This is a genomic window from Acetobacter indonesiensis, from assembly GCF_000963945.1.
Lineage (GTDB): Bacteria > Pseudomonadota > Alphaproteobacteria > Acetobacterales > Acetobacteraceae > Acetobacter > Acetobacter indonesiensis.
In genome coordinates this window covers 57,672-115,342 of record NZ_BAMW01000006.1, presented here as the reverse complement: position 1 = coordinate 115,342, position 57,671 = coordinate 57,672, and the positions used below count along the sequence as shown (strand labels likewise).

General features: G+C 54.8%; 50 protein-coding genes, 1 tRNA gene and 1 pseudogene (1 of these 52 only partly in view). 36 read left to right on the top strand and 16 right to left on the bottom strand.

All coding sequences use genetic code 11. From position 1 onward, the window contains the following. The 3 genes from mtnA to Abin_RS01825 all read left to right on the top strand — a co-directional run. Positions 1-980 carry the 3' portion of an S-methyl-5-thioribose-1-phosphate isomerase gene (gene mtnA, locus Abin_RS01835; protein ID WP_048844644.1) on the top strand. Its footprint begins 115 nt before the window's first position, so the window shows 980 of its 1,095 coding nt (coding positions 116-1,095); its start codon lies beyond the left edge, outside the window; the stop codon is at positions 978-980. 281 nt (positions 981-1,261) lie between these two features. Next, entirely contained in the window at positions 1,262-1,756 is a 495-nt protein-coding gene (gene ybaK, locus Abin_RS01830) for a Cys-tRNA(Pro) deacylase (RefSeq protein ID WP_048844643.1), read from the top strand. Between the two features lie 150 nt (positions 1,757-1,906). Then, complete coding sequence (locus tag Abin_RS01825; protein WP_048844642.1) at positions 1,907-2,800, top strand: DUF2272 domain-containing protein; 894 nt, start codon at positions 1,907-1,909, stop codon at positions 2,798-2,800. Positions 2,801-2,851: 51 nt separating this feature from the next. Here the strand turns inward: Abin_RS01825 and Abin_RS01820 are convergent, their stop codons facing one another. After that, on the bottom strand, positions 2,852-3,259 hold the full coding sequence (locus Abin_RS01820) for a rhodanese-like domain-containing protein (protein WP_048844641.1): 408 nt from the start codon (positions 3,257-3,259) through the stop codon (positions 2,852-2,854). Positions 3,260-3,392: 133 nt separating this feature from the next. On the opposite strand from Abin_RS01820, the gene Abin_RS01815 reads away from it, so the two are divergent. From Abin_RS01815 to Abin_RS01805, 3 genes are all read left to right on the top strand, one after another. Beyond that, a complete protein-coding gene (locus Abin_RS01815; RefSeq protein ID WP_048844640.1) occupies positions 3,393-4,433 on the top strand; it encodes a cysteine synthase A in 1,041 nt (346 codons plus the stop codon). Positions 4,434-4,443: 10 nt separating this feature from the next. Beyond that, a complete protein-coding gene (locus Abin_RS01810) occupies positions 4,444-5,040 on the top strand; it encodes a DUF3574 domain-containing protein (protein ID WP_052948144.1) in 597 nt (198 codons plus the stop codon). 231 nt (positions 5,041-5,271) lie between these two features. After that, a complete protein-coding gene (locus Abin_RS01805) occupies positions 5,272-7,362 on the top strand; it encodes a PQQ-dependent dehydrogenase, methanol/ethanol family (RefSeq protein ID WP_371862202.1) in 2,091 nt (696 codons plus the stop codon). A gap of 202 nt (positions 7,363-7,564) precedes the next feature. Here the strand turns inward: Abin_RS01805 and guaA are convergent, their stop codons facing one another. Then, positions 7,565-9,148 (bottom strand): glutamine-hydrolyzing GMP synthase, encoded by a 1,584-nt coding sequence (gene guaA / locus Abin_RS01800; protein WP_048844639.1) that lies wholly within the window; start codon positions 9,146-9,148, stop codon positions 7,565-7,567. Positions 9,149-9,377: 229 nt separating this feature from the next. On the opposite strand from guaA, the gene Abin_RS01795 reads away from it, so the two are divergent. From Abin_RS01795 to Abin_RS01780, 4 genes are all read left to right on the top strand, one after another. Then, a complete protein-coding gene (locus Abin_RS01795) occupies positions 9,378-9,833 on the top strand; it encodes a hypothetical protein (RefSeq protein WP_255319234.1) in 456 nt (151 codons plus the stop codon). A 72-nt stretch (positions 9,834-9,905) separates the two neighbouring features. Then, a tRNA-Arg gene (locus tag Abin_RS01790) sits at positions 9,906-9,982 on the top strand. Between the two features lie 223 nt (positions 9,983-10,205). Beyond that, the gene (locus tag Abin_RS01785) at positions 10,206-10,727 is read left to right on the top strand and encodes a hypothetical protein (protein WP_174766809.1); all 522 of its coding nucleotides are present in this window, start codon (positions 10,206-10,208) and stop codon (positions 10,725-10,727) included. 223 nt (positions 10,728-10,950) lie between these two features. Next, positions 10,951-11,352 carry an Ivy family c-type lysozyme inhibitor gene (locus Abin_RS01780; RefSeq protein ID WP_048844638.1) on the top strand — a complete coding sequence of 134 codons (402 nt, stop codon included), beginning with the start codon at positions 10,951-10,953 and terminating at the stop codon, positions 11,350-11,352. Between the two features lie 150 nt (positions 11,353-11,502). On the opposite strand, the gene Abin_RS01775 is transcribed toward Abin_RS01780, so the two are convergent. After that, on the bottom strand, positions 11,503-12,846 hold the full coding sequence (locus Abin_RS01775; RefSeq protein WP_408735080.1) for a lytic transglycosylase domain-containing protein: 1,344 nt from the start codon (positions 12,844-12,846) through the stop codon (positions 11,503-11,505). A gap of 363 nt (positions 12,847-13,209) precedes the next feature. Here Abin_RS01775 and Abin_RS01770 point away from each other — a divergent pair, with 363 nt between their 5' ends. Further along, positions 13,210-14,808, top strand: coding sequence for an L-lactate permease (locus Abin_RS01770; protein WP_048844637.1), 1,599 nt, complete (start codon positions 13,210-13,212; stop codon positions 14,806-14,808). Between the two features lie 142 nt (positions 14,809-14,950). Here the strand turns inward: Abin_RS01770 and Abin_RS01765 are convergent, their stop codons facing one another. From Abin_RS01765 to Abin_RS01755, 3 genes are all read right to left on the bottom strand, one after another. After that, entirely contained in the window at positions 14,951-15,250 is a 300-nt protein-coding gene (locus Abin_RS01765; RefSeq protein WP_048844636.1) for a putative quinol monooxygenase, read from the bottom strand. Positions 15,251-15,315: 65 nt separating this feature from the next. Then, on the bottom strand, positions 15,316-16,221 hold the full coding sequence (locus Abin_RS01760) for a TPM domain-containing protein (RefSeq protein WP_048844635.1): 906 nt from the start codon (positions 16,219-16,221) through the stop codon (positions 15,316-15,318). A gap of 27 nt (positions 16,222-16,248) precedes the next feature. Then, positions 16,249-16,842 (bottom strand): LemA family protein, encoded by a 594-nt coding sequence (locus tag Abin_RS01755; protein ID WP_048844634.1) that lies wholly within the window; start codon positions 16,840-16,842, stop codon positions 16,249-16,251. Positions 16,843-17,068: 226 nt separating this feature from the next. On the opposite strand from Abin_RS01755, the gene rfaD reads away from it, so the two are divergent. Genes rfaD through Abin_RS01730 form a run of 5 tightly spaced genes read left to right on the top strand, consistent with a single transcriptional unit; the run spans position 17,069 to position 21,733 of the window. Further along, positions 17,069-18,049: an ADP-glyceromanno-heptose 6-epimerase gene (gene rfaD, locus Abin_RS01750; protein WP_048844814.1), complete on the top strand. Its 981-nt coding sequence runs from the start codon at positions 17,069-17,071 to the stop codon at positions 18,047-18,049. Between the two features lie 30 nt (positions 18,050-18,079). Then, positions 18,080-18,925 (top strand): prolipoprotein diacylglyceryl transferase, encoded by an 846-nt coding sequence (gene lgt / locus Abin_RS01745; protein ID WP_048844633.1) that lies wholly within the window; start codon positions 18,080-18,082, stop codon positions 18,923-18,925. 11 nt (positions 18,926-18,936) lie between these two features. Then, entirely contained in the window at positions 18,937-19,965 is a 1,029-nt protein-coding gene (locus tag Abin_RS01740) for a class I SAM-dependent methyltransferase (protein WP_048844632.1), read from the top strand. Continuing rightward, a complete protein-coding gene (pgeF, locus tag Abin_RS01735) occupies positions 19,962-20,783 on the top strand; it encodes a peptidoglycan editing factor PgeF (protein ID WP_084593390.1) in 822 nt (273 codons plus the stop codon). The genes Abin_RS01740 and pgeF overlap by 4 nt, the downstream gene beginning before the upstream one ends. Then, positions 20,780-21,733, top strand: coding sequence for a hypothetical protein (locus Abin_RS01730; RefSeq protein ID WP_048844631.1), 954 nt, complete (start codon positions 20,780-20,782; stop codon positions 21,731-21,733). The genes pgeF and Abin_RS01730 overlap by 4 nt, the downstream gene beginning before the upstream one ends. Positions 21,734-21,993: 260 nt before the next feature. Here Abin_RS01730 and Abin_RS01725 read toward each other — a convergent pair whose 3' ends face one another. Together Abin_RS01725 and Abin_RS01720 are read right to left on the bottom strand one after the other, a co-directional pair. After that, the gene (locus Abin_RS01725) at positions 21,994-23,145 is read right to left on the bottom strand and encodes a pyridoxal phosphate-dependent aminotransferase (RefSeq protein WP_048844630.1); all 1,152 of its coding nucleotides are present in this window, start codon (positions 23,143-23,145) and stop codon (positions 21,994-21,996) included. A gap of 338 nt (positions 23,146-23,483) precedes the next feature. Next, the gene (locus Abin_RS01720) at positions 23,484-24,929 is read right to left on the bottom strand and encodes a transglycosylase SLT domain-containing protein (protein WP_048844629.1); all 1,446 of its coding nucleotides are present in this window, start codon (positions 24,927-24,929) and stop codon (positions 23,484-23,486) included. 192 nt (positions 24,930-25,121) lie between these two features. On the opposite strand from Abin_RS01720, the gene Abin_RS01715 reads away from it, so the two are divergent. From Abin_RS01715 to Abin_RS01705, 3 genes are read left to right on the top strand one after another with little or no spacing between them, the layout of a single operon-like run. Next, positions 25,122-26,021 carry an ABC transporter permease gene (locus tag Abin_RS01715; RefSeq protein WP_084593389.1) on the top strand — a complete coding sequence of 300 codons (900 nt, stop codon included), beginning with the start codon at positions 25,122-25,124 and terminating at the stop codon, positions 26,019-26,021. Then, positions 26,018-26,863, top strand: a complete 846-nt coding sequence (locus tag Abin_RS01710; RefSeq protein ID WP_048844628.1) for an ABC transporter ATP-binding protein — start codon at positions 26,018-26,020, stop codon at positions 26,861-26,863. The genes Abin_RS01715 and Abin_RS01710 overlap by 4 nt, the downstream gene beginning before the upstream one ends. 15 nt (positions 26,864-26,878) lie before the next feature. Next, positions 26,879-27,217, top strand: a complete 339-nt coding sequence (locus Abin_RS01705; RefSeq protein WP_048844811.1) for a YnfA family protein — start codon at positions 26,879-26,881, stop codon at positions 27,215-27,217. A gap of 97 nt (positions 27,218-27,314) precedes the next feature. Here Abin_RS01705 and Abin_RS01700 read toward each other — a convergent pair whose 3' ends face one another. The 6 genes from Abin_RS01700 to Abin_RS01675 form a co-directional block, all read right to left on the bottom strand. Beyond that, on the bottom strand, positions 27,315-28,670 hold the full coding sequence (locus Abin_RS01700; protein WP_048844627.1) for an inorganic phosphate transporter: 1,356 nt from the start codon (positions 28,668-28,670) through the stop codon (positions 27,315-27,317). A 350-nt stretch (positions 28,671-29,020) separates the two neighbouring features. Further along, positions 29,021-30,079 carry a transporter gene (locus tag Abin_RS01695; RefSeq protein ID WP_048844626.1) on the bottom strand — a complete coding sequence of 353 codons (1,059 nt, stop codon included), beginning with the start codon at positions 30,077-30,079 and terminating at the stop codon, positions 29,021-29,023. 157 nt (positions 30,080-30,236) lie between these two features. Then, positions 30,237-30,503, bottom strand: coding sequence for a hypothetical protein (locus Abin_RS01690; RefSeq protein WP_048844625.1), 267 nt, complete (start codon positions 30,501-30,503; stop codon positions 30,237-30,239). 175 nt (positions 30,504-30,678) lie between these two features. Then, a complete protein-coding gene (gene hisC, locus Abin_RS01685; protein WP_048844624.1) occupies positions 30,679-31,746 on the bottom strand; it encodes a histidinol-phosphate transaminase in 1,068 nt (355 codons plus the stop codon). A 136-nt stretch (positions 31,747-31,882) separates the two neighbouring features. Continuing rightward, a complete protein-coding gene (locus Abin_RS01680; RefSeq protein ID WP_048844623.1) occupies positions 31,883-32,455 on the bottom strand; it encodes an ankyrin repeat domain-containing protein in 573 nt (190 codons plus the stop codon). A gap of 273 nt (positions 32,456-32,728) precedes the next feature. Continuing rightward, positions 32,729-33,019, bottom strand: a complete 291-nt coding sequence (locus Abin_RS01675) for a hypothetical protein (protein ID WP_048844622.1) — start codon at positions 33,017-33,019, stop codon at positions 32,729-32,731. Between Abin_RS01675 and tkt the strand changes: the two genes are divergently transcribed. The 9 genes and pseudogenes from tkt (at position 33,018) to Abin_RS01630 (ending at position 43,359) form a co-directional block, all read left to right on the top strand. Further along, positions 33,018-35,120 (top strand): transketolase, encoded by a 2,103-nt coding sequence (gene tkt / locus Abin_RS01670; RefSeq protein WP_048844621.1) that lies wholly within the window; start codon positions 33,018-33,020, stop codon positions 35,118-35,120. The two genes, Abin_RS01675 and tkt, sit on opposite strands and share 2 nt — an antisense overlap. Positions 35,121-35,212: 92 nt before the next feature. Next, positions 35,213-38,068, top strand: a complete 2,856-nt coding sequence (locus Abin_RS01665; protein WP_048844620.1) for a bifunctional transaldolase/phosoglucose isomerase — start codon at positions 35,213-35,215, stop codon at positions 38,066-38,068. Positions 38,069-38,093: 25 nt separating this feature from the next. Beyond that, positions 38,094-39,095, top strand: a complete 1,002-nt coding sequence (gene gnd / locus Abin_RS01660; protein WP_048844619.1) for a phosphogluconate dehydrogenase (NAD(+)-dependent, decarboxylating) — start codon at positions 38,094-38,096, stop codon at positions 39,093-39,095. Between the two features lie 87 nt (positions 39,096-39,182). Then, the gene (locus Abin_RS01655; RefSeq protein WP_048844618.1) at positions 39,183-40,076 is read left to right on the top strand and encodes a Cof-type HAD-IIB family hydrolase; all 894 of its coding nucleotides are present in this window, start codon (positions 39,183-39,185) and stop codon (positions 40,074-40,076) included. A 3-nt stretch (positions 40,077-40,079) separates the two neighbouring features. Next, the gene (locus tag Abin_RS01650; protein WP_048844617.1) at positions 40,080-40,898 is read left to right on the top strand and encodes a Cof-type HAD-IIB family hydrolase; all 819 of its coding nucleotides are present in this window, start codon (positions 40,080-40,082) and stop codon (positions 40,896-40,898) included. Between the two features lie 4 nt (positions 40,899-40,902). Then, positions 40,903-41,643, top strand: a complete 741-nt coding sequence (pgl, locus tag Abin_RS01645; protein ID WP_048844616.1) for a 6-phosphogluconolactonase — start codon at positions 40,903-40,905, stop codon at positions 41,641-41,643. A gap of 35 nt (positions 41,644-41,678) precedes the next feature. Next, positions 41,679-42,380: pseudogene (gene rpiA, locus Abin_RS01640) on the top strand (ribose-5-phosphate isomerase RpiA); the annotation flags it as partial. 36 nt (positions 42,381-42,416) lie between these two features. After that, on the top strand, positions 42,417-42,968 hold the full coding sequence (locus Abin_RS01635) for a gluconokinase (RefSeq protein WP_084593414.1): 552 nt from the start codon (positions 42,417-42,419) through the stop codon (positions 42,966-42,968). A 163-nt stretch (positions 42,969-43,131) separates the two neighbouring features. Next, positions 43,132-43,359 carry a hypothetical protein gene (locus Abin_RS01630; RefSeq protein ID WP_048844809.1) on the top strand — a complete coding sequence of 76 codons (228 nt, stop codon included), beginning with the start codon at positions 43,132-43,134 and terminating at the stop codon, positions 43,357-43,359. A 57-nt stretch (positions 43,360-43,416) separates the two neighbouring features. Here the strand turns inward: Abin_RS01630 and Abin_RS01625 are convergent, their stop codons facing one another. Then, the gene (locus Abin_RS01625; RefSeq protein WP_174766808.1) at positions 43,417-43,614 is read right to left on the bottom strand and encodes a hypothetical protein; all 198 of its coding nucleotides are present in this window, start codon (positions 43,612-43,614) and stop codon (positions 43,417-43,419) included. A 92-nt stretch (positions 43,615-43,706) separates the two neighbouring features. Between Abin_RS01625 and Abin_RS01620 the strand changes: the two genes are divergently transcribed. The 8 genes from Abin_RS01620 to Abin_RS01585 all read left to right on the top strand — a co-directional run bounded on the left by Abin_RS01620 (position 43,707) and on the right by Abin_RS01585 (position 54,231). Beyond that, a complete protein-coding gene (locus tag Abin_RS01620) occupies positions 43,707-44,765 on the top strand; it encodes an ABC transporter substrate-binding protein (RefSeq protein WP_048844615.1) in 1,059 nt (352 codons plus the stop codon). Between the two features lie 237 nt (positions 44,766-45,002). Further along, positions 45,003-46,772 (top strand): chloride channel protein, encoded by a 1,770-nt coding sequence (locus tag Abin_RS01615; protein WP_048844807.1) that lies wholly within the window; start codon positions 45,003-45,005, stop codon positions 46,770-46,772. 153 nt (positions 46,773-46,925) lie between these two features. Then, on the top strand, positions 46,926-47,936 hold the full coding sequence (locus tag Abin_RS01610) for an NAD(P)H-quinone oxidoreductase (RefSeq protein WP_048844806.1): 1,011 nt from the start codon (positions 46,926-46,928) through the stop codon (positions 47,934-47,936). A 141-nt stretch (positions 47,937-48,077) separates the two neighbouring features. Beyond that, entirely contained in the window at positions 48,078-48,779 is a 702-nt protein-coding gene (locus Abin_RS01605) for a YggS family pyridoxal phosphate-dependent enzyme (protein WP_258027415.1), read from the top strand. Positions 48,780-48,874: 95 nt separating this feature from the next. Continuing rightward, on the top strand, positions 48,875-50,860 hold the full coding sequence (locus tag Abin_RS01600; protein WP_048844613.1) for a potassium transporter Kup: 1,986 nt from the start codon (positions 48,875-48,877) through the stop codon (positions 50,858-50,860). Then, positions 50,857-52,017: a radical SAM family heme chaperone HemW gene (hemW, locus tag Abin_RS01595; RefSeq protein ID WP_048844612.1), complete on the top strand. Its 1,161-nt coding sequence runs from the start codon at positions 50,857-50,859 to the stop codon at positions 52,015-52,017. Before Abin_RS01600 ends, hemW begins: the two co-directional genes overlap by 4 nt. A 485-nt stretch (positions 52,018-52,502) precedes the next feature. After that, positions 52,503-53,609, top strand: a complete 1,107-nt coding sequence (locus Abin_RS01590) for a nucleoside hydrolase (RefSeq protein ID WP_048844611.1) — start codon at positions 52,503-52,505, stop codon at positions 53,607-53,609. A 196-nt stretch (positions 53,610-53,805) separates the two neighbouring features. Then, on the top strand, positions 53,806-54,231 hold the full coding sequence (locus tag Abin_RS01585; protein ID WP_048844610.1) for a DUF1489 family protein: 426 nt from the start codon (positions 53,806-53,808) through the stop codon (positions 54,229-54,231). A 309-nt stretch (positions 54,232-54,540) separates the two neighbouring features. On the opposite strand, the gene Abin_RS01580 is transcribed toward Abin_RS01585, so the two are convergent. Next, positions 54,541-57,522 carry a TonB-dependent receptor domain-containing protein gene (locus Abin_RS01580; RefSeq protein WP_255319232.1) on the bottom strand — a complete coding sequence of 994 codons (2,982 nt, stop codon included), beginning with the start codon at positions 57,520-57,522 and terminating at the stop codon, positions 54,541-54,543. Positions 57,523-57,671 lie beyond the last annotated feature (149 nt).

Here is a 57,671-nt window from a genome sequence, read left to right as displayed (position 1 = left end):
CGTCTGCGCAGGACGTTGCACATGCAATTCGCACAATGCAGGTGCGTGGTGCGCCCCTTATTGGGGCGGTTGCTGCTTACGGTCTGGCACTTGCCCTTCGCCATGAGAGTTCTGATACTGCCATGGAAGAACAGGCTGTTATGCTGGCCGCAACGCGCCCCACAGCCATTAACCTGCGCTGGGCGATTGACCGGATGCTGGCTCACCTGCGCCCCCTTCCCGCTGACAAACGCGTTGCTGCTGCTTATGCTGAAGCAGGGCGCATCTGTGACGAGGATGCGGCTCAGAATGAAGCCATTGGCCGTCATGGACTTTCCCTGATCCGCGATATTGCGAAAACCAAGCCGGCAGGCAGCCAGATTAATCTGCTGACACATTGCAATGCGGGCTGGATTGCAACGGTTGATTGGGGAACAGCGTTAGCCCCTATCTACATGGCGCATGATGAAGGCCTGAATGTTCATGTGTGGGTTGATGAAACACGCCCAAGAAATCAGGGGGCTGCCCTAACGGCATGGGAACTGGGGAGCCACGGCGTGCCCCATACTGTCATTGCCGACAACGCAGGTGGACACCTGATGCAGCATGGTCAGGTTGATATGGTTATTGTGGGCACAGACCGCGTCACACGCACCGGCGATGTCGCCAATAAAATTGGCACTTATCTGAAAGCACTTGCCGCGCAAGATAACGCTGTACCGTTCTGGGTGGCGCTCCCTTCCACAACAATCGACTGGACTGTTGCAAACGGGGTAACGGAAATTCCCATTGAAGAACGGTCTGGATCAGAAATCACCCATATTTCCGGACGCGATGAAAGGGGTACTCTATCAAAAGTGCAGATTACACCTGACGGTAGCAAAGCCGCCAATCCGGCCTTTGATGTGACGCCTGCCCGACTGGTCACGGGTCTGATTACGGAACGTGGCTGCTGTGCAGCAACGGAAGATGGTTTGAAAAGCCTTTTCCCGGAACAGTAAAATACCGTTCTGCACTCTCTGATATAGTATTACAGAGTGCAGAACGCTTCTGAAAATAAGAACATTTTAAGAACATTTGTTTTTGAAACATACTTTTCATTTATAATAGAAGCACCAAAATAGCCTGCGCCATAAGAGCAGGTGTGCTCAAAAACCAGAGTTTCAGAACGCATACGCCTATGCACAGCTCTTTTCTTGACGGGAACCAGAAAGCAGACCGATAAGCAGACCGTGATTTTTCACGGTTACGCACCGTCAAACCGTTCTGAAAGGGCTGCGCCATGTCACAGACACATATTGATACCCCCTCGACCCGTTTTCTGACCGCACATGGCATTCCCTATACGGTACACGACTATGAATATGTGTCAGACTCAGGAAAAATCGGTATTCAGGCTGCTGCTGGCATCGGCATTGATCAGGAAAAAGTCTTCAAGACCCTGATGGTTGAAATTGATAAGAAGCAGATCGTGTGTGCCGTCATCCCCGTCCACCAGAAGATGAACCTGAAAAAGGTAGCCGCCCTGTTTGGTGGTAAAAATGCCCGCATGCTGAATGCTGAAAAAGCCGAAGCCCTGACAGGTTTTCAGGTTGGTGGCATCAGCCCTTTTGGGGCGCGCACCCAAGTGCCCGTCGTGTTTGAAAATGCGGCACTGAAACAGGACGTCATGTATATTAATGGTGGCGGTCGTGGCATTGTCATTGGCCTAGACCCACAACAGGCCATTGCCAGCGTGCAGGGCCAAACGGCGGATCTGACGGTCGAAGCGGCCTGAACAGGGCAAAAAGGAAACAGGCACGGAGGAAAATTTCGTGCCCTCTTTTCCCTGACAGCAGAGCAGCTTATGCATAGCTTTGAGGTTTCTGATGGCAGAAGCCTCTGACACTTCGGGCAACCCGGAGTAACGTGTCTGGATGGAGACGAGATGTCACGCAAGCTCTCTGTTGCCCTGTTTGCGCCGCTATGCCTTGCGGCCTGCGCGTCACAGCCTACCCCCGGCGCACCGCCTACCGCCACGGGTCAGACGGGTGCGACGGCATCTTACGGTTACAGCAGCCATGTGCCTGATTTTGCGACCCGCAATTACGAACCCTTCAACCGGCAGGATCTAGTCGCCATAGCCATGCGTGAATGGCGGTTATTCGGCAGCCCGGTGAATGATGATGACCCGGAAGACCGGCCAGAACCCCAGACCGCAGCAGTTAAACCTGAACGCGCGCCCGGTCTGTGGGAACGTGTTGGGGAATATTGGTGGATTGGGATGGAACCCAGCATGACCGAGGCGTCATGGACGGGCAAACATGATGCCAACGGTCAATTGACCGACTTCGTGCATGACGGCAATTACGCATGGTCAGCCGCCTTCATTTCTTACGTTATGCGGGTATCTGGGGCGAACAGTCGCTTCCCGTATTCACCCAACCATTCCACATACATCAATGCGGCAGCCTCGGGCCAATCCCCTATTCTGCGTGCGCAGAACCCGGCAAATTACACCCCCAAACTGGGCGACCTGATTTGCGTGGGCCGTGGCCGCGCCAAAACGACTGTTAATTTCTCCAGCCTGCCAACATCTTACGGTTTCCCGGCCCATTGCGGTTATGTTGTGGCTGTTAATCAGAACGGCCAGCCTTTTGGTCGGCAGTTGAGCATTATTGGCGGCAACATTGACGATGCCGTTGCCCTAACCCATGTGCCAACCGACCCGCAGGGCCGCATTTCCTCGCCCTCCGGCCAGAGCTATGACACACGTTACCCTTGGTGCGCCGTGCTTGAAGTTCTGTTTGACGCAGAATCTGAACCTGACGCCGGTATGTAAACCGGCGCTTTGACTGCCCCGTAGACTCTTGAAATTGCGGCCGGGCTGGTATCAGTTCTGCCGCCACGGCAGGCCTGATACTTTCCAACCAGCAACCGTACCCCGGTGCCCCTGCGGGTCTAGCGGGCCTTCAAATCCATCAGCCACATTATAAACGCGCGCATAACCGGCCTGCTTTGCGGCCTCGGCTGCCGAGCGGCTGCGTGCGCCTGACCGGCAGATGAAATAGACTGGCACGTCTTTTCTGACGCCAACCTGTTCCAGGTCTTCAGCAAAATGCGTGTTGGGGGTACCATCCAGTTCCTGCCAACTGACCAGAACCAACCGCCGGCCAAGCGATGCCAGATCAGATACGCCGATAAGCTGCCATTCTGGCATGGTGCGGACATCCACCAGCACGGCGCGGTCGTTTTTTTCAAGTTCTGCCCACACATGCTGGGGAGAGACATCTTCAATCATCGTGGTATCCTGCTGGTTAGTATGACAGAGTCTACACCTGTAAGACGCTGGCGCGTAACGTGAGAGGCACATCACAACGCGCCAGGTCCTGTGACGTGCAAGGCCTGCCTGAGTAAAGAGAAGGTGCAACTGGATGACTGAAAGCGCAACTCCCGCCCTGCTTCCCGGCTGGGCCTCGACCTCGGCTGATATGCCTGCGGCCGTCGGCGGCACACCGCTGGTGCGTCTGCGCAAGGCGTCGGAAGCCACTGGGTGCGAGATCTACGGCAAGGCCGAATTCATGAACCCCGGTGGTTCCGTCAAGGACCGTGCTGCTTTGGCGATTATTGAAGATGCTGAACGGCGTGGTGTGTTGAAACCCGGTGGCACTCTGGTTGAAGGCACAGCAGGCAATACAGGTATTGGCCTGACCTTGGTTGCGAATGCCCGTGGTTATCGGTGCATTATTGTCATGCCGGAAACCCAGAGCCGCGAGAAAATTGATTTTCTGCGCATGATTGGCGCGGACCTGCGTCTGGTGCCTGCAAAGCCGTATAAAGACCCCGGCAACTATGTACATGTGTCCCGCCGGTTGGCTGAAGAAGGGGGATATGTGTGGGCAAACCAGTTTGACAATCTGGCCAACCGCGAAGGCCACCGCACCACAACAGCCCCTGAAATCTGGCAGCAGCTTGATGGCAAAATCGATGCCTTCACCTGCGCCTGCGGCACCGGCGGAACACTGGCGGGTACTGCCATTGGTCTTCATGAGGCCGCAAAAAAAGCAGGCGTAAAGGCACCCCATATTGTTCTCGCCGACCCTGAGGGCTCCGGCCTGTATGGATGGGTGAAAAGCAATGACCTGTCCGTTGCCGGATCCTCCATCACCGAAGGGATCGGGCAGTCGCGCGTCACTGGCAATCTGGAAGGGGCCCCCATTGACGACGCCGAACGTATTCCTGACCCGGAAGCCCTTGAGATCATCTACAGTCTGTTGATTGACGAAGGGCTGTCTGTTGGGGGCTCTTCCGGCATCAATGTGGCATCTGCCATTCGAACAGCCCGCAAACTGGGACCGGGACACCGTATTGTGACCATCCTTTGCGATGGCGGGGCGCGTTACCAGTCAAAACTGTTCAACCCGGAGTTTCTGCGTGGCAAAGACCTGCCTGTTGCGCCGTGGCTTGATAAATAAGGGATCTGCCGTGCCTGTAAGACGTGTTGCCTCACCCCTATTCGGTGTTCTGGCTGGGTTTGGCGTAGTCATGGTGAGTGGCTGCGGAACCCATACAGACGTGACAAGCGCGTCTGATGGCATACACCATACGGCGCACCATAACATCTCGGCACTTCTTGGCGGAAAAACCTCACCAACACCCCACAGTGCGGGCGAGGACGATACGATCCTGACAGATACGTCAGGGTCGTCTCTCACGCTGGAAAGTGACAGTGGGTTTTGCCAAAAATTGGGTACAACTCCCATGCTGAACATTACCCTGATGTTTGGCATGAAGCGCCCTCATGGAGCCGATATTACCAGCACTGAATGGCAGAATTTTCTCCGCACAACCATAACGCCCCGCTTTCCGGCCGGGCTTTCCGTTCTGCCCAGCGACGGCCAGTGGCAGGATAGAATAACGGGGAAAGTGCAGCAGGAACCATCGCGCCTGGTGCTGGTCACTGTGCCAGAAAACACCCCACAACTGGCGGCCAATCTGGCCTTTGTTCGCACCACTTATAAAAGCCAGTTTTCGCAGCAGGCTGTTGGCCTGACAGTGACCCGCGCCTGCGCCTCTTTCTGATTAGTTTAGACTCTGTTGCTGTTTACTTCAGGAAATTGAGAACCGGGACGAACAGCTTTTCATTCCGTTTCGATATTTTATCAAATAATCTTCCCTAAATCCTCAGGCCAATAGTACCTGACGAAGAAACGGGAAGATCACGTGTCGATAGTCGCATCATCCAGCTTCCGGAAAGCTTTTTTCGCCACCCTGCGTGCCTGTTTTGTGGTGGGAGCGACCTGCCCGGCAATACTGCCTTTCACAGCATATGCGGCCCCAGCAGAACAAAGCCTTCTACACGCCGAGGATCATCCGGCTGACTGGCTGACACACGGTCGCACCTATTCCGAACAACGCTACAGTCCGCTTGCACAGATAACGCCGCAAACCATTAGCCGACTGCATCTGGCATGGCATTATGATCTGGCTTCCAACCGCGGACAGGAAGCCACACCGTTGGTTAAAGACGGTGTTCTTTACACCTCTACCGCATGGAGCCGCGTCAAAGCGCTTGATGCCGCCACCGGAAAGGTTCTCTGGGCATTTGACCCCAAAGTTGACGGCACTTACGGCGTTCGGGGCTGTTGCGATGTGGTTAATCGGGGGTTGGCTTACTGGAACGGTAAACTTTACCTCGGCACCTTTGATAATCGGCTGATTGCGCTGGACGCCAAAACCGGAAAACCCGTCTGGTCTGTCAACACCATTCCTGCAGATGCGGATCTGGGCAAGCAGAAGGCTTACACAATAACGGGTGCGCCCCGTGTTGCAAAAGGCCGGGTTCTGATTGGCAATGGCGGTGCAGAATTTGGCGCGCGTGGGTTTCTGAGCGCATACGACGCAGAAACAGGCAAGCTGGACTGGCGCTTTTTCACAGTCCCCAACCCGCAGAATAAACCCGATAATGCACCATCAGACGCAGTTCTGATGAAAACGGCCTATAAAACATGGGGGGCAAAAGGCGCATGGGTCCGTCAGGGCGGCGGCGGCACTGTGTGGGATTCCATTGTTTATGACCCAGTGACAGATCTTGTTTACTTTGGGACAGGCAATGGATCGCCGTGGAACTATGGTCTGCGGTCAGAGGGGAAAGGCGATAATCTATTTTTAAACAGCATTATCGCTGTTCGGCCTGAAACTGGCGATTATGTCTGGCACTTTCAAGAAACCCCTAAAGACCATTGGGATTACACCGCCACGCAGCAGATCATGACGCTTGATCTCCCCATTGAAGGGCAGATGCGGCATGTGATTGTGCATGCACCGAAAAACGGTTTTTTCTATGTGCTGGATGCCAAAACGGGTGCATTTCTGTCTGGCAAAAATTTTGTGTACGTTAACTGGGCGTCAGGGCTTGACCCTAAAACGGGGTATCCGCTGTTTAACCCAGATGCACTTTACTCCCAGACTGGCAAAATGTTTCATATTTTTCCGGGTGATATGGGGGCGCATGGCATCGCCGCAATGGCCTACAGTCCGCGCACCAAGCTTGTCTATCTGCCCGTGCAACAGGTTCCTGATTTTCTGAAGGCCGCCAAAACATTTGAACCACACCCCGATGGCTGGAATCTGGGGCTGGATGTTGAAGCGAACGATAAAATGCCCACCCTGAAGGAACAGCAGGATCAAGCCAAGGATCTGGCGGGCTGGCTGGTGGCATGGGACCCGGTGCAGCAGAAAGAAATCTGGCGTATTCCCCAGCCGGGGCCAGCCAATGGCGGTGTTGTCGCTACAGCGGGTGATCTGGTTTTTCAGGGACTGACAAACGGCTTTTTCCATGCTTACCGCGCGCAAGATGGCAAAGACCTGTTCAGTTTCGATGCGCAAACCGGCATTATTGCCTCCCCCATCAGTTACATGGCGCACGGACGGCAATATATTGCTGTTCTGGCTGGCTGGGGTGGCTCTTACGGTCTGAACGCTTCCGGGCTGGCGAGACAAAAAACGGGCTCCATCAACCGGTCGCGCGTGCTGGCTTTTGCGCTTGATGGAACAGACACGCTGCCCCCTGCTGTTGACCCGCCCACACCTGCCCTACCGCCACCCGCCACGTTTGATCAGAAACAGGCTTTGGCAGGAAGCCGCCAGTTTGCCATCTATTGTCAATTCTGCCACGGCGCGAATGTGGAAGGCACCGGCGTATTACCCGACCTACGCCATTCTGCCGCCATTCAGGATAAAGACGCTTTTTATTCTATTGTTGGCGAAGGGGCTTTAAGCCAGTTTGGGATGGACCGTTTCGACAAATCCATGACACCGGCTGAAATTGAAACGCTACGGCACTTTATTATTGAGCGTGCCCATCAAACACTTCCAGCCCAGACACCGGCTCACGCTCCGTAGACGAAAGACCAACAATATAAAAACGAAAACACCCCGGTTTATCGGCCTACTGATGGCCAAACCGGGGTGAAAAACAGTAATTACCATAGGCAACTAAGGCAGCATCCGGGAAAGGAGACAGACTTTCCCGAAAGGCTACATACTGACGGATAACGCGAGGCGAAACTCCGTCAGTAGCCGTTGCGAACGCTCCGACGCGGGATCATTCCCACTCAATCGTGCCGGGTGGCTTGGATGTGATGTCATAGGTTACGCGGTTAATCCCACGCACTTCGTTCACAATCCGGCTTGAAACACGGTTCAGGAAGCTCATGTCAAAAGGATAGACGTCTGCTGTCATGCCGTCTGTGCTGGTCACAGCACGTAAAGCACAGGCTTGATCATAGGTGCGGCCATCGCCCATCACACCTACGGTGCGGACGGGCAGAAGCACGGCAAAAGCCTGCCAGATGGCATCATACAGACCTGCTGCACGAATTTCCTCAAGGAAAACCGTATCAACCCGACGCAGCAGATCCAGCTTTTCACGGGTGATATTGCCCGGAATACGGATAGCCAAACCCGGCCCCGGAAATGGGTGACGCCCCACAATGTTTTCAGGGATATCAAGTTCACGGCCCAGATCGCGCACTTCGTCTTTAAACAGTTCGCGCAGAGGCTCGACCAGCTTCATGTTCATGCGGTCTGGCAAACCGCCCACATTGTGGTGCGATTTGATGGTAACGGACGGACCACCTGTAAAACTGACGCTCTCAATTACGTCCGGATACAGGGTGCCCTGCGCAAGGAACTGGGCACCGCCAAGCTTGGTTGCCTCTTCCTCAAACACTTCCACAAACAGGCGACCAATGGTCTTGCGTTTGATTTCAGGGTCGGTCACGCCTTCCAGTTCACGCAGGAACAGTTCAGACGCATCACGATGCACCAGTTGAATGTTGAAGCGGCCACGGAAGGTTTCCACAACCTCCTCCGCCTCACCAGCGCGCATCATGCCGTGGTCAACAAAAATGCAGGTCAGTTGATCGCCAATGGCTTCGTGAATCAGCACCGCTGCCACAGAAGAATCGACACCGCCAGACAGACCACAAATCACGCGACCCGTGCCGACCTGTTCACGGATGCGGGCAATTTCCATGTCACGGAAACCCGCCATGGTCCATGTGCCGGTGCAGCCCGCAACATTATGCGTGAAGTTTTTCAGCAATGCCGCACCGTGGGGAGTATGCACAACTTCCGGATGGAACTGCACGCCATACAGGCGGCGGCCTTCATCAGCAATCACGGCATATGGGGCACCTTCACTGACAGCCACAATGCGGAAGCCGGGTGGCAGTTCGGTAACGCGATCCCCGTGGCTCATCCAGACCTGTTCACGCCCGCCACGAGCCCACGCCCCACGGAATAAAGAGCAATCTTCAAGAATATCAACAAAAGCACGACCAAATTCGCGATGGTCAGAACTTTCCACGCGACCGCCCAGTTGCAGGCACATGGCCTGCTGGCCGTAGCAGATACCTAAAACCGGAATAGCCATTTCAAACACGACTTCCGGTATGCGCGGAGAATCCGGGCTGGTGACGCTTGCCGGACCACCCGACAGAATAATACCGCGCGGGGCAAAAGCGCGAATACGCTCGGCATCAGCAGTAAAAGGCCAGATTTCGCAATAGACACCGCTTTCACGCACACGGCGGGCAATAAGCTGTGTCACCTGGCTGCCAAAATCCAGGATCAGAATACGGTCTTGATGCAGGGTTTCATCCAGTGGAGTGGAGGCAGCGGGCATGAGCTACTGGTCTTTCTGGTCAGCGCCTGAGCGGCATTCAGGTAAAAAGCAACCACCACAGCAAGAGGCAGTCACGTGCTAAACTGCGGATATAAAGCGGCGCGCCCGTGGCGTCACCCTAATAATCTGCATTCTTCCCCCTATCCGGCTATAGCGTTGCCTTTCTGCCCTGCCTTGCGCCTACGGTGCTTCCGTCTCACATCTAGGGACAACAGGAGTGTGTTTATCAATGACTGATACGTTCAAACGTCGTTTTTCGCTGCTTCGTCCTTTTCACGGCGCGGCATCCTGCGCGGCGCTGGCCGTTGCTGGCCTGTTATGCGGGGCGGCCGGGTCTGCTGCGGATGACCCTTATGGAGATTGGATTGGCACCCTGGTGGCTGATCAGGGTCACAACTGCCCGGTTAACGGCGTGTCGCTGATGCAAATTGAACCCAAGCGGATTATTTTTGCGCCTGAAACCGGCTCTCTGGTGTTGCGGGGCAAGCCTAACAAGGAAACCCAGCATTACCACGCCCAACTGCTCATGCAGGATGCCAACCATAAGCCCCTGCCCATGGTTTTTGAGGCTCATCCGGTAGGAGACACCTTTGAAGGTGTGTACGGCACGCCGGAATGTCGGGCGCACATCACGCTAAAACGGCCGGAAAACCGCACCTGGAAAAACTTTCTGGGGAACGAGTGACAAAAAAATGAAAAAATCTGCAAAAGGGGGGTTGCCAGCCCCCCTCTGTCAGACTAGAAACCGCCTCACGGCGCACCCGTAGCTCAATTGGATAGAGCACCAGACTACGAATCTGGGGGTTAGGAGTTCGAGTCTCTTCGGGTGCACCACATTTCTCCTAAAATAAAAATCATCTTGAGAACACAAAGATTTTCTTTGTTTTTTCCATTTCTGCATTTCCTGCACATGCGGGATGGCTTTACCTAACAGCGTCTGTTTGCGTCCCCCCTCCTTCAGTGTCAAAAATTTTTTATGACGGCGAAATAGCCTTTTCGAAAAACCCTCAAAGACCATCACTACAAAAATGGTCTTTTGAATCTGGCACGCAGTGCCATGTCACAAACGACACTATGGCACAGTGGACGTGATAGCTCCTGTTCATGCTGCACGGTTCTGACCCACCCTAAACTGGTGTATGTTACCGGCATGAAAGAAAAAGCCTTACTTTTTGCTTCGGGCGTCCTGCTGTTGTCTGGGTGTAAAAGTGCCGCCCAACATGCGCGCCATGATCTGGTGGGTTTGACACGACCTGAATTGATTTCCTGCGCGGGCGTGCCCGATGCCCGTGAAGACCGTGACGGTCAGGAGGTTCTTGTCTGGAAGCAGGACCAGAACGTGGATGGTGGCGTTTCCGTCAGCACACCGTTTCTGATTGGCCTTTCAATCGCGGGGCGTGGAACCTGCCACTTCGTTGCCACCATACGCGATGGAAAAGTGAGGAGAATCTCTTATACCGGCCCATCGCAAACGCTTTATGGCCCTCTTGCAGCGTGCGAGCCCTTGGTCAGAGATTGTGAAGCATACATCCGCACAGAACGGACACAAACACAGCCCACCGTAGCACCATCAGGCTAAATACTTAAATTTATTCTCTTTTTTTCAAACTTTCAGTCCGAAAATATCACAAATAATAAGATATAGTTAATAACAAATTATTCTATTATATTTCTTATTTGTGCGTATTTTATTTACAGAACTCCATTCAAAAACACACGTCTGAGGCGGCTTATTTGTGCCATTTTTGTGGTCTGTATTTATCTGAACGCATATTATTTGCGGCTGATAATAAGGAGTTCCCATGAACCCAATTAAACTGAGCCTCATTGCCCTCTGTCTTGCTACCCCTGCCATGGCGCAGGATGGACCTTACACAGCAGACATGGCGCAGAAGCCCAAATTCGCCAAAGCTTACCAGAACATGACGCAGCTTCCGACATGGGTGAAAGCCACGGAGTCAGTTTCCGTTCCGACAAAGCCTGTCACGGTTTCAGGTAAAGCCTATACTGTCGGGCATCTTTGCAAACCGCATGATTGTGGCGATAACCAGTTAGATGTGATTTTCTCTAACGATGGCAAAGCATCCTGGGGCCTGCTGTCACGCAAGTTTGGGAAAACCCTATACCAGATGCCTCTGGGGGAACCGGATGACGCCATGCTGACCGCTCTGAGCGCGTCTTATCGCAGCAATAATCCAGAATAAGTTAATAAAAGCGGATTTTATCTAATACTATGGCAGGCTTTTCGAAGCCTGCCATAGTATTTTATCTTTGTTCACTCTTCTAAACTTTTGACTTTCTCTGCTCTGACAATATGGAAATTTCTAAATTAGAATTTTCAAAAGAGCTTTCCTTTACCCATTTTTTACAGGAATACAGGGAACAGACTGCGCATGGAGAATCTGGCAAACACCGCTTGCCTGTGTTCCATTTTCCGCCACAAGTTGTGCCCTGTAAAAAGACTTTCCTGAAACAGAGACCGATGTGATGGCTGGTGTTGCCTGCAAGGATCGGGACGCGAGAACCCGAGTGCTTTTTTCAGCAACCCGTTGTGCTTCCGCATAAGACGCAAAAGCACCCACCTGCACGCGCCCTCCGGCTCTCTGCCCTGCCTTACCCAAAAACACCGGTCTGGCAGAAGGCAGAGACAATGTATGGGCTGTCCGTATAGGCTCCCCACCCTGACGGCCTCCGAAAGGTACAACTACAGCCGCAGGTTGAATTGACGCGTTTTTAGCGTTATTTTGCCAATTTGAAGCACTTTTTGCCGCATAATGCCCATCTGGTGCGTATGCCGCAGTATTCTCAACGGGCGTTGTAATCACTGCGCGTACGGGCTGCACGGCAGCATCACTCACAGACGTATCCGCCTGTGCAAGCGCCATGGGCGCGGAAGATGACGTGTCTGGCACAGGGTCAGGATGGGGAATGTCCCTATCCATCAGGCACGGGCCACTGGGGTCATAGGCCGCGTTAGGGTCGCGCAAACACCCGTCCGCCGTACGGGTTAAGTCAGCACGGGCGTAATAGGCATCTGGTTCCGTACTTGTTGCCCCGGTCATGGCAACTGCCACAGGAGCCCATTTACCCCGCACGGCAACACCCCCACCCAGATTAGGTGTAATGGCTGCAACATAATTTACCGTTTCATCTGGTAATGGCCGCCCATTATTCAGGTAGGCATCAACCCGGTCCGGGCCAGCATTATAAGCTGCCAGAAAGCCAGGCGCACCATAGCGGTCATACATCAGCCGAATATAAGCAGTGCCTGCCTGAATATTGTCGTGCGGATCATACGGGTCTGAGCCTAAGCCATATTGGCTCTGCATATCGGCATAGGTTGCGGGCATAAGCTGCATCAGCCCCATAGCCCCGGCACCAGAGGTTGTCAGGTCTCCGTTCAGATATTGTTTGCCCCCTGACTCCTGATGCATGACAGCGCGAATCCATGTTTCGGGAATGGCAAACCGTCGGGCAGATTCCTTGATATATGGCCCCCACGGATCATCCGTTGAACCGGGAGCACGATAAGTGGGCGAAGATGGCCGCGCCGCAAACCCACGAGCGGCCCACGCCTGAGACACCGATTGGTACAAACGATAAGACGCAGCATAGCTGATGCTGGGCACGGACGGTCCCAGTCCAATCGCAATGGTCGCAACCGTGCTGACCATCAAAGCCCGACCAGATCGGCGCATGGTCTGTTTCCGTGTGTCTGCACCCCGCAGGGCCACCCGATCATCCATATCTGTGTGCCTCATGTTTGCGGTCTGTCTGCCCCTGCATTTCGGCAAATTTTCGGCACGGTGTTTGTAATGGTGGATAAAGGCCACTGTTTTACTCTGCCACCAGACAGAAAATTGCGGCTTTCTTTGCTCTCTCTTTTGTTGCCGCTAGTCGTATTCTGTTAGTTTTACCGCACTCGTCAGCCATTGATGAAGCGACAGAGCGTTTCAGAGCCAAAAATCACACAGGAAAGTGACATTTCCTTTAATGCATAGCAGCCATTATATAGCTGACCTTCCTTTTACAGGAAGCAACGTTGTTCTGAAGAGTTGCGTATGTTTACCCAGCCTCTTGTGCCTGTCGGGAACAATCTTGTTCTCTCTTTCGTGCTTGCTGCCTCTCCCATTATTGTCACGCTCATTCTTATGGGTGTACTGCGCCGTCCGGCCTGGCAGGCCACGCTGGGTGGGCTGATTATTGGGCTTGTCATGGCTATTGGTGTGTGGGGGTTACCTGCACAGCTTGCTTTTGCCAGTGTTAGCAACGGCATGGTCTTTTCCGTGCTGCCGGTGATGTGGATTGCCCTTAGCGCGCTGTTTCTGTTCAACATCGCCATGCAGACTGGCCGGTTTGATGCCTTCCGCATGTGGATTATCACGCATCTGCCCAATGACCGGCGCGTCATGCTGGTTGTGCTGGGGTTCTGCTTTAGTGCAGCACTTGAAGGTGTGGCTGGCTTTGGTACACCAGTAGCCATTACCAGCGCGCTGTTAATCATGCTCGGTTTCCCGGCGCTAGAAGCCCTGACCTATGTGCTGATTTTCAACTCTGCCCCGGTGGCGTTTGGTGGTCTGGGTATTCCTGTTACCGTTCTGGCCTCCATCACGGGGCTGCCTGCCAACACACTGGGCAGCACTATCAGCCTTCAGCTTGCTCCTTTTGCCTGTCTGATTCCCTTCTACGTCATGGTGCTTTATGCAGGCTGGCGTTCGGTAAAGCAGCTCTGGCCCGTTCTGCTAGTAGCTGGCGGCAGCTTTGCGCTGACCATGGTCACCGTCGCAACATTCATAACCTACAGCCTGAGCAACGTGCTTTCTTCCAGCATTTCTCTCATCGCAACCATTCTGTTCCTGAAAGTCTGGAAACCTGCGGCTGACCCGGCTTACGCCATTGATGACAAACATCTGGCACAAGCTCCCACCAAAGCAGGTGACTGGAATGGCCCGCACTGGCAGGGCTGGATTCCGTGGATCATTGTCATTGTTGTTGTCATTGCATGGGATTCCCTGCACATCGCCAAAATTGGTGCCACGCCGGTGCATTGGCCCGGACTGGACAAGCAGGTCTTCATCTCCCTGTATCAGAAGCCCTATGCAGCCGTATGGAACTTTGAACCACTGGGCACCGGCACGGCCATTCTGGTCTCTGCCTTGCTGACGGCGCTTGCCACCGGCATTTCCGGCCAGAAATTTATGGCTGCCGTTAAAATTACCGCCAAACAGGGCTGGCTGGCAGTCATTACTGTGGCGCTGACCATCGGTCTGGCATTCCTGATGAACTATTCCGGCATGACCTACACACTGGGGTATGTTGTCGCATCCACAGGCGTCATGTTCCCGCTGGTATCCGTCTTCTTGGGGTGGATTGCCGTGTTCCTCACCGGCAGTGACACATCGGGCAATGCGCTGTTCGGTAACCTTCAGGTTGCCGCCGCACACCAGCTTTCCCTTGACCCTGTGCTGTTTGCCTCAGCCAACTCTGCAGGGGGTGTCATGGGTAAAATGATTTCTCCCCAGAACATCACAACCGGTGTAGCCGTGACCTCCCTGAAGGGGCAGGAAGGCACCGTACTGGCCCGCACGTTCAAGCACAGTATTTTCCTGACATTGCTGATGGGCCTGCTGGTCGTCTTTCAGCAATATGTTCTGCACTGACCTTTAAGAGTGATGCGGGGTAACGTCACCCTGCATCACCCAAGGCTGATTATAAAAAACGGGGCGATACCATTTTCAGGTATCGCCCCGTTTTTCTTTTCCAGCCGGTCTTAACGCCAAGACGTCGCAGACGGATGCTTGTTCAGGCCACCAGAGGCTGGAGAATATGCACGGCCAAAGGCTCTGCCACGCTGTCTTTCAGCGTGTCGGCCAGCACCTTGAAATGCGGTGTGTCCATATGGTCTTGCAGAGCCTGACGGCTGGTCCATTTTTCTACAAAAATGAACGTCTGCGGATCATCCAGATCACGGTTGGGAACATACTGAATATTGGTGGATTCAGCGCGAGACTCTGGCACGCAGGCCGCCATGGCTTGAGCCACTTCCTGTTCATGCCCTTTTTTGGCCTTCACAATCGCGACGACCGTAATTTCCTCACTCATAAGCTTTCCTTCCTCATTCAACGTTCACACCTTCTGAATACGGGAAAGCGCGTGCTGTGGCCACCTTACCAGCTTCCGCGTGCGCCACCGCCGCCGGAATCCCCGCCACCGGAATTGAACGGATCAGACGGGCCTCGCCCTCCACCGCCGCCGCGTCGGCCACCGCCCTGTGCCAAGGCAGAAAGGATATTTAGGCCCACATTCAGCAGAATATCCCACCATGGGTTGGGGGCTCGTGCTTCAGGGGGCATGTAGCCGCCAGGGTAACGCATGGTCCGCTTTTTGGCCCTGCGCATCAGGATAATGGGCAGAACCACAAACAGCCCCACGGCCACCACCAGCCCGACTATTCCCTCAATCGCGTCCGTAGAGGGGTCAACCTGCTTTACCGCCTGATGAAACGCACCATCAACCGGTTCGGCATGCTGCACGAGGTCCGCTATTGCATCGACAATACCATTAAGCGCCTGCGCGTAATGGCCTGCCCGCAGATCTGGCTGCGCCGCAGTCAGAATGTCGGAACTCTGAAGGTCGGTCAGTGTGCCTTCCAGCCCATACCCGGCCTCGATCCGGGACTGCCTGTCTGGAATATCCAGAACAATCAGCACACCGTTATCTTCACCCTTACGGCCAAGACCGGTGTTGTGAAACGCCGTGTTGGCGTAGCTATCAATATCATCCACATGACCGGGCAGCGCGATAGCAATCTGCGGGTTACCCGGCAAAGTCTGGGACAATGTGTAAAGTTTATGCGTCAGTGCTGCGGCATCCTGTGCGGACAGCACCTGTTCCGGGTCATTGACCCATTGGGTCAACACCGGGCCGTCAACTTGGGCGCCAAACGCTGCCGGCAGGCGGACACACAGACTGACGCAAAATAGCGTAGAAATGGCTATGCACGCAGCCAATACGCCCCGCAGACCGCGCGACTGCCGGAAGAAAACGGACTGAATGCCAGAAAGCTGCTGCATAGCCTGTGCCCTGTAAAACCGCACGTCTTAGTGCTTGGAGAAATCAACCACTGGCGGGGTCTGCGCTGCCGGGGAGGCTTCGTAATAGACGCGCGTATGGTACCCCAGAATACCAGCCACCAGATTGCCCGGAAAATGCGCAACCGTCTGGTTGTAAGCCAGAATGGCTTTCTGCAGACGCTGACGGGCAACCGTAATACGGTTCTGTGATCCTTCAAGCTGCACCATCAGGCGGGTAAAATCCTGATTGGCCTGCAACTGGGGGGACTGTTCAACCACGGCGTTAATTGCCTTGATTTCCTGCGCGTTGCGGGTCTGGGCTTCCAGAATTTTTTCCTGAAGCGTTTTGTCATCCACAGTGCGAGGGTCAATTTTGTTCAGGGCTGTTTCACCCGTACGGGCATTGGCATAATCGGTCAGGGTATCATGCTCGTGCGTGGCATAGCCCTTCACCGTGTTTACCAGATTGGGAATCAGGTCAGACTGGCGCTGCACTTCGTTCTGCAACTGGCCCATCTGTTCCTGCACCTGCTGGTCAGCCGTCATGAACCGGTTGTAGCTTGAACCAAATATAAAAATCAGACCAACGATGACAATCGCCGGAATAAGAAGCTTCTTCATCAAGAAATCCTTATAGAATCACATGCAGGGCCCCAATACAGGGCACGGGCGTCTATAAGTGGCCCCCTGTTGCCTCTACTATTACGCGAAAAGCAGGTAAAAATATCCCAATAATTCTGACGCGGCTTTATTCTGTGCCGGATTGTGGCATCCCATAAAGAAAAACCGCCACACAAGACGCAAAGCCATCTTGGAGCCAGCGGTTACGCCCCTTATACTGCCTGCCATGATTATCATCACCGGTGGCGCCGGTTTCATTGGCTCATGCCTTCAGGCGGCTCTCGCACAGCGGGGGCTGGATACTCTTGTGGTGGACTGGCTGGGTTCTGACCTGAAATGGCGGAATCTGGGGCAGCATGCCCCCGCACGCATCATCGCGCCTGAAGAACTTGATGCCTTTCTTGAAACCCGGCCCGATATCGATGCCGTGTTCCATATGGGCGCTATCAGTGAAACAACGGCGCGGGATGCTGACCTTGTCTGGCGTACCAACGTCGCCCTATCCCAACGCCTGTGGGAGTGGTGCGCACAAAATGACACGCGCTTTATTTATGCCTCGTCCGCCGCAACCTATGGCGCAGCCGACAAACCTGACCTGTTTGTGGATGACCCGTCCCGCCTGAACACGCTTGAACCGCTAAACCTGTATGGCTGGTCCAAGCATGTGTTTGACCAGCATGTTATGGCGGGCCTGAAGCAGGGCAAATCCAAGCCGCCACAATGGGCCGGATTGAAGTTTTTCAATGTTTACGGCCCGAATGAATACCACAAAGGCAAAATGATCTCTGTGGTGAAGGTAAAATATGACGAGGTCAGAGCAGGCAAACCTGCGCGCCTGTTCCGGTCTGATCGCCCCGATATTGCGGATGGCGCACAGGCACGGGATTTTGTGTGGGTCGGTGATGTCGTGGACGTCATGCTCTGGCTGTATGACAACCCGACGGTCTCTGGCCTGTTCAACTGCGGAAGCGGCACAGCCCGCACGTATCTTGATCTGGCCCACGCCGTCTGTGATGCAGCAGGCGCGCCCCGGCAGGTCGAATTCATTGACATGCCAGACAGTCTGCGCGGGCAGTATCAGTCTTACACGCAAGCAGACCTTACGCGGCTGCGGGCAGCGGGCTATACGGGGGCGTTCACATCGCTTGAAGACGGCATCCGCCAGTATGTTCAGACCTATCTGGCAACCGAAAACCCCTATCTGTAACCCGCCTTCCCTTACTGGATCATAGCCTGCATGCTGCCTGTTCTTCTTTTTCCGCAATTTGACCCGGTACTGGTGCATCTGGGGCCGCTGACCATCCGTTGGTATGCCCTGTCCTACATTGTGGGGATTGTGCTGGGCATTGCCCTGTTGCGGCGGCTGGTCACACTTGCCCCCCGTGCCGCAACACCCGAACAGGCTGATGATTTTCTGGGGTGGGTAACGCTGGGCGTTTTACTGGGTGGCCGCTTGGGTTACGTCCTGTTTTATCAGCCGGGCTATTATCTGACCCATCCGCTGGCCATGCTGGAAGTCTGGCACGGCGGCATGTCGTTCCATGGCGGCGCACTGGGCGTCATTGTGGCCATGGCGCTGTTTTCCTGGCGGAATGGCATTAACTTTCTGGCGTTTGCAGACCGTGCAACGGTCGCTGTGCCCATCGGGTTGGGGCTGGGCCGTATCGCAAACTTCATCAATGGGGAATTATGGGGGCGCGAAGCCCCTGCCAGCCTGCCATGGGCCATGATCTTCCCCGACGCAGGCGGTATTCCACGCCACCCGTCTGAACTGTATGAAGCCCTGACGGAAGGCTTGCTGCTGTTTCTGGTTCTGTTTGCGGCATCCCGCAAACAGAGCATTCGTGAACGCCCCGGTTTTCTGGCAGGTATGTTTCTGGTTGGATATGGATGCGCCCGCAGCTTCTGCGAATTTTTCCGCGAGCCAGACGCCTTTCTGGGCTTCTTGCCCGGCGGCCTGACCATGGGTCAGCTTCTGTGCATCCCCATGATCATCGCGGGCATCGGACTTATTGTGAACGCCCGCAGTAAACCCGTGTATGCGGGCCTGCCCCTTACAGCCACCGAGGCGGCGGAATCCTGACCGAACCGGTTATGGTACTTCCTCCCCCCGGTGCAGAGCGGCTGGATGTGTTTATGGCACGGGCCAATGCGCAGTATTATGCCACGCATCCACTGCTGTCAGACTTTATTACAGCCCCCGAAATATCTCAGGTTTTTGGCGAGCTTCTGGGCGCATGGGCGGCCATGGTGTGGGTCAGCATGGGCCGACCCAGCCCCGTTATTCTGGCCGAAGCTGGCCCCGGCCGCGGCACCCTGATGGCTGATGCCCTGCGGGTGATCACCAGACAGGTGCCAGCCTTTGCACAGGCGTTAGATGTGCATTTTGTAGAAACATCTCCGCTCATGCGCGCCGCACAGGCGAAAGCGCTGGCCCCTTATGCACAGCCCATCTGGCATGATGCGGTAGAAGATTTACCGCCCGGCCCCATCATTCTTCTGGCCAATGAATTTCTGGATGCGCTGCCTATTCGTCAGTTCATCAACAGCCGTGAACAGGGATGGCAGGAACGCTATGTGCAGAACGGTGCTTTCTGTCTTGTACCCTCTGCAGCCCCTGCCCTGCCAGATGGCCGGATTTTGGAAGAAAATAGCGTTGTGGAAGTGTGTGAACCTGCACTCGCTGTTGCCAGACTGCTTGGGGAGCGCTTTCGCACGACACCGGGCGCAGCGCTTTTTCTCGATTATGGCCATTTCTCCACTCTTACTGGTGATTCCCTTCAGGCGTTGCGTCATGCCCAGCCAGCAGAACCCCTGCAAGCCGCAGGGGACGCTGATCTGACAGCCCATGTTGATTTCACGGCCTTTGCCGCAGCCGCACGTCAGGCAGGCGCTAAAATTTGCGATGCTGTCACACAAGGGGCGTTTTTGCGTGATTTAGGGCTTATGGAACGAACGGAACAGCTTGCCCTTCATGCCACAGCATCAGACGCCGCAATGCTGCGCAGCGGCGCACAGCGGTTGGCTGCACCAGAAAAAATGGGGCATCTTTTCCGTGTTTTGGCTGTCACCAGCCCCGCATTACCGACGCCACCCGGCTTCATGAAAGGACCGGCAGCATGACCTCTGGCCCACGCACTGATACGCCTGCCCCTGCCGCCACCCAACCCTCACCATTGACCAGCCCGTTACTCTCTGCGGCGCGCCACGGCTTTTTCACACGTGAAGGCGGTGTTTCAAGCGGCCCTTACGCCAGCCTGAACTGCTCCACCCGGTCAGGGGATGACCCGGCTCATCTGTCCGAAAATCGGCGGCGCGTTGCACACTGGATTGGGGTGCCCACAGACAGACTGGTTGGCGTGACGCAGGTTCATGGCAAGCGGGTCATAACCGTCACAGAGCCCTGGCCTGTGGGCGCGGGTGAAGAAGCTGACGCTATGGTTACATCACAACCTCAGGTTGCATTAGGGACGATCACGGCCGATTGCGCCCCTGTGCTGTTTTCTTCCACCAACGGGCAGATTGTTGGAGCAGCCCACGCCGGGTGGCGAGGAGCTTTGGCTGGTGTGCTGGAAGCAACACTGGAGGCCATGCAGGCCCTTGGCGCACACCCTGCTGACGTACGGGCCGTCGTTGGCCCCTGCATTGCGCAGGAAAGCTATGAGACAGGCGAGGATATGCACCACGCCATTCTCTCTGCCGATCAGCAGGCGGCTCGCTTCTTTGCCCCCGGCCTACGGCCCGGGCATTATCAGTTTGATCTGGCCGGGTGGTGTGTGTTTCGTCTTGAACGGGCCGGTGTTGGCCACGCTGCGGCTTTGGGTGTTGACACCAAAGCTGACGAAAAACGCTTTTTCAGCCATCGCAGGCGTACTCTGGCCGGTGGCGGGCCCATTGGCCACCAGATTTCCGTGATTGCACCAGGAGTTCAGAACGGATGATATCTTTCCTCCGTCAGGCTGCCCTTCCCCTTTCCACGCTTTTGTTATTGGGCGGCTGTTTGGATGTACCGCATCCGTTTTCAAACCCCGGCAAGGAAGCCAAACAACTGGCGGCCAATGCGCCGCCATCACGCCTTGATATTCCAACACCTGCCAAGTCCCTGCTTCCGGGCGATACTGCACAGATCTGGGCAAAGGATGTAGCAGAGGAACTGTTACAGCAGACAATTCCCGCCATGGCGCAACCTGTACGCAAAGGCGACTGGTGGCTGGCCATGCACGCTGAACAGCGCGGTGATCAGATTGTGCCGCTTTATCAGGTCATGACGCCGAAAAACGAAATTCGCGCTACGCAGGAAGGTGCTCCTGTCCCAGCAGTGCAATGGAGCGCTGCGAATGCGGACCTGTTAAGCGCCGTAGCGGCTGATGCTGCGCCCCGTATTGCCTCTGTCCTGACTGGCATTCAGGCCGATGATATGGAAAAAGACCCGCACAGCCTGAAACACCGTGCCGCCCGCGTTTACTTTACAGGCGTGACAGGCGCACCTGGGGACGGTGATGTTTCCTTGGCCCGTGCGTTTGCGGCATCATTCCGCAACACCCCCGATACATTGCAGAACACAGCCACCAATGCCGACTTCACGGTAAATGGGAAGGTCAAACTGACACCCGGCCCTGCAGGCACCACCGGCCACCCGCAGGAGCACATAGAAATTGTCTGGCAAGTTCTGGACAAAAACGGAAAAGAGGCCGGAGCCGCCACCCAGCTTCATGACATTGATGCCCATTCACTTGACCATTACTGGGGCGATGTTGCGGTGGTTGCCGCACAGGAAGCAGCCGCCGCGGTTGACCAGATTCTTGATCGCTATTCCGGCCGGGAAAACGCACCACTGCCCGATGCGTCAAAAGCAACGGCAACCAAACAGAAAGAAAGCGACAAGAAATAAAGCCGCCGGTCTGGCCATTCTCTTTTGCTCCGTCAGGTCTTTCCAGAAGAAGCAAAAGAGAATTTTAGCCCCCATACATGGGGTGAAGCGGCCCGAATTATTGAAAAACACAAGGGGTCACGCCGCTCAAGCATGATAGACTAACCAGTGGCTTTTCAGTGACCACACGAAAGTGCGCCCAAAAAAACAATATTTCGGGACATGCAATACGCACCAGAGATGATCCCGCCATATTTTTGAAATCGTCTGGCAAACGCGTTTCAGGTTTTAGAAGCCCTCTCTGCCTGCGCCTGAAACCACGGGATCATCCGCGCAATGGCATCCTCAATTCTGTCTGTCGAGACAGCAAAACTGAAGCGCATAAAATGGGTGCCTTCTACAGGGTCAAAATCAACGCCCGGCGCAGTTGTCACTCCAGTCTCTAGCAGAAGCTGTTTGCAGAATGCCAAGCTGTCATTAGTCAGATGGCTGATATCGGCATAAATATAAAAAGCACCATCTGGTGGAGCAATATGGTTCAGCCCCAGTTGGGGCAAAGCCTTCAGCATCAGGTCCCGATTACGGCGGTAGGTCTGCACATGCCCTTCAAGTTCATCCTGACATTCAAACGCAGCAAGGCCTGCATGTTGGCTAAGGGACGAAGGTGTCAGGAACAAATTGCCCATCCGGGCACGGGCGGCATCCACTTTTTCAGGCGGTACAACCAGCCACCCCAAGCGCCACGGCGCCATACTGAAATATTTTGAGAAGCTGTTTACCACCAAAGCCGTAGCGTCATATTCCAACACACTATGAGCAGGCTCGCCATAACTCAGACCATGATAAATCTCGTCTGAAATAATGCAGATCTTGCGATCCTGACAGACACGCACAATCGCCTGCATTTCTGCCGCAGACAAAATGGTGCCTGTCGGGTTTGCGGGGCTGGCCAGAATCAGTCCCTGCGGCGCAGGGTCAAGAGCCGCTATCGCCTCCGCAGTCAGTTGAAATCGCTCTGCCTCTCCACAGGCAAGTTCAATGGGTTCCATATGCAAGGTCCGCAATACATTGCGGTACGCTACATACCCCGGTCGGGCCAGTGCCACTTTGGCTCCTGGCACAAAACTGACTGTCAGAGCCAGAACCAATGCGGGGGACGCGCCGCATGTCAGAATAATCTGATCGGCAGTAAGCGATACGCCATACGTATCCTGATAATGCTGGACAATCCGCTCTTTTAACGGCTGACTTTCCCAATAGCCCATCGGGTCCGTTGCCAACACATGCTGTGCTCGTTCTATGGCTTTCTGCGGCGCACCTGTAGAAGGCTGACCGAACTCCATATGAATAATGCTCCGCCCTTCCGCCGCCAGTTTGTGCGCAAGCGCACTGATGGTCATGGCATGAAACGGATCTATATGGGGAACAGTCATGAAGGCCTCGATGCTGAACGCTGGTGGGTTACGGGCAACTCACCAGAAAGACCTGAAAGCCCTAACATAGTCTGCATACCGCCCCAACCGGACTACGATAACGGAAGCGGTGGTTTAGGACGCATGGTCCTGATATCGGCACAAACAACCGATTTTCTTGGCGCTATACGAAGACTTTGTAGCAACGGCCTACGCTGCACCTCATGCCACTTCATACAAAAACGCAGGGACAGGCAGAAGCAGTGGCACGATCCATCGCGACCGGAACACCGCCAGAAAAACACAGAACAGCCTACAGAAATCGTCAGATCACCTGACGATTTTTTAAGTCTAACCGATCAGGAACGCGATGTGGGAGACACCACCACACAGCCGCTCAGACGTCGGCATGCCGCTACAGCGTCATCGTGCGACAAGTTGGTCAAACGCGCACGATAGAGACGGCTTTTCTTCACCTGCACGGCCGCAACCTGCGCTTTCGCACCAGAGAGAGAAGTATTGGCTTTGGTTCGGGCTTGACCGGTGGCCTGCTGCGCCATGGAAGCAGAACCAAACGCCCCAACCTGAATGGCCCAATCACGCGGTTCTGCTGCGCGGGCCTTGCGCGTCAGGAGCGGTGCTGGCTCGGCCATGGCGGGGCTCACAATGTGAAAACCACGGCCCTGCTGGGTGCGCGATACTGGTGTTACCGCCGCCACCCGCACAACATGCGCTGGTGCAACGGCTGGCTGCGTCGCTGGCGCTTCATCCTGAGCCGGGTCAGCCAGCGGGTTATCAACAGGTTCGGACGCATCAACCGCCTGTGCGACCTGAACAGGTTCCGAGGCAGACGCAGAAGAAGCCGCCCCCAACCGTTTTGCCCAGACAGAACTGACATCACTCCGTGCTGTCGCAGCCGCAATGCTTGAGCCTGCATGAGAAACCGGATGCCATTCAGAACCATAAGAGGGGGTGTCTGACCCACTCTCATTGCTCGCCGCTTCAGCAACTTGAACCGGCTGGCTACCAGCAACGCTGATGCCATCCTGTTTATGTGCCCACGCCGTCTGCACGGACGATGTTGTGGAATTGCTTTGAACTGGCTGATAGGCCAGAGCCATGGAATCGTGGCTGGCAACCAGAATATCTGCCTGAGACCGATTTGACGGAGAGATACCCACAATCTTGCGCCCGATGGCCGCAACATAGTTACGTGTTTCACGCGGCAGGGTGCGGTTACGGGTCAGAAAATCTTCAAGCCGCCCTGGGCCGGCATTGTAGGCCGCCAGAAAGCCGGGGGAGCCATAAATATCGTACATCTGACGCAGATATGCTGTGCCGGCCAGAATGTTATCGTGCGGATCAAACGGATCATCGCCCAGATTATAGGCGTAACGCATTTCATCATAGGTTGGCGGCATAAGCTGCATCAGCCCCATAGCGCCGGGTGCCGAGGTCACAAACTGGCCGTTATGAAACAGCCGACCGCCAGATTCCTGCTGCATGACTGCGCGTACCCATGCGTCGGGCACGTCAAAGCGTTTTGCGGCTTCCTGAATATACGGCCCCCACGGGTCTTCCGGCGGACCGGGCGGGGCGTAATATGACCGGGCATGGGCCCGATAATGGGCTGCTTCTTCTGCAACCGGCATGGATGGAGAATCACCCGGCCGGGGTTGTCCGGCACAGGCTGCCAGAAGCGCCAGCAGACCAAGGGCTGGGGAGGATTTGAGAACCCGTCGAACCAGTTGGGAACCACGCCGGGCGTTGTGAGTGCCAGAATAGGAAGTTGGCGTGGATGTCATGGATTATATCCGCCCTGTCTGGAAGACGAGGAACACCGGCTATCCCGGAAATCCTCCTGAGAGTATGTGGAAAGAATCTTGTCTAAAGGTTTATATCGACAGCTTCTGCCATGCAACACGTCATGCATGGACACTGTCCAAAACGGAAACCGGGAGTTGCAGGCAGAAGCCTGATCGGATAGGCGAGAAAGCATGATGGTCACCGCATCTTCCCCCGAACAGACAGTAAATGCAGATTTTTCTGCACCATCCGTCATACCACCGGCTGGGCAGACGCCGCCGCCAGCACGCAGTGCCAGAAAGTCACGCCTGTCTTTGGCATGGCAGGATATCATGGAAGCATGCGGCCTGTGGCGGCTAGCTGTTACATTGGGCTGGCTGGATGTACGGCTGCAGTATAGCGGCTCAACCTTGGGACCGTTCTGGCTGACACTGACGACGGCCGTGATGGTTGGTGCCATGGGGGGCATTTATTCTCAACTATTTCATCTGAAACTGCAGGATTACCTCCCCTACATCTCAATTTCGCTGATTCTGTGGCAAAATGGGCTGTCAACACTCATTCAAGAAAGTTGCGGCACATTTACCCGTGCGACTGATACCCTGCGCTCGGTCACAATGCCCTACACCGTGCAAGCACTCCGAACCACCATCCGCTGCGGCGTCATGTTCAGCTATACCGTGATTGTGCCGGTGGTCGTCTTTATCATTATGGGAAAATGGCCAGGGGTAACCATGCTCTTGGCGCTCCCGGCTCTTGCACTGTGGCTGATTGATTGTGTGGCATTCTGCCTGTTGCTGGGGTCAGTCTGCGCCCGTTTTCGCGATATACCGCCTATTGTTGGCAGTCTTTTGCAGATTTTCTTTTACGTAACACCCGTTATCTGGGAAGCAAAACAGCTTGGCCCAACCGCAACGTGGCTTTACCTCAACCCATTTTACTCCATGCTTGATATTGTCCGCATGCCTTTTCTTGGCCACGTTCCGTCTGGCTTGTCCTGGGGGATTGCTTTGGGCACCAGTCTGGTTCTGTGCCTTCTCTCACTCTTCACATTCTCCCGCTCACGCAGCAAACTGGCGTTCTGGGTATGAATGAAACGCTGATACACGCCCGACGGGTGCCAGAAGGCACGTCCCATATTATCATTGACAAGCTGTCGCTGAATTTCCCCATTTTCCATGGTGGTGCGCGCTCGCTCAAGAAAATGCTGCTGAAACGCGGTAAATCTGTGCTGACAAACGCGCGCACCCTGCGCACAGGCGGTCAGGTTCAGCTTGAACCCGGCGAAAGCGGGACGGTACAGGTTCAAGCGCTTGATAATGTTTCCCTTTCTATCAAAGCGGGAGAACGTGTTGGCCTGATTGGCCACAATGGTGCGGGCAAATCCACCCTGCTGCGTGTCATGGCGGGCATCTATATGCCTGATGCGCCCAATGTTGATATTTATGGTCAGGTTGCCTCCTTGCTGGACGTCAATTCCGGCATGAATCAGGAACTGACAGGGCGGGAGAACATCACCCTGATGGGCCGCCACAAGGGTATGACCACCCCCCAGATCCGCCAGCTTGAAGAAAATGTTGAAAGCTTTGCCCAGCTTGAGACCTTCCTTGACCTCCCCGTACGGCTTTACTCCACCGGCATGCGCATCAGGCTTGGATTTGGCATTGCCACAACCATGACACCCCAGATTTTGCTGATGGATGAATGGTTCATGGCTGGCGACTTCCATTTTCAGGAACGTGCGGAAAAACGTCTGGCCTCGGTCGTCAACGGTACGGATATTCTGGTCATCACGTCCCATGCCTTGGATGTTCTGGAAAAATGGTGCACGCGGCTTATCTGGATGGAAGCTGGCCAAATTCATATGGATGGACCGACCAAAGAGGTAATGCTGGCATATAAGGCTTCAACAGCCACTCCCGCAGCATCTTAAGGAACACAGACAATGATGGCATTTGTGAAAACCTTTGCCATTTATCTTGGTGCTGGTTTTGCGGAAATTGCAGGCTGTTTTGCTGTCTGGCTCTGGCTGAAAGAAGGCCGGTCAGCCTTTCTGCTTGTCCCCGGCCTGATAAGTCTGATCGTGTTTGCTTTTCTGCTCACACGTATTGATACCGACAGTGCTGGCCGCGCCTACGCCGCCTATGGTGGCGTTTATATTACGGCATCTTTGCTCTGGATGCGTCTGGTAGAAGGCCGCTCGCCCGATAAATGGGAATTGGTGGGAGCCGCCATTTGCCTTCTGGGTGCTTTTCTCATTCTTCTAGCCCCCAGAGCTGGCGCGTAAAGCCGCACCTCACTCCATCTGTCATCCAGCTAAAAAGAAACCCCGCCTGTATGAAACAGGCGGGGCTTTTCAGTCATATATGCCAGTAATCAGCAGATTACATGCTCATGACGTAAAACAGGGTAGCCGCAATCGCGATGGTGATTGGCAGGGTGAAAATCCAGGCCAGTGCAATTTTGGTCAGCATCTTCGGATTGATGCCGCTGCCAGAGCCAATCATGGTGCCCGCAATACCTGCGGTGATGATGTGCGTCGTTGAAACAGGCAGACCTGTGTAGCCAGCCGTCGCAATCAGACCAGCGCCCACCAGTTCAGCCGATGCGCCCTGCGCCGGGGTCAGATGCGTATTACCGATCTTCTCGCCCAACGTATGCACAATGCGCTTGTACCCAATCATCGTGCCCAGACCCAAGCAAAGGGCACTAAGCAGACGCACCCACCATGGTGCATATTCTACTGTGGGACGCAGCGTGGCGCTGATATCCTTGGCTGTCTTCTTTTCAGCAGCAGACGCTGTTGCGTTGTTGCTGACTGCTTTCAGGCCAGCAATCACTTCGTAAATGTCGGCGCGCAGCATGGATGGCACGACTTTTTCCGGATCCGTATTCTGCAAACGGGCAGCAGACGCAATCGCTTCATCACGCAGACCATCGTGGTCATATTTCTCAATCAGCGGCGCGGCGATAACAGCCTGCGGGGCAATCTGGGCAATATGCGGCGCAGCATTGGGGCTAAGCGCAAAAGTTGCTGGCAGAATACCAATAATGGTCAGCATGATCAGACCAATGCTCTTCTGCCCGTCATTGCTACCATGGGAAAAGCTGACGCCGGTGCAGGTCAGAATAAGCAGGCCACGCACAAATTTATGGGGCGGTTTTTCACCCTGCGGTGGCACATACAGTTCAGGGTCCTTCACCACCAGTTTCATGACGGTATAGAGCAGCCCCGCACCGACCAGACCGAGAATAGGTGAGATAGCCAGTGCACGCAGCACTTTCCAGATTTGGGACCAGTCAACACTGTTGCCCAGACCACGGGCATGCAGAAACGCATCCCCAATCGCAACCCCGATCAATGCGCCGATGACGCAATGAGAACTGGAGTTCGGGATACCAAACCACCAGGTAAACAGGTTCCACGCCAACGCCGTTCCAAACAGCGCAATCAGCATGGGCACGGCAGGATCACCGTTAGGGGGAGAGAGAACATCTGCCGGCAACAGTTCAACAAGCCCGTAAGCCACACTGATACCGCCGGCCAGAACCCCGATGAAGTTCATCATGCCAGACCAGATCACCGCGACCTTGGGCTTGAGAGAATGGGTATAGATAACTGTTGCTACGGCGTTGGCCGTATCATGAAAGCCGTTAACAAATTCAAACACACACACCAGCAGAAAGCAGGTGGCCAGTGCCAGAATGGAAAGCGCCGAATACGGAGCAAAATGAAGCATGGGAACCACGATATGAGTTGCGATGCCCGTATTAAGCGCGGATTTTCCGGCTTTTCACCTACCCCCTGCGGGATTTCATAAAAGAGTCACTCAGGCTGTTCTATAGACCGACCCGGCTTTACCGGTTGTTTAAGAGAGAACTGACAAGAGTCAGCCATAGAAAATTCTAGGATTTCCGCAACGCTTCAAATTATTATATTATGTTTGAAATTAAATAACACTCATCGCGTTTGGATTTAATGATGTTACCTCCCACGCCAGAACATCCCGCCGGAAAAAGAGTATTAAGCTTTTCCGAAAGGATCTTCTTCCACCACAGTCCTGCCAGAATCCGTCAGGACAACCCAAACCTAAAGCAGCTTGGTCAGTTTCAGCACAAACCATGTGCCCAACATGATGATAAAGCACAGAACACCAGCCTCTACCGTGCCCCATGATCCATCTGTCAGAAACATGCCACCCGTATTCATCCCGAAGAAGCCGGTAATAAATGTGGCGGGAAGCATCAATGTGGTGCCGACAGAAACGATGTACAGACGTCTGTTGGTTTCTTCCGCCTGGTTGGAGGTCAGTTCGTCCTGCAATGAACGCGCACGGTCCTGCAACGCCAGAAGATCGTCCAGTGCGGCATGAACCTGACGTTGCGAGCGATCCCGCAGATCATCCTCGGCCCACTCTGGCAGTTCCAGTTCTTCATCCCGGAAAATACGGTCAACAGGTGACAGAACACGCCGTAACTCCGTAGAACGTCGGCGGACCACACCCAGCAGACTGCTCATACGGCCCAGATCCGTATCTCGATCAAGCATCAGCAGCACATCTTCCGCACGATCAAGCTGATCATCCAGACGCGCAAAATCACGGCGCAAGGTATCTGCAAATTCAAGAAGCGCACGGTCAACCAGATTGGCCGGAGACCGCGGCACCAACCCGCGCTGAAGTTCGTGAAACACAACACCCAAAGCCGGGATCGGATGCCGACGGGTTGTAATCAGCAGGTCAGGCTGAAGCGCAAACCGCCACGCTGTAACATTGCGATCATCATCCGTTGTCGTGTCATCAAAGGCAGGAAGAGCGCCGAAAACGGTATCTTCCTCACTATCCAGGCGGATACTGCGTTCAAGGTTGGTCAGGACTTGCCTGACTTCTTCAGGAAGAGAGGGTATGCTTTCTATCTGCGCGCGCGACAGCGTATGCACGATATCGAAGTGGAACCACGCCCACCCTTGCATGCTGGCATACTCCAGCGGGAAACTGCCGGTTTCAAGCCGTTGGCCAACAATATCACGATCAAGTTCAATGGGGTCTTGGCCGGGACGGCAGAAAATGGCCCAGATCAGACCATCACGCAGCCGGGTGCCGCCTTCGGAAATCAGATCAGGCATAGCGGATGAGGTGGTTCCGGCCATCGCTCAACTCCCTGCTTCCCGCACTTATAGGCAATGCCTGACCGGCAGACGATCCGTAATCCCTACCTGACGCAAAAGCGCTGTTACGGTAGAGTCGCCCGCTACATATCACGAGGTCGCATGAGGGTAAAATGCGACCTCGTGTAAATTGTCCTGCTTACCGCGGGCGGACAGGACGACGAGCCTGTGTACCGGCTCCATTTCGGGCCGCGGCAGGTTTAGCGCGTGACTTCAACGCGGGTGCGGCCGCCACTTCGGCCTCAAGCTGTGCAATACGCTTGCGCACACTTTCCTTAAGCGCTGGAGAAGTATGAGACTTCATGGATGCCAGAGTTTCTTTCAGGTCACGCAGTTGCTTCTGCTTTTCAGCCAGATTGCGGCGGATGGGCTGATTATCAGAAAGCTGACCATGAAATGCACGCATGGGTTGAACTCCAATCCTCAAAAAACCACCAGACGGCATCACGCCGCACGGGGCATACAATCAATACACGCCTCCCTCCGCCCACAGACGGAGTGAGAAAAACTTATCCTGATAAAAAATGCAGAGAGCACACACGTTTTCTGCCCACAGAAAGCCGAAGGCAGAGAAAGCTTCTTCAGGTGTTGCGGCGCAGGATATCCCGCAGTGCTGAGAGCAACTTATCGCACTGCTGGTCGGTTCCGACCGTGATACGCAGCCACGACGCTGTGCGTGCCCCACGCAGATGCCGGACAATAATGGCGCGTTCCCGCAGGTTGGCCGCCAGTTCTGCCGCATCGCGATCAGCATGGTGAATATACACAAAATTGGCCTGCGAAGGCAAGACCTCAAACCCCAGAGCCTGCAAGCCAGACGCCAATGCCGTGCGGGACGCAATGACCTTCTGCACCGACTTCTGGAACCATTCCTCGTCCTCAACAGCGGCGGTGGCCCCTGCTTGGGCAATACGGTCTAACGGATAGGAATTAAAGCTGTCTTTTACCCGCACCAAGGCTTCAATCAGATCAGGCTGACCAAACGCAAACCCTACGCGCAAGCCAGCCAGCGCACGCGATTTGGAGAAAGTCTGCACCACCAGCAGATTGGGATAATCAGCCACCAGCGTGACCGCGCTGTCAGCCCCGAAATCCACATAGGCTTCATCCACCAGCACCACACGATCCGGGTGCATTTCCAGCAGACGTTTGATGTCGTCCAGACCGAGCGCAATACCGGTCGGTGCATTCGGGTTAGCCACCACCACACCGCTACAGGGGCCTGTGTAGTCTTCCACCTGAATACGCATATCCGGCGTCAGGGGCACTTGCCTGTAAGGCAGACCGTACAGACCGCAATAAACCGTATAGAAACTGTAGGTCACATCCGGGAAAAGGAGGGGATCACCATGCCCGAAAAGAGCCTGAAACGCATGGGCCAGCACTTCATCCGATCCGTTCCCGACAAAGACGCAATCAGGTGTTAACCCGACCCGCTTTGCCAGTGCAGCACGCAGGGCCGCCGCTTCCGGATCGGGGTACAGGCGCATGGTGTCATCTGCGGCATCACGCATAGCCTGAAGCGCCCGCGGTGATGGCCCGTACGGTGATTCATTTGTGTTCAGCTTGATCAGATTAGTCAGCTTTGGCTGCTCACCCGGCACATAGGGTGTCAGTGTATGAACAAGGGGGCTCCAGAAACGGCTCATGCTGACCTATCCGCAAAAAAAACAGGCGGCCCTCCATTCAGGCCGCCTTACTTTCCCTAACCGATGCACCAGCACCTGAAAACCCTGACTCACGGCATGGCTGGCTTTTCAACCACTCGCGCAGATTTCGTCCGCATCAGGATGCGGCGCGGGTGTCTTCCTTCATCAGGGCCGTCAGCACCGTGTTCCCCTGCCGATGCGCCAGATCAAGTGCGTTCAGGTTTTCCCCATCGCGGCGTGTTGGGCTTGCTCCGGCTTTCAGCAACAGTTTGGCCATATCGTCACGGCCAAACATCACTGCAAACATTAATGGCGTACGGCCAACACTGTTCGGCACATCAACCCCTGCCCCGGCATCCAGCAGCAGCCGAGCTATGGCAAGATTACCCTTGAACGCAACACCTGCGAGAGCCGTCGCCCCTTTTTCATCCTGTAGATCTGGCTGGGCACCGCGCGCCAGCAGAAGGGCAACCGCATCAACGTACCCATTATAGGACGCCAGAATAAGCGGCGTATAACCCTTTTCAGCACGCAGGTTAGGGTCCATTCCGGCATCCAGAAAACTGCTGAGCAGTTCCGCATCGCCCTCGCGCGCCGCATTAACAAACAGAGCTTCAATCTGCTGCTGCGTAAACCCACCAGCGGCTGCATCCGCGCCAGCAGGTGTGGCATCCTGAAAACGGGGGTCCTGAGAAGAAACCTCTGTCATGGCCAACCTCCGGAAAATATAATGGTTTACGACTTACGCAGCAGACCCATTCTGAGCAGTCCCGAAAGAACGGCCGCGCTATGTCTTTCAAACATCTATACCGCAAACGCCCGAACCTGTGCACCGTTTCCTTTGATTTAGCCTCTGACAATTCCGCCATATGGTCTAGCAATTCGCCAGTCACGAGGATGTGAAGGCTCTGTATCTGCGAGCTTTCAGAAGGGCCCACTCACTGTCTATCGCCTGAAAAACCAAGCCGAACCGTGCCTGTCCTTACATCTCGGTGTCGTTTGTAATCACAAACAGGGTGAACACCCCCTGATGGAATATCTGCCTGCCCCTATGCAGCCAAGCCGACTTTTCAGGCGTTAGACACGCGCCCCATTCTGCCTTTCTGGCATCCGGGGCGATCAGATTGTCTCTGCTCTCTTGCCGAGGAGCGCCGGACCGTGTGAATGTGCGGGACCTTGGCGGAGCCAGACGCAGCTTTCGATGGGAAAGCAGCCACTGGTTCCCGACTGTTTTCGGGCCGGAATACGCCCATTCTGGAGGATAGGTTAGCATGCGTGCCTCATTTCCCACCCCTCTCCGCGCACCATCTGGTGCGGAAGCCGGCGGGACGGCCAGTCTCGATAACCTGTGCATCAACACCATCCGCACCCTTTCCATGGATGGCGTACAGAAAGCGAATTCAGGCCACCCCGGCACGGCCATGGCGCTGGCACCTGTTGCCTACACCCTATGGCAGGATGTGCTGAACTACGACCCCGCAGACCCTCTATGGCCCAACCGTGACCGCTTTGTGCTGTCTATCGGCCATGCCTCCATGCTGATCTATTCCCTGATTTATCTGGCCGGTGTGCGTCAGGTAAAGAACGGTAAGGTTACGAACGAACCCGCCCTGACGCTGGAAGACCTGCAACAGTTCCGCCAGCTTGATTCCAAGACGCCGGGCCACCCGGAATACGGACACACCACAGGCGTTGAAACCACAACCGGCCCGTTGGGTCAGGGCTGTGGCAATTCCGTTGGTATGGCCATGGCTGAAAAGTGGCTGGCCGCACGGTATAACAAGCCGGGGTTCGATCTGTTCAGCCACCATGTCTACACTCTGTGTGGGGATGGAGACATGATGGAAGGTATTTCCAGCGAGGCTGCCTCTACCGCAGGGCATCTGAAGCTTGGTAATCTGATCTGGATGTATGATGCCAACCGCATCTCCATCGAAGGGTCAACAGACATTGCCCTGACCGAAAATGTGGCCGAACGGTTTGCCGCTTACGGCTGGCAGGTGCTTGAACTAAAAGATGCCAACGACACCGCTGCCCTGAAAGACCTGCTGGCGCAGGCCAAGGCAGAAACCACGCGGCCAACCTTTATTCTGGTTCATTCAGTCATTGCGTGGGGATCACCCAAGAAAGCTGGTACAGCCGCTGCGCATGGTGAACCGCTGGGTGCTGAAGAAATCTGCGCTACCAAAAAAGCCTATGGCTGGCCGGAAGATAAAAGCTTCTACGTGCCCGATGGTGTTCTTGACCACATGCAACAGGGCCTTGGCGCGCGCGGGGCAACTGCCCGTGCCACGTGGGAAAAACTGTTCGCCGACTACCGCAAAAGCTACCCTACAGAAGCAGCTGAACTGGATGCCATTTTTGCTGGCACACTGCCGGATGGTTGGGACGCCGATATTCCCACCTATGACGCCAGCGAAAAAGGCATTGCATCCCGTGCAAGCTCTGGCGAGGTGCTGAATGCTGTTGCGGGGCGTCTGCCTTGGCTGCTCGGCGGTTCTGCTGACCTTGCACCGTCCACCAAAACCCTTCTGAAAGGCGAAGAAAGCTTCCAGCCTAAAGAATGGAATGGGTCCTACGCGGGTCGTAATTTCCACTTCGGTGTGCGTGAACATGCCATGGGCGCGATTGTGAATGGCATGGCGCTGTATGGCCTGCGTCCGTTCTGCGCTGGCTTCCTGATTTTCTCTGATTACATGAAGGCCCCCATTCGTCTGGCTGCCCTTATGAATCAGCCTGTCACCTACGTGTTTACGCATGATTCCATTGGCGTGGGCGAAGACGGGCCAACCCACCAGCCTATTGAACAGCTTGTCCAGCTTCGCGCCACACCGGGTATGACCACCATTCGCCCCGGCGATGCAAACGAAGTAGCGGAAGCATGGCGGTTCCTGATTGCCAAGCAGGATGGGCCGGTGGCACTGGCACTCAGCCGTCAGAATCTGCCAACACTTGACCGCAGCCGCTATGCTTCTGCGGCAGGCGTTGCCAAGGGTGCTTATGTTCTGGCTGACAGTGCGGAAACGCCAAAAGTCATTCTGATTGCTTCAGGCAGTGAATTGTCTTTGGCTGTGTCTGCCTATGAAGCCCTTAGCAAGGACGGTATCCCGGCACGCGTTGTGTCCATGCCAAGCTGGGAACTGTTTGAAGCCCAGCCCAAGGACTACCGTGACAGCGTTCTGCCCCCATCCGTAACAGGCCGCGTGGCTATCGAAGCTGCCTCTGCCATCGGCTGGGACCGCTATACAGGGTTTACAGGTGAAATCATTGCCATGCGCGGATTTGGCGCCTCTGCCCCCGCGGACAAACTGATGACCAAATTTGGCTTCACACCAGAAGCCGTGCTGGAAGCTGCACGCCGTCAGGCACGCTGACCCTCAGCACACGTTACATCGTATCGGAATGTATTTTCAGGCTCCCCTTCCCGTCAAACGGAAGGGGGGCAGGTAGCAAAAGGACGTCAGCTATGACTGCTTCACACAGTAAAGAGGCCAACCCGCTAAGGGCGCTTGCCACGGTTCAACAGTCTCCATGGCTGGATTTTATCCGTCGCTCTTTTGTTGAAGACGGGTCTCTGGCGCGCCTTGTGCAGGATGATGACGTACGCGGTGTAACGTCCAACCCGGCCATTTTTCAGAAGGCCATGGGGGAAGGCACGGAATATGATGCGCAGATCAAATCTGTTCTGGCGCATGACATTGTCTCCCCCGGTGCGTTGTATGAAAAACTGGCGGTGCAGGATATCAAGAAAGCAGCGCACGTTCTGGCCCCGGTCTATGAGCAGACCAAACACCGTGACGGCTTTGTCAGCCTAGAGGTCTCCCCTTATCTGGCGCGAGACGAGAAAGGCACAGCGCACGAAGCACAACGTCTGTGGGCTGACGTGTCCGAACCGAATCTGATGATCAAGATTCCGGCTACACCTGAAAGTATTCCGGCTATTCGCCAGACCATTGCGGCTGGTATTAACGTTAACGTCACGCTGATTTTTGCGCTTTCTGCTTACAAGGCAGTAGTGGAAGCCTGGCTTTCCGGCCTTGAAGACCTGCACAAGACGGGTGGCGATCTGTCACGTGTGGCGTCTGTGGCTTCCTTCTTTGTCAGCCGGATTGACGGCAAGATTGATGCGGAAATTGATCGCCGTATCAAAGCTGGTGACAAGGACGCAGACGCGCTGAAAGCCCTGCGCGGAAAAGTTGCCATAGCAAACGCCAAGCTGGCCTATCTGTATTGGCAGGACGTAATTAAAACCCCACGCTGGAAAACGCTTGAAGCCGCTGGCGCGCAACCACAGCGCCTGTTGTGGGCGTCAACGGGTACCAAAGACAAAGCTTACAGCGACGTCCTCTATGTGGACAATCTGATTGGCCCGCATACCGTCAATACGCTGCCCCCGGCCACCATGGATGCCTTCCGTGACCACGGCACTGCCAAGGAAACATTGCTGGGTGGCATTGATGATGCCCGCCACGTTCTATCCGAAGTCGAGCGATTGGGTCTTAACCTGCAAGGTGTGACAGAAACGCTGGTTAATGAAGGCGTCACGTCTTTCGAAGAAGCATTTGACGCGCTTCTGGGGTCTGTGGCTGCCAAGCAGAAAACCCTGCTGGCCAACAAACTGACCGATATCAAGACGTCTCTCCCCGCAGACCTTGAAGCTGCCGTGCAGAAGGGGCTGGATGGCTGGCGTAAGGACGGCACTATCCGCAAGCTCTGGGCCAAGGACACTTCCGTCTGGACAGGCGGGGAAGAAGCTAAATGGCTTAAATGGCTTGATATTACCCAAGACCGTCTGGATCATGTTGCTGAACTGGAAAGTTTTCAGGCCGAAGTTAAAGCCCGTGGCTTCAAACAGGTTCTGCTTATGGGCATGGGCGGCTCAAGCCTTGGCCCGGAAGTACTGGCTGAAACATTTGGCAAGCATGAAGGCTTTGGCCATCTGTATGTGCTCGACAGCACCGACCCGCAGCAGGTTGCGACTTACGCCAAAAAGATAGACCCGGCGCAGACGTTGTTCATCGTTGCCTCCAAGTCAGGTGGCACGCTTGAGCCCAATATCATGCTGGCCTACTTCCATGATCTCGCAAAAAAAGCATTGGGGGATAAGGTTGGCAGCCATTTTGTAGCCATTACCGACCCCGGCTCCAAGCTGGAAGCTCTGGCAAAGAAAGAAGGCTTCTGGAAGATTTTTGCTGGTGAACCGCAGATTGGTGGGCGGTATTCCGTCCTTTCCAACTTCGGGTTGGTTCCTGCCGCCGCATCGGGCATTCCGGTCAAACTATTCCTTGAAGATGCTCTGCTAGGTGTCCGCCTGAGCGATGCCAGCGTGCCACCGGCGCAGAATGCCGCTGTTCTGCTGGGCACCATCATGGGCGTTGCGGCAACCCAGTTCGGACGGGATAAGCTGACTGTTGTGGCTACCCCGCAAATTGCTGACTTTGGTGCATGGCTTGAACAGCTTGTTGCTGAATCCACTGGCAAACACGGCAAGGGTATTATCCCCATTGATGACGAAACACTGGGCGGACCAAAACGCTATGGTTCGGACCGTCTGTTCGTTTATCTGCGTCTGGCCCCGGAACACCGGCATGAGCAGGATGAAGCCATTGCTACGCTGATTGATGCAGGCCAGCCGGTTATTACCATTACGCTGCACCATACACGGCAGATCGCGCAGGAATTTTTCCGTTGGGAACTGGCAACCGCTGTTTCTGGTGCATTTCTGGGAATTGATCCGTTCGATCAGCCGGATGTCGAAGCCAGCAAGATTGAAACCCGCAAACTGACTGACGCCTACAACAAAACTGGCAAATTGCCAGCCGAGCAGCCTTTTGCTGAACACGGACAGTTTGCCTTCTTTGCAGACAAAACCAACGCCGCTGCCCTGAAGGGTGACAGCGCTGAAACCATTCTGAAAGCCCATTTTGACCGTGTTAAAGCTGGCGATTATGTGGGGCTGCTGGCCTATATTGAACGGGATGCCGCAACACGGGAATGGATTCAGCACACCCGTTTGAAAATCCGGGATGCCAAAACAGTTGCCACGGCAGCAGAATTCGGACCGCGCTTCCTGCATTCAACCGGGCAAGCTTACAAAGGTGGGCCAGATAGCGGGGTTTTCCTGCAAATTACAGCTGATGATGCGCATGATCTGCCCGTACCCGGTGAAAACTACTCATTCGGTGTGGTCAAGGCCGCGCAGGCGCGTGGGGATTTTGATGTGCTGGCCGAACGGGGCCGCCGTGCCCTGCGCGTTCACATTCGCGGTGATCTGAAAACGGGGCTAGCTGATCTGGCAAAAGCCCTGCACAGCGCCGTCTAATATCTAGTCTAAGAAGGAATACAGCATGCAGATCGGCATCGTCGGGCTTGGAAGAATGGGCGGCAACATTGCTGTCCGCCTGACACGGCATGGGCATGACGTGGTGGTGTATGATCGTGACGCCGCCGCAGTTGAAAAAGTGGTTGCCCGCGCAGAAGCCGGGCGCGCCATTGGGGCCAGCACACTGGCCGATGTGGCGGACAAGCTGACGGGCCCCAGAAAAATTGTCTGGTCCATGCTGCCTGCTGGCCCCATCACGGAAGAAACCGTGATGTCTCTGGCAGGATTGCTTCAGCGTGGTGATATCGTGATTGATGGTGGCAACACCTATTACAAAGACGATATTCGCCGTGCCAAAGTTCTGGCCGAAAAAGGCATTGATTATATTGATGTCGGCACATCAGGCGGTGTGTGGGGGCTGGAGCGCGGCTACTGCATGATGTACGGCGGCACCAAGGAAGCGGCCGACCATATTGATCCCATTCTTGCAGCTTTAGCCCCCGGAATTGGCGATATCCCCCGCACACCGGGGCGCGATAAGGGCACGGACCTCGACCCGCGGGCAGAACAGGGGTACCTGTATTGTGGCCCGGCTGGGTCAGGCCATTTTGTAAAAATGGTCCATAACGGCATTGAATACGGTATGATGCAGGCCTTCGCTGAAGGTTTTGACGTGATGTACCGTAAGGATTCCCCCCTGCTGGCGGAAGAAGAACGGTTTTCGCTCAATATGGCGGACATTGCCGAAGTCTGGCGGCGTGGCAGCGTTGTGTCATCCTGGCTGCTAGATCTGACCGCACAGGCCATGACCAAAAATGGCGAACTGTCTGAATTCTCGGGCGAAGTAAATGATTCCGGTGAAGGCCGCTGGACCATTGAAGCCGCCATTGAAGAAGCCGTGCCAGTGCCGGTTATGACGGCTGCTCTGTTCACACGTTTCCGCTCACGCTCTGATAATACGTATGCTGAAAAAGTGCTTTCTGCCATGCGTTATGGCTTTGGTGGCCACGTTGAAACCAAAGAGTAAGTCAGACTTTTAAGTTCCCTACCGCCGATACGCCGCCCTTTTTGTTAGCGTATCGGCATCCAGATTTTTCAGGAGAGTAAAGCAAGCATGATGGTTAATGAAAGCGCCCGTCAGGCCGCTCTCTCTCCTCCAGCGTCCCGCATCAAACTTGTTGTCACGGACATGGACGGCACCCTGTTAACGCCTGAAAAGCAGGTTACCCGTCGCAGTCTTGCTGCCATTCAGACGTTGAAAGATGCCGGGGTTCCGGTGTGTCTGGTCAGCAGCCGGCCGCCCAACGGGATGGAAATGTATTTTGAGGTGCTGGGCCTCAATACTCCTTATGGGGCCTTGAATGGGGGCACCATTTTCAACGCAGACCGGACGGTACGCTCTGAGCTGGCACTAGATCCGGGTGCCGTGCGCGACGCGCTGGATATGCTGAAAGTGCATGATGTTGATGCGTGGTTGTTCCGTGGGCATGAATGGCTGGTTGAAAATGAAACCGGCGCGTATGTGGAGCCCGAAAAGCGGGCCATTCATATGCAGCCCCACGTTGTGTCTTCCTTCGCAGGGTCATTGAACGGTATTGGCAAAATAACCGGCTCCACTGCGGATTATGAGTTGCTGGAACGACAGGAAATCGAAATCGGTTCACTGCTTGAAGGCCGCGCCTGCGTTGCCCGTTCTGCCCAGTGGTTTCTGGACATCACACCGCTGGAAGCCAACAAAGGTCATGCCTTGCAACAGCTTGCGGCATTCTATGGCATTTCCCCAGCCGAGGTCGCCTGTATTGGGGATATGAACAACGATATTCCCATGCTGAAACTGGCCGGGTTAAGCATTGCTATGGGGCAGGCAAATGACCATGTGCGGTCCCACGCGCACTTCACCACAGACACGAATGAGCATGAAGGTTGGGCAAAAGCCATGGAAAGTCTGGTTCTGCCGCGGGTAGAACAACCCAACCCGGCTGCGGCCACACCACCGCAAGGCGCATAACTCATGACACTCTTCCAGCATGATATTCGTCTCGTGCTGGCGGATGTTGACGGCACGCTGGTCACGCGTGAGAAAATTCTGACTCCGCGTGCTATCCGTGCTGTCGAAGCCCTGAAACAGCAGGATATTCTCTTCACCATTACGTCTGGTCGCCCGCCCCGTGGTATGGCCATGCTGCTTCCCGCATTACAGTTGAACACCCCGTTTGCAGGGTTCAACGGCGGCATGATGGTGCAACCTGACCTTACATTGATTGAGGCGCTGCGCCTGCCTGCCGTAACAGCTGAAAAAACCCTCGCTATCCTCAAAAACCATCAGGTCCCGGCTTGGCTTTATACCAGCACGGAATGGCTGGTGCCTGATGCCCAAGGCCCCCATGTGGCGCGCGAGGAGTGGACCGTCAAATTCCCCCCACGTCAGACATCAGATTTTTCAGATGCCCTGAATGACGTGATCAAGATTACCGGTGTAAGCGATGATGCAGCACGTATGCAAAGCGTTGCCGCCACATTGCAGGCAGAACTTGGCGCAGATGCATCCGCTGCACTTTCCCAACCCTATTATGTTGACATCACACATCCCCATGCCAACAAGGGCGGCGTTGTTCACACCCTTGAGCGTCTTTTGAACATTCCGGCTTCCTGCATGTTAACATTGGGGGATCAGCCCAATGACACGCTGATGTTTCAGGTCAGCGGTTTTTCAATCGCGATGGGACAGGCCACGGAAGATGTAAAATCAGCCGCAACATGGGTAACAGCGTCATCTGAAGAAGACGGATTTGCCAAAGGCATTGAGCGTTTTGTGTTTGGAAAGGAATAAAAATATGGCCGGACAGGATACCCGCACAGGCAGCGTCTCTGTTTTTGCAAATCGTGAGGACGCAACGCGGAATCTGGCTGACTGGCTGCTTGATCTGGCCACACGCAAAAGCGACGGTCCTTTCAGCATTGCGTTATCTGGTGGCAGCACCCCCCAAAGTCTGTACAGCCTGATGGCGACTGAACCCTATGCCAGCCGGTTTCCCTGGGGACGGATGCAGTTTTTCCTGGGTGATGACCGTTTCCTGCCGCATGACCATGAAGACAGCAATTTTGGCATGATGCAGCGGCTACTCTTTTCCCGTGTGCCAGTACCGGCTGAAAATCTGCACCCCATGCCCGGCGTTGGGTCAGCAGAAGATGCGGCCAAGGCTTATGAAACACGGCTGAAACAGTTTTACGGTGCAGATACGCTTCAGGCTGACCGTCCATTGTTTGACGTCAATCTGCTTGGGCTGGGCGCAGATGGACACACGGCATCCCTGTTCCCGGGTCAACCTGTGCTGAAAGAACGCACGGCATGGGTTGCAACCTGTGTGCCGCCTGTCGCCCCTTATACGCGCCTTACGCTGACATACCCCGCCATTCATGCCAGCCGTCATGTTGTGTTTCTGGTCGAAGGGGCCAGCAAGAAAGACACGGTTGCAAAGGTTCGGGCACAAGACCCCTCCTGCCCTGCCAGTGCGATTACTGCTATGGGGGACCTGCTCTGGGTTCTAGACCAAGCCGCCGCACCTGACGCATAACGTGACGCTGAAGAACAAGAACGAGGAAAACCGCCATGACCGGACCGCAACTTGATCCTGCCGCACAGTTCAAACAGCAGGCTGCCGTAAAGGCCGCGTCTCTGGTGCGGGACGGTATGGCCGTTGGCTTGGGCACCGGATCTACCGCTGTCTTTGTGGTGGCAGAACTGGGCCGCCGCGTGCGGGAAGAAGGCTTACGTATCTGTGCAATCCCCACATCAGACGCAACAGAAGCGCAAGCCCGGGAAGAGGGTATCCCCATTACCGGCTTTGCTGAACATCCTGATCTGGATATTGCGATTGACGGGGCGGACGAAATTGAACCCGGCACGCTTAATCTGGTCAAAGGCCGTGGCGGGGCGCTTCTGCGTGAGAAAATTGTTGCCTCCGCCGCACGGCAGTTTGTCGTGGTGGCAGATAACAGCAAGTATGTTGACCATCTTGGCACCCTCTGCCCCGTGCCGGTGGAAGTTGTTCCTTTTGGTTGGGAAAGTGCGGCCGCACGGCTGGCACGGCTGGGTGCCCACGTTGCACCACGAAAAAACCGTGACGGGTCTTTTTATCTGACCGATGAAAAAAACCTGATCATGGATTGTGTGTTTGGCCGGATTGAAGACCCGGACACGCTCAGTCAGAACATTTATAATATTGTGGGCGTGATTGAACATGGCCTGTTTCTGCACATGGCCACGCAGACCATTACCGCAGGACCGGAAGGTATCCGTATTCTGCACCCCGGCAACCGATCTGCCGCGCAGTTAAGCAGCGAAGTTATGGGCAGCAAGCAAACTCTGCCCAGCCAGCCCGCGGCAGAGGGAATTGGCAAACATCTGCTGGTTATCATGGGTGTTTCGGGCTGCGGCAAAACCACAATCGCTGAAGGCCTGCGGAACGAACTGGGCTGGCCTTTTCAGGAAGGGGATGACCTGCACCCCTCTGCCAACGTGCAGAAAATGGCAGCCGGTATTCCCTTGAACGATGAAGACCGCTGGCCTTGGCTGGAACGGTGCCATGAATGGCTGGCTGAATGTGAAAAAAGCGGTTCGGGCGCTATTCTGACATGCTCTGCATTAAAGCGTTCCTATCGCGATGTGTTGCGGCGTGACGGGCTGAACCCTGTTTTCATTTACCTGCACGTTGATGAAACCGTCCTGATCAAGCGGCTTCAGACGCGCAAAGGCCACTATATGCCGGCCAGCCTGCTGCCCAGCCAGCTCCAGACACTGGAGCCCCCAACCGATGATGAGCACGCGATGACCATTTCCGTCGCAAGCCCGCCGCCGCAAACAATCGCAACCATTCTGACAAAACTGAAAAGCCTGTAAACCACCGAACTGTTCTATCAGCCACCCGCCGGTTAGCGCTTTCCCTGCGGGTGGCACCATGCATAATCCGTGCGTCAAAGGGCAGTAAGCGTTTCATCTGAAACGGGCCTGCCTTATTTTAAGTGTCTTGTTTACGACACAGCGAACAAACGGGATGAATGCGATGGGCCACAATTACGCAAAACCGCTGACATCGGGCCAGAAAATTGAACGGCTTTTGACCCGCATCCCTCCGTCATGGGTTATCAAACTTGAACGCCTGCCGGGAACGGCACAATGGCGTGCGCTGGCTCATGCTCCCGATACAGACGGCGCGTGGAGTGAAACCCACATGGACCCGGCCGATGCCCTAGAAGAAACGTGGCGGCGCAATCGCACTGTGGTTGTTTGACACTACAAACTCTGGTCATTTCTGTAACCAGAATGCTTATGCTCGCGCCAATGCCCGCTATTTTTCTGGTTTTTTATACGGTTTTCCAGTGAGCCGATTAATCCGCACCGCTCTGGGCTGTCGCGGGGTGGTATCTGGCACAACGTGACAGGCCACACCTTCTGCCTGACGCGCACTGGCAAACCGCTGCGCATGGGAAAGCTGTGCGGCCTGATACAACACCTTCTCCCCCAGCATCACTTTATGCTGCCGCATCGCCTTTCCTTGTGCTGACTGTGATATGCGCCATGTTGCGCGCTCCGTTTCTATATTCTAACGTATATACTCTCATTTCTTCCGAGGTCCGTATGCGCGCGCTTCCTGCTTCAGCCTGCACCAAAAGTCGTCGTTCCCTTCTGCTGGCAGCCCTGCTCGGCACGGCGATGATGTTTAGTCCGTTTGCATCAAAAGCAGCCGAAGCCCGCACTGTTGTCGATATGAGCGGCACACCCGTCGAGATCAAGGATACCCCAACCGCCATTGCGGATTTATGGTTTGCCCATAACGAAGTTCTGGTCATGCTGGGTGCTGCTGACAAGATAAAGGTCTCGGCTGAAAAGCCATCAACGCGCCCGTGGCTGTTCAAGGTCGCCCCCGTTCTGCTGAAGGCTGAAACGGGCGTGACGCCTGATACCGTCAACCCGGAAGATCTGCTGGCCCGTCACATTGATCTGGTCATTGTGCCCCAGCGCGCGCAGGCCGAAAATCTGCGCAAAGTGGGGTTACCGACCCTGCATGCCCAATACACCACCATACCCAACATGCTGCGTACGATTGATATGACAGCCGATGCACTCGGCACCCAACAGGCCCACGACGTCGCGGCACTTTATCGGCAGAAAATGGATGCGTTGACGACTCTGCTGCAAACTCGCGTGGCTAAAATACCCGCCTCTGCCCGTCCGCGTGTTTTGCATATCGCTACTCTGAACCCGCTTCAGATTGACGGGAAAGACACCATGATCGACACATGGATTCAGACAGCGGGCGGCATAAACGCAGCCACGGTGTCAGGCAATCATCGCCCCACCACGTTTGAACAGATTGCAGCATGGAATCCTGATATCATCGTCCTTGGCCCCACAGCCGGAGACATTGATGCGTCCTCTCCGTTTCAGGCGCTGCCAGCAGTGCAGAAAGGAAAATGGGCGCGGAATCCTCAAGGCGTCTTTCCGTGGGACCGTTACGGATGCGAGGAACTGCTGCAAATGGAGTGGGCAGCCAAGCTGTTCCACCCCACCGCCTTTGCTGACCTCAATCTGCCGCAGGATGTTCGTAATTTTTATCAGACTTTTTTCCACTATAATCTGACGGATGAAGACATTAGCCGTATTCTGGCAGCCAAGCCGCCTGCGACTACTCCCTGATGTGGCAACAGCTTTCAATCCTTCGCTCATTCCCGGTGTAGTGCCGTTGTAAAACGGCATTCCTCCTTAGCCTCTTTGATGCAGTTTTCTGTTTCTTAAAACTGTCATGGTTTGCCAGTGCCAGACATGGCATCTGGACCCCATGTGCAAAAAGCCTTTGCTCTTGCAGGCCGGAACAGGCACGTTCTGCCTTGTGACACACCACATCCCTGTCCACCCGCCGCACCCTTCGCACCCATGATGGGCTTGCTGGGCCATATGCGCACCCATGCCACGTTGCCGGGGTTTCTGGCTGCGCTCAGGGCTCTGGTGCGTACGGACACACTCTGGCTGGTGGCTCTGGCTGCCTTAGTAGGGTTGCTGGCCGGGGGGGCGGTCAGTCTTATGACTGAAGCCACTTTTCTGGCGCACCATCTGTTGGCACCGGAGTCCGGGCGTCTTTCGGGCCTGCCATCCATCGCGCCCATCAGGGCGTTGCTGGTGCCCGTCTCTGGTGGGCTCCTGCTTGGGGCCGCAGGATATTTTCTGGCCCGCACCGCACGCTTCCGTCCTGTTGACCCGGTAGAAGCCAACGCCCTGCATGGTGGCCGTATGTCCCTGCGCGATAGCCTTGTGGTGGCCGGACAAACCGTTATCTCAAACGGTTGTGGTGCATCGTTGGGGCTGGAGGCTGGATTCAGTCAGTTAGGCGCAGCGTTCGGTTCCCGCATTGGCCGCCAGCTTCGTATGCACCGGGCCGATGTACGGTTGCTGGTCGGGTGCGGGGCAGCTGGCGCAATCGGGGCTGCATTTGACGCACCGTTGGCAGGCGCATTCTATGCGTTTGAACTGATTATCGGCACCTATTCCTTCACCGCACTTGCGCCTGTTGCACTCTCCGCCGTGACCGCCATAGGGGTCGTGCATCTAACGGGCACTGTACTGCCTGCTGTCACTGTGCAGACCCCAGCCTCCATTCCCCCGCTCGCCTATCTGCCGATTGCTGTTCTGGGCGGGGTTTCCGCCTTGGTCGCCGTGGGATTAATGAAAGGCGTTACACTGACTGAACGCGCTTTTCACGCGCTTCCCCTTCCTGTGTGGATGCGGCCTGCATTAGGCGGACTTCTGGTCGGCCTGCTGGCCCTTATTTCCCCGTCGGTGCTGTCTTCCGGCCATATGGCTATGCGCGCCGGGTTGATTGATACGCCGCCACTGCTGCTGGCTCTTGGTCTGCTGGGATTAAAGGCGCTTGCATCCGCCATTTCCATTGGTTCAGGCTTCCGTGGTGGCCTGTTTTTTGCCTCGCTCTATCTGGGCGTGCTGACAGGGGCTGTTTTCGCAGGCGTTCTCTCCCCCCTCACGGTTCTGCCGGTTTCAGTCTGCGCTGTTGTTGGGATGTGCGCGTTGGCCGTTGCAGTCATCGGCGGCCCGATGACAATGGTGTTTCTGGCCCTTGAAACAACCGGCAGCCTGCCGTTGACCACGGCCGTCATGGTGTCCGCCATTGTCTCGTCCATTACCGTGCGGCGTACTTTTGGCTATTCATTCGCAACATGGCGGTTTCATCTGCGGGGCGAAAATATTCGCTCTGGTGTAGATGTCGGCTGGATGCGGAACCTGACGGTCGAGCGCATGATGCGCACGGAAATTGTCACTTTCCCTGCCACGGAAACGGTTGCTGGTGCCCGGGCCGAATTTCCAGGCACCGCGCCGCGCTATATCATTCTGCGGGATGAACACCGCCGCTATAAAGGACTGGTCGAAAACGTGACGTTCCATGCAGCACGTTATGCGGATTCCACCCCTTTGCTTGACCTTGTTCCCTCAGACGATGAAGCGTTGCTGCCCCAGACCTGCCTGTCTGATGCCTTGGCTTGCTTTGAACGCACAGGCAGGCCTGCCTGCGCTGTCATAAACGAAAACAATATGGTGCTTGGCTTGTTAAGCGAACGCTATGTTCTCCGCCGTTACGCTGAAGAACTGGAGCGCACCCGCCGCGAACTGGCAGGCGAGAAATATCGGGGGTAACATTCCGCCTTCTGTCACCGCGGCCCTACCCGAGACGTGAAGCCCTGTACCCTTTTGGTTTGCAACAAAATCGGGCTTGATGCGCTTCCTGCTCTGACAAACCTTTCCGGGCGTATGATGACAGACACCTCCAAAGCACCTTTTTCAGGCACCATGCAGGCCGTGTGCGTTACCGACCCCGGTGCCCCCGATGTCATGAAAATCGAGACACTGCCCATTCCCCAACCGGGCCGGGGTGAAGTTCTTGTCCGTGTCATGGCAGCAGGGGTCAACCGGCCAGACATCATGCAGCGTCAGGGTCTGTATCCCCCACCCCCGGGGGCAAACCCCCGCCTGGGGCTTGAAATTGCTGGGGAAATTGTGGCCTGTGGTGCGCCGTCAGTTGGCCAGATCATGCCTGCCATTGGCACCAAGGTCTGTGCCTTGGCCAATGGTGGCGGCTATGCAGAATACTGTTTGGTACCCGCCGGTCAGTGCCTACCATGGCCCACAGGATTTGATGCCGTGCAGGCTGCAGCCCTGCCCGAAACCTTTTTCACCGTCTGGTCAAACCTGTTCATGCCGTCTCCTATTACAGAGGGCGAGCGCGTTCTGATTCATGGTGGGTCAAGTGGAATCGGCACGACAGCCATTCAGCTTGTCAAAGCTTTTGGGGGTATTCCCTACGTCACAGCAGGCACGGCTGATAAATGCGCCCTGTGTGAGAAACTGGGTGCCATCGCCATTAACTACAAAGAGCAAGACTTTGCTGAACGGCTGCGCACACTGACCAAAGGCAAAGGCGTCAACCTTATTCTGGATATGATTGGCGGCGCATATCTTGACCGCAATCTGCGGTCGCTCGCCATGGATGGCAGATTGGTCATTATCGCCCTGCAAGGCGGGGCGAAGGCAGAAAAGGCTGACCTCGCCCGCATCATGACCCGAAGACTGGTGGTAACCGGCAGCACATTGCGCGCACGCGATACCACAACCAAAAGCCGGATAGCCAACCAGTTACAGGAAAAGGTCTGGCCCTTGTTGGCTAATGGCACCATCCGTCCCCTGATCCACGCGACGTTCCCGTTTACGCAGGTGGTACAGGCGCATCAGACCATGGAAGCAGGCGACCATTCAGGCAAAATCATTTTGACGCTGGATACCCCACCCCAGCAGAATAACTGATCTTAATACGCAGGCAGACAGGAAGGGTGCCCATTCAGCCCAATGTCGGGTAAAGTGGCATAAACAAGGCCATGTGTGGCTATATGCTCTGGCCCCCAAGCGGGAACACAGCATGCAGTCACACAAGGCCGCCCCCAGTGTTTGAGAAGCGTTATTGTGACAGCCCCATCTCCTCCCCTTGCGGACAGGCTTGCAGACGTCCGCGCCCGTATTGATGCTGCGGCCCACGCCGTTGGGCGAGACCCTGCCGCCGTCACATTGGTGGCTGTCTCCAAATTCCACCCAGCAAGCAGTGTGCAGCAGGCCATAGACGCGGGTCAGCGCATTTTTGGTGAAAACCGCGTACAGGAAGCCGCCGCAAAGTTCCCCGCCCTGCGTGAAACCACGCCTGACCTCCGTCTGCATCTGATTGGGGGGCTGCAAACAAACAAGGCGAAAGACGCCGTCAGGCTGGCCGATATGATCGAAAGTCTCGACCGTCCGGCTCTGGCTGATGCACTGGCCCATGCGGCAGAAAGCCTAGGCCGCCTGCCCGATCTTCTGATTGAAGTGAACACCGGAGATGAGCCCCAGAAATTTGGTGTCCCGCGTGAACAGGCCGATGACTTTATCCGCACCTGTCGCAATCGTTTTGGTGACAAATTACGGGGCCTGATGTGTATTCCGCCTGCGACCGAAGACCCCACACCCCACTTTCAGCTTTTGCGCAGCATGGCGCATGAACACGGTCTGCCGGTGCTGTCCATGGGGATGTCTGCCGACTATCCGCAGGCCATTGCGCAAGGAGCAACTCTTGTCCGCGTAGGCACGGCCATTTTTGGCCCGCGCCCTGCTTCAGCCTAAAGGAAGCCCTGTGATGACTTGCCTCCTGCTGCCTACACGCCTTATGCAAGCCGCCGGGACACTTTCCCCACACGCCACGTGGAGCCATAATTGACATGACCGACCCAACCAGCACGCCTGCCGGGGCCGATCCACATACAGCGGCACAGCCTAATACCGGGGAGCACACAAACACCCGGCATATTACGGAATTCGATGCCGACCAGCCCCAACACGCAGCCGCCCCTGTCGGGTTTGCGGCGCTGCTGGGTGTGCTGGGTGTGGTCTATGGCGATATCGGCACCAGTCCGCTTTACGCGTTCCGCTCTACCGTTGAAGTCATTTCTGGCCACCATACCGTTGCCCCGTGGGAAATACTGGGTGTCGCCAGTCTGATTTTCTGGACGCTGATCCTGATTGTCACGGTGAAATACGTGCTTCTGATCATGCGCGCCGACCATCACGGTGAAGGCGGGATTCTGGCAATCAGTTCCCTGGCACAACGGGTGGCCACCAGCCCCAAAACCCGATTATGGCTTGGTCTGGTCGGGATTGTGGGGGCTTGCCTGTTTTTTGGTGACGGGATTATCACCCCGGCTATCTCGGTATTGTCAGCCATTGAAGGGGTGGAGGTCAGCGTCCCCGCTGCCCATGATTTTGTTATTCCCATCGCCATTCTGGTCATTATCAGCCTGTTTAGCGTGCAATGGATAGGCACAGGCAAAGTGGGGGCCATTTTCGGGCCTGTCATGCTGCTCTGGTTTGGTACAATCGGCGTCTTGGGGCTGCTGCAAATCCTGCATCACCCTGCCATTCTGATGGCCCTTTCTCCCGTCTATGCGCTGGAGTTTGTCTTCTATCATGGCAAGCTGTCTTTTCTGGCGCTGGGTTCCGTCGTACTGTGCGTTACCGGGGCAGAAGCCCTGTATGCTGATATGGGGCATTTTGGTCGGGCCCCCATTCGCTATGCGTGGATTTTCTTTGTGCTGCCCATGCTGGTGCTGAATTATTTTGGGCAGGCCGCACTGGTTATTTCTGACCCCAAAACATTGGTAAATCCGTTCTTCCTGCTGTGCCCGCACTGGATGCAGGGACCGATGATTGTGTTGTCAACACTGGCCACAGTCATTGCCAGCCAGGCTGGCATTTCAGGTGGCTTCTCTATCTGCCGGCAGCTTATCCAGCTTGGCTACATGCCGCGCCTGCGTATTACCCACACCAATGCGGATGAAGAAGGCCAGATCTACCTTCCCGACTTCAATCGTTTCTTGTGCATTGGGGCTGTGCTTCTTGTGGTGGCGTTCCGTAGTTCTGATGCACTGGCATCTGCTTACGGCATTGCGGTTACAGGCACGTTTATCTGCACGTCCGTACTCGCCATTGTGGTGTTCAACCGTCACTTCAACTGGCCCCACTACAAGGTAGCGCTCATTTTCGGCAGCTTCCTGCTGCTTGATCTGATTTTCTTCTCCGCCAATGCGCTGAAAATTCCTGATGGCGGATGGGTGCCGGTTCTGCTGGGCTGTGTACTGACCCTAATGATGACAACGTGGAAAAAGGGCCGTGGCCTGATTGTCAGCCGCCAGCGTCAGGACAGCCTGCCGGTTGGTTCCTTTATTGCGCGTCTGCCACAGTCCCGCATCATCCGCGTGCCGGGTATGGCAGTGTTCATGACCAGCACGCCTGACTTTGTCTCTCCGTGTCTGCTGCATAACCTGCGTCACAACAAGATTCTGCATGACCACATGCTGTTCGTGACCGTGCAGAACCTTGACCAGCCCGAAGCCGACCGTGGGCACCGGGTATCCGTTGAAGAACTGGCCCCGAACATTTACCGGGTTATTCTGCGCTACGGCTTTATGGAAATGCCGAACATTCCACGCGCCCTTGAAGACCTGAAAGCAAACGGCGTTGATTTCGATGCCTTGCAGGCTTCCTACTTTACATCCCGCGAACTGATTACCCGTTCATCCGTGCCGCGCCTGTCACATTGGCGGATGTCGCTCTTTCTGTTCATGGCTCGTAATTCAACGTCCAGCATGGAGTTCTTCCGCATTCCGCCTGATCGCGTGGTGCAGTTGGGTGTGAAGGTGGCAATCTGAACACGCCCGAAGAACCACTTGCTCTCTACATCCACTGGCCATTCTGTCTGGCCAAATGCCCGTACTGTGACTTCAATTCACACGTGCGGGACAGGATGCCAGAGGCCCGCTTTGCCAAAGCCCTCCGTACGGAACTTGCCCATGATGCCGCACGGCTGGGCCGTCGAAAACTGGGGTCTATTTTCTTCGGGGGTGGCACACCATCCTTGATGGCACCCGAAAGTGTGGCGGCCCTGATTGAAGATGCCACTACGCTGTTTGACCCTCTGCCCGACCTTGAAATCACGTTGGAAGCCAACCCCTCAAGTGTGGAAGCAGGCCGCCTGAGCGGTTTTCGGCAAGCCGGGGTCAACCGCGTGTCTTTGGGCATACAGGCGCTGGATGATGCGGCCCTGACATTTCTGGGGCGCGAACATTCTGCAACACAGGCGCTTGCCGCGCTGGAAACCGCCCGTACCCTGTTTCCACGCATTACATTTGACCTGATCTACGCACGCCCCGGCCAATCCCTCGCGGATTGGAAAGCCGAGCTGAATAAGGCTCTCAGTCTGGTGGCCGACCATGTGTCGCTTTACCAACTGACCATTGAACCCGGTACAAAGTTTGAGGCCCTTTATCGCACAGGCACCTTCACCCTGCCCGATGAGGACGAAGCCGCTGCCCTGTATGAGGAAACATCCGCCATTACCGCCCAACATGGGTTAGCCGGATACGAGGTCTCGAACTACGCAAAACCCGGAAGCGAAAGCCGCCATAATCTGACCTATTGGCGCTACGGAGATTATCTGGGCATTGGCCCCGGGGCTCATGGGCGTCTTACGCAGGGCAACGCCCTGTTCGCCACGCGTCGTCATCGCGCACCGGAACCATGGGCTGATCTGGTTGAACGCATAGGCACCGGTCAAACATCCCAAGATGAACTTGTGCCTATGGAACGCGCCCGCGAAATGCTGCTGATGGGATTAAGAGTGACAGAGGGTCTAAACTTGGACCGCTTTGCAACCCGCACAGGCATGACGCTGACCGAGGCAACAGACGTAACAATTTTGGCCGCAGCCCTTGAAGAAGGATATCTGGAGCAAACTGCGACGAGGTTGTACGCCACCCCGGAAGGCCGACTACGACTAGAGGCTCTGCTGCGCGCCCTTGTGCTCTAAAACCCGCGGCGGCTCCTCGCCCTACTTTGCACTATGCTTTCTTTGATGGTTCGACGCTTCATTGCACGTTTCCCGTCCAGAAAAACCGTGCAGAATTACGCTAAAAAAGCACTCGATAGCCGGAGCATTTACGAACCATGATCAGGTTTTTAGCCGCTTCCTTTACTTATGTTATGATGACGCCCGACCATCCCTGATACAGGGGTTTAATGAACCTAAAGATTGCAGGCTTTGGTTCGCTTTAGATGCCACCTCAATCTAAGACCGAAACGCCGACATCCATCCCTAAAGCGCCTTTGCACCTAGTCCCCAACTGTGAGCAGAATGTATCGCCAAGGCTGCTATCGGTCGTAACAGGCCCTACAATGCGAGCATTTTTTTCCCGTCACAAGCAGAAGCATCTTTTTTTAGGCGTCAACATCTCTCTATAGTCCCAATTAGTTCCTTTACTGGAGCAGCCATTTTTCTCCTGCCCCGAGGCTCCCATGCGTCTGCCCATCTCTCTTTCCGCTTTACGCATCACCACCGCCGTTGCGTCAGTTCTTGCTCTCCTGTCCACACCTGTTTCGCGGGCTCAAGCAGAAGGCGCTTCAGAGCAGGCACTGGTTATTGAAGATAATGATTTCCTCGGTCCGGGCGGGTCTGACATTCAGTCTGTCATTCCGCTGCTGGCCAACCCGCATATCAAGGTTCTGGGGTTTACGGTCAGCACCGGCGATGACTGGGAAAATGCGGAATCTGCACATCTGCGTCGTTTTCTGGAAATCGCGCATAAATCTGATATCCCGGTGGCTGATGGGGCAGTCTATCCCCTGATCAATACTGTAGCCCTGATGAAACTGCGTGAGCAGGAATTTGGTCGTATCCCGTGGAAAGGGGCGTGGGGCGGGTTAGGCTCGATTGATAAGGCCGCAGAAACCCAGCCTGCCCTGCCGAAATTACCAGAGGGCGCACCTAAAACGGCCGCTGCGTCAGAATCCGCGGCCCTGTTCATGATCCGTATGGTCCATGAACACCCTCATCAGGTTACGATTTTTGAAGCCGGGCCAATGACCAATCTGGCCCTTGCCATCCGTCTTGACCCCACATTTGCAGCCACAGCCAAACAACTTGTCTTCATGGGGGGGCTGCTTGACACCAACATGATGTCCATTACCGGCAACGCGGATTTTGCCTCTGACTTCAACATGATTTTTGACCCCGAGGCCGCCCACATTACGCTGACAGCCCCGTGGGCTAACATTACCGTCGTTGGCAATATCTCAAACGATGTGATGATGACCAAAGACTACATGGCAAAAATCAATCAGAAACCCACAGCCGTCACCAGCTATCTGAGCAAATACTATTCACCGCTGCCCATGTGGGATGAAATGGCCGCAGCCATTACGGCTGACCCCTCTCTGATTCAGCAATCCGTCAAAGCCTATATGGATATTGATATCAGCAAAGGCATTCATTACGGCCACGCCCATGTCTGGCCCAAAGACCTTGCACCACGCGCCATGCATGTCCGTGAAGTAACTATCGTCCAGAAAATTGATGCCGACCGGTTCCTGACCAGCTTTGTTCAACAGGCACAATCTCTGTAATATCGCGCTTAGCTATGTGAAGCACGCAAGAATGCGTGCTTTCTTCCAGACTATCAACAAGAAGCAAAAACACGCTTTTCACACTTTGAAATGAAAAGCGTGTTCCAGGTCACAGCAGATTTTCCGCCATTACAGCGAACAGCCGCTTGCAAAAAATGGAATGTTCTCTGGTCTCATTTTGTTCTAACGTAGCCTTATGCTCAACCTGATCAAACTTGTTGTTGGCGTTACTTCTGTTGAAGAACTCAGCGAACGACAAAAACAGGCGACGAACTGCCGTAATCATAGCGAATATGGTGCGTTGCCTGTTGTACACACCCGATCCTTCCCCCGTCGATCAGAAGAAATTCTTGAAGGTGGGTCACTGTATCGCGTGATTGCCGGTTTGATTCAGTGCCGCCAACGCGTGCTAGACATCCAGACAGACACCCGAAGCGATGGCACACAAGGCACGCTCTTTCTGCTATCGCCCGAAATCATCCGAGTGGAACCCCGCGCCCTGCGCCCGTTTCAAGGCTGGCGTTATCTGGACAGTAAGGACGCACCGCCTGACCTGACCGGGTCAATGCTCACAAACCTTCCTCCACATTTACAGAAAGAACTGACCTTACTTGGGTTATAGGGCAACGAGGCAGAATATTATTTCCCACTCTATGTCGATATTAGGTATTTTTCCCGACCTTCGTAACGGTCTCTGGCTTTGACACTATTTCTGTCAAACCGCAGGTAGAATACTATTTTAAGAAAGAGATTACGCAAGACTGAGAAATTTAGCTTTTCAGATAGAAATATTTACTCGTCCACTGCCAGTCATATTTTTTATTTCTGGTTCCAGAAAATCATTCCTTACCAAGTCTATAAGCAATAAAAAAACTCCCGACCTTTCAGCCGGGAGTTTATCAGATAGTCGCTAAATTCTGTCTGTATCAGATCAGAAGTTCATACCTGCCTGCAACAGGAAAGTACGGCCAGCATACCAACCACTATAGGTAGAGTCGTTACTGTTGCTAGACGTATTCACCAGGAACGGAGGCTGTTTGTCAGTCAGGTTCTGAATTTCAAACTGGAAATTCCAGCGCTTCAGATTGTAGTTGAACGTCAGGTCCTGCATCACCATGGATGGCGTTTTAACACGGCCATAACCATCAGATTTATGAATGGTGTAGGTACCATCATTCCAGTGCATGCCGCTCATATACTGCATCATGTAAGTCACGCTGAAGTTGTTATGGTGCCAAGTCAGCGTTGCATAATCACGCACAGTCGGGTTGGAAGTACCACCAGACTGATAAGTGATGGAGCCCAGATAGTTATAGTGTGGGCCACCTGGAATCTGCTGCTGTTTGTAGCTTACAAGACGCTGGAAGTTGTTTTCGACCATGAACCAGTCAGCATCACTCACCCGGAAGCGATAGCTTAGATCCCAATCCACACCGCTGGTTGTTAAAGCACCCAAGTTAGCATTCAGGGCAGAAACGGTATTGATCTGTCCATTTGCAAGACGAGTTACATAATTACACATGGTCGGGCTGGAACCCGTGTAGCATCCGTCCAACACATACTGGGTGGAAAGAGCACCAATCGTATCGGAAACACGATAGTGCCAGAACGATGCACTCGTGGACAGGCCACGGATCCAATGCGGCGTGAAAGTGGCCCCAAACGTATAGGTACGGCCCACTTCAGGACGCAGGTTAGGATTACCACCAATCAGCGTTCCAACCTGACCAGAACCCGCCTGCTGGAAGGTCTTGGTGTTTATGCCCTTCTTCATGCAGTTCGCCATAACAGCAGCCTGACGCCCACCATAAGTGGTAATCTGTGTCATGTCACACGGATCGTTCGCGCCAAGATAGCTCATAACCGTGCCACCGTACATTTCGGACACGCTAGGCTGACGGAATGACGTACCAAGAGTGCCACGGAACGCTACATCACGTGTCGGTGCCCAGTTGATACCAGCCTTCCAGTTATAGGTGCTGCCAAAGGTGTTATAAGTAGAATAACGACCCTGACCATCAATGGAGAGGTTTTTTGCAAATGGGACGTTCTTCAGAAGGGTAAGGTTACCCTGAATGTAAGCTTCTGACACATTGAAGCCACCGCCAGTTGCTGCAACTGTATTGGTCAGAGAGCCGCCACTGGCGATAAGCGGGTCAGGGTGATAACTAAACTGCTCGCTACGGTGTTCCATACCCAGCGCAATACCCAGATCCCCACCGCCCTTATAAGGCATTTTCACAACATGGTCGTTGTGAATACGCATATTAGTATCGCGCATGGTGTACTGTGAATTATCGTGTTCGGTATAGTTTGCGTATCTTGCCGCTTCCGGAGAAAGCGCACCCAGCGCGCTTGACTGCACGCAACCAGCATACCCTACGCAAGAATTAGGGTTATAGACGAGAGCAGTAGCTGAATCACCTGGTGTTTCGGCATCAAGGCCCCATTCACGCAGCAGATTTGCATAATTCCCAACGCCAGAAGTCTGGAAGCTCGCCATCGTAGAACCATAAGTGAACGAGGCATCGTACATCCAGCCAGCAGCGATTTCGCCACTTGCACCCACTTTTGCCGTCAAGCTGTCAATAGCTGTTTCAGTTTTACGATTACCGAACTCTGACATACGGCGGTACATCTGCAGTTCTTCACCGCTGGTATTACCGGGATAATCGGTCGGGATCATAATTGCGCTTGGCAATGTTGAAGGCGCAACACTCCCCGTCGCAGGCATGGGGGCCATCTGCGTCCACGACGTTTTATGGCTGTACATCACGTTTGAATACAGCGTAAAATGCTTGTCAAAATCGTAATGGGCATCGCCCATTAAGCTGGCATTTTGCGTCTGATTCAGCAGCGATGAATCTTTGTTATAATTGTAACGGTTATCTTTGCTGTAAGGTATCAAAGATCCCTGATTATTGCTGTTATAGGTATCACTTCCAAAATACGTGCCTTTGGAAGAAATGATTGAACCATAGCTTACGCTGGCAGGGTTTGCAGGGTTATTTGCCTGCGGATAACGAGACCAGGCACGATCTTTCATCATGACACCACCCTGTGTGTCATACTGGCCCATTACAGTAATGTTGCCGCGATCATGGTCGAAGTTGAAGCCTTTGTAAGCAGAAATCAGGCCGGTACGGTTATCTCCACGCTGGGTAATATTCCCACGAAGGTTTACGCCACCGGTATTGATGTTGTGCTTCAGTTTGATGTTGATCACACCTGATACGGCATCAGCACCGTACAGTTCAGACCCACCATCTTTCAGAATTTCAATCGACTGAACAGCCATAACCGGAATGGTGTTCATATCAACGCAGGAACTGGTGCTGTCACCGCTTTGGGTCAAACGCTTGCCGTCGACCAGAACCAGAACACGGTTGGATCCCAGGTTACGCAGATCCGTACAGGAGATACCTGCCCCGCCATTGGTATCAGCGTTACCACGGCCGCTTGAACCGATAGACGGCATACGCTGCAAAAAATCACCCACATTGGTGATACCAGTTTGCTGGATATCTTTTGCGCTAATGATCTGAACCGGGTTCGGGCTGGTGTTGCGCCCCTGACGCAAGAAAGACCCCGTCACCAGCACAGATTCTGTGCCACCATCAGCCGTATCGGTTGCCCGAGCACGCTTGATGGTTGAAGAGGCTACAGGCGCTGACTGCACAACTGTTGGCGTCACCCCTGAGACAGGAGCCCCTGCACGGGGTGTCGTTGCTGTGTGAGCAACAGAAGCTTTTTTGACTGATTTAGAATGCACAGCCCGCGTAGCGTGCGAAGATGTTGCCTTGCTGGTTGCAGCATCGGCAACAACCGGAGCAGCCGCAGCCATCACAGGCAACGCGTAAAGCAGTGAAAAAGAAAGAGGCAGACGCTTCTTCCGGCGGTCTCTATGAGACATCCACTAAGTCCTCTTTGAAAAACCGTGAAACATTTGTGACATAATTTGGTGACATTGGGCTTAAGGAATGATTCCAGTATCTGTCGATGCTTAAATTTCGGTTCTGGAACCTTTTACAAATTAGTGCTGCATTTTCGTCACACCAGCGT

Excerpts from the sequence above, each read along its gene's own strand:
- ybaK (WP_048844643.1), top strand. The coding sequence starts at position 1,262 with ATGTCACAGACACATATTGATACCCCCTCGACCCGTTTTCTGACCGCA.
- Abin_RS01825 (WP_048844642.1), top strand. The coding sequence starts at position 1,907 with ATGTCACGCAAGCTCTCTGTTGCCCTGTTTGCGCCGCTATGCCTTGCG.
- Abin_RS01820 (WP_048844641.1), bottom strand. The coding sequence starts at position 3,259 with ATGATTGAAGATGTCTCTCCCCAGCATGTGTGGGCAGAACTTGAAAAA.
- Abin_RS01815 (WP_048844640.1), top strand. The coding sequence starts at position 3,393 with ATGACTGAAAGCGCAACTCCCGCCCTGCTTCCCGGCTGGGCCTCGACC.
- guaA (WP_048844639.1), bottom strand. The coding sequence starts at position 9,148 with ATGCCCGCTGCCTCCACTCCACTGGATGAAACCCTGCATCAAGACCGT.
- Abin_RS01795 (WP_255319234.1), top strand. The coding sequence starts at position 9,378 with ATGACTGATACGTTCAAACGTCGTTTTTCGCTGCTTCGTCCTTTTCAC.
- Abin_RS01785 (WP_174766809.1), top strand. The coding sequence starts at position 10,206 with ATGTCACAAACGACACTATGGCACAGTGGACGTGATAGCTCCTGTTCA.
- Abin_RS01780 (WP_048844638.1), top strand. The coding sequence starts at position 10,951 with ATGAACCCAATTAAACTGAGCCTCATTGCCCTCTGTCTTGCTACCCCT.
- Abin_RS01775 (WP_408735080.1), bottom strand. The coding sequence starts at position 12,846 with ATGCGCCGATCTGGTCGGGCTTTGATGGTCAGCACGGTTGCGACCATT.
- Abin_RS01770 (WP_048844637.1), top strand. The coding sequence starts at position 13,210 with ATGTTTACCCAGCCTCTTGTGCCTGTCGGGAACAATCTTGTTCTCTCT.
- Abin_RS01765 (WP_048844636.1), bottom strand. The coding sequence starts at position 15,250 with ATGAGTGAGGAAATTACGGTCGTCGCGATTGTGAAGGCCAAAAAAGGG.
- Abin_RS01760 (WP_048844635.1), bottom strand. The coding sequence starts at position 16,221 with ATGCAGCAGCTTTCTGGCATTCAGTCCGTTTTCTTCCGGCAGTCGCGC.
- Abin_RS01755 (WP_048844634.1), bottom strand. The coding sequence starts at position 16,842 with ATGAAGAAGCTTCTTATTCCGGCGATTGTCATCGTTGGTCTGATTTTT.
- rfaD (WP_048844814.1), top strand. The coding sequence starts at position 17,069 with ATGATTATCATCACCGGTGGCGCCGGTTTCATTGGCTCATGCCTTCAG.
- lgt (WP_048844633.1), top strand. The coding sequence starts at position 18,080 with ATGCTGCCTGTTCTTCTTTTTCCGCAATTTGACCCGGTACTGGTGCAT.
- Abin_RS01740 (WP_048844632.1), top strand. The coding sequence starts at position 18,937 with ATGGTACTTCCTCCCCCCGGTGCAGAGCGGCTGGATGTGTTTATGGCA.
- pgeF (WP_084593390.1), top strand. The coding sequence starts at position 19,962 with ATGACCTCTGGCCCACGCACTGATACGCCTGCCCCTGCCGCCACCCAA.
- Abin_RS01730 (WP_048844631.1), top strand. The coding sequence starts at position 20,780 with ATGATATCTTTCCTCCGTCAGGCTGCCCTTCCCCTTTCCACGCTTTTG.
- Abin_RS01725 (WP_048844630.1), bottom strand. The coding sequence starts at position 23,145 with ATGACTGTTCCCCATATAGATCCGTTTCATGCCATGACCATCAGTGCG.
- Abin_RS01720 (WP_048844629.1), bottom strand. The coding sequence starts at position 24,929 with ATGACATCCACGCCAACTTCCTATTCTGGCACTCACAACGCCCGGCGT.
- Abin_RS01715 (WP_084593389.1), top strand. The coding sequence starts at position 25,122 with ATGATGGTCACCGCATCTTCCCCCGAACAGACAGTAAATGCAGATTTT.
- Abin_RS01710 (WP_048844628.1), top strand. The coding sequence starts at position 26,018 with ATGAATGAAACGCTGATACACGCCCGACGGGTGCCAGAAGGCACGTCC.
- Abin_RS01705 (WP_048844811.1), top strand. The coding sequence starts at position 26,879 with ATGGCATTTGTGAAAACCTTTGCCATTTATCTTGGTGCTGGTTTTGCG.
- Abin_RS01700 (WP_048844627.1), bottom strand. The coding sequence starts at position 28,670 with ATGCTTCATTTTGCTCCGTATTCGGCGCTTTCCATTCTGGCACTGGCC.
- Abin_RS01695 (WP_048844626.1), bottom strand. The coding sequence starts at position 30,079 with ATGGCCGGAACCACCTCATCCGCTATGCCTGATCTGATTTCCGAAGGC.
- Abin_RS01690 (WP_048844625.1), bottom strand. The coding sequence starts at position 30,503 with ATGCGTGCATTTCATGGTCAGCTTTCTGATAATCAGCCCATCCGCCGC.
- hisC (WP_048844624.1), bottom strand. The coding sequence starts at position 31,746 with ATGAGCCGTTTCTGGAGCCCCCTTGTTCATACACTGACACCCTATGTG.
- Abin_RS01680 (WP_048844623.1), bottom strand. The coding sequence starts at position 32,455 with ATGACAGAGGTTTCTTCTCAGGACCCCCGTTTTCAGGATGCCACACCT.
- tkt (WP_048844621.1), top strand. The coding sequence starts at position 33,018 with ATGCGTGCCTCATTTCCCACCCCTCTCCGCGCACCATCTGGTGCGGAA.
- Abin_RS01675 (WP_048844622.1), bottom strand. The coding sequence starts at position 33,019 with ATGCTAACCTATCCTCCAGAATGGGCGTATTCCGGCCCGAAAACAGTC.
- Abin_RS01665 (WP_048844620.1), top strand. The coding sequence starts at position 35,213 with ATGACTGCTTCACACAGTAAAGAGGCCAACCCGCTAAGGGCGCTTGCC.
- gnd (WP_048844619.1), top strand. The coding sequence starts at position 38,094 with ATGCAGATCGGCATCGTCGGGCTTGGAAGAATGGGCGGCAACATTGCT.
- Abin_RS01655 (WP_048844618.1), top strand. The coding sequence starts at position 39,183 with ATGATGGTTAATGAAAGCGCCCGTCAGGCCGCTCTCTCTCCTCCAGCG.
- Abin_RS01650 (WP_048844617.1), top strand. The coding sequence starts at position 40,080 with ATGACACTCTTCCAGCATGATATTCGTCTCGTGCTGGCGGATGTTGAC.
- pgl (WP_048844616.1), top strand. The coding sequence starts at position 40,903 with ATGGCCGGACAGGATACCCGCACAGGCAGCGTCTCTGTTTTTGCAAAT.
- Abin_RS01635 (WP_084593414.1), top strand. The coding sequence starts at position 42,417 with ATGGGCAGCAAGCAAACTCTGCCCAGCCAGCCCGCGGCAGAGGGAATT.
- Abin_RS01630 (WP_048844809.1), top strand. The coding sequence starts at position 43,132 with ATGGGCCACAATTACGCAAAACCGCTGACATCGGGCCAGAAAATTGAA.
- Abin_RS01625 (WP_174766808.1), bottom strand. The coding sequence starts at position 43,614 with ATGCGGCAGCATAAAGTGATGCTGGGGGAGAAGGTGTTGTATCAGGCC.
- Abin_RS01620 (WP_048844615.1), top strand. The coding sequence starts at position 43,707 with ATGCGCGCGCTTCCTGCTTCAGCCTGCACCAAAAGTCGTCGTTCCCTT.
- Abin_RS01615 (WP_048844807.1), top strand. The coding sequence starts at position 45,003 with ATGATGGGCTTGCTGGGCCATATGCGCACCCATGCCACGTTGCCGGGG.
- Abin_RS01610 (WP_048844806.1), top strand. The coding sequence starts at position 46,926 with ATGCAGGCCGTGTGCGTTACCGACCCCGGTGCCCCCGATGTCATGAAA.
- Abin_RS01600 (WP_048844613.1), top strand. The coding sequence starts at position 48,875 with ATGACCGACCCAACCAGCACGCCTGCCGGGGCCGATCCACATACAGCG.
- Abin_RS01590 (WP_048844611.1), top strand. The coding sequence starts at position 52,503 with ATGCGTCTGCCCATCTCTCTTTCCGCTTTACGCATCACCACCGCCGTT.
- Abin_RS01585 (WP_048844610.1), top strand. The coding sequence starts at position 53,806 with ATGCTCAACCTGATCAAACTTGTTGTTGGCGTTACTTCTGTTGAAGAA.
- Abin_RS01580 (WP_255319232.1), bottom strand. The coding sequence starts at position 57,522 with ATGTCTCATAGAGACCGCCGGAAGAAGCGTCTGCCTCTTTCTTTTTCA.